Source organism: Actinomyces oris (assembly GCF_001929375.1).
Classification (GTDB): Bacteria; Actinomycetota; Actinomycetes; order Actinomycetales; family Actinomycetaceae; genus Actinomyces; species Actinomyces oris_B.
Genome location: NZ_MSGO01000008.1, coordinates 63,548 through 104,964, shown reverse-complemented (window position 1 = coordinate 104,964; position 41,417 = coordinate 63,548). Strand labels below are relative to the sequence as shown.

General features: G+C 69.8%; 39 protein-coding genes, 3 tRNA genes and 1 pseudogene (1 of these 43 cut by a window edge). 10 read left to right on the top strand and 33 right to left on the bottom strand.

Annotated elements, in window-relative coordinates; translation table 11 throughout:
- Positions 1 to 55 precede the first annotated feature (55 nt).
- A pseudogene (locus BKH32_RS14220) lies at positions 56 to 165 on the bottom strand (zinc transporter); the annotation flags it as partial.
- A gap of 74 nt (positions 166 to 239) precedes the next feature.
- Between BKH32_RS14220 and BKH32_RS02570 the strand changes: the two are divergent.
- The 4 genes from BKH32_RS02570 to BKH32_RS02560 all read left to right on the top strand — a co-directional run bounded on the left by BKH32_RS02570 (position 240) and on the right by BKH32_RS02560 (position 2,066).
- The gene (locus BKH32_RS02570; RefSeq protein ID WP_075248493.1) at positions 240 to 524 is read left to right on the top strand and encodes a transposase; all 285 of its coding nucleotides are present in this window, start codon (positions 240 to 242) and stop codon (positions 522 to 524) included.
- A gap of 55 nt (positions 525 to 579) precedes the next feature.
- Positions 580 to 987 (top strand): IS3 family transposase, encoded by a 408-nt coding sequence (locus tag BKH32_RS14680; protein ID WP_081376663.1) that lies wholly within the window; start codon positions 580 to 582, stop codon positions 985 to 987.
- A complete protein-coding gene (locus BKH32_RS13160) occupies positions 920 to 1,432 on the top strand; it encodes an IS3 family transposase (protein ID WP_081376662.1) in 513 nt (170 codons plus the stop codon). The genes BKH32_RS14680 and BKH32_RS13160 overlap by 68 nt, the downstream gene beginning before the upstream one ends.
- An 82-nt stretch (positions 1,433 to 1,514) precedes the next feature.
- Entirely contained in the window at positions 1,515 to 2,066 is a 552-nt protein-coding gene (locus tag BKH32_RS02560) for a CPBP family intramembrane glutamic endopeptidase (protein ID WP_075248482.1), read from the top strand.
- Positions 2,067 to 2,101: 35 nt separating this feature from the next.
- On the opposite strand, the gene purE is transcribed toward BKH32_RS02560, so the two are convergent.
- Positions 2,102 to 2,656 (bottom strand): 5-(carboxyamino)imidazole ribonucleotide mutase, encoded by a 555-nt coding sequence (gene purE / locus BKH32_RS02555; protein ID WP_075248481.1) that lies wholly within the window; start codon positions 2,654 to 2,656, stop codon positions 2,102 to 2,104.
- A gap of 67 nt (positions 2,657 to 2,723) precedes the next feature.
- Positions 2,724 to 4,019: a 5-(carboxyamino)imidazole ribonucleotide synthase gene (locus BKH32_RS02550; RefSeq protein ID WP_075248480.1), complete on the bottom strand. Its 1,296-nt coding sequence runs from the start codon at positions 4,017 to 4,019 to the stop codon at positions 2,724 to 2,726.
- A 67-nt stretch (positions 4,020 to 4,086) separates the two neighbouring features.
- Here BKH32_RS02550 and BKH32_RS02545 point away from each other — a divergent pair, with 67 nt between their 5' ends.
- The 3 genes from BKH32_RS02545 to BKH32_RS02535 all read left to right on the top strand — a co-directional run bounded on the left by BKH32_RS02545 (position 4,087) and on the right by BKH32_RS02535 (position 6,790).
- Positions 4,087 to 5,349 carry a hypothetical protein gene (locus BKH32_RS02545; protein WP_075248479.1) on the top strand — a complete coding sequence of 421 codons (1,263 nt, stop codon included), beginning with the start codon at positions 4,087 to 4,089 and terminating at the stop codon, positions 5,347 to 5,349.
- 40 nt (positions 5,350 to 5,389) lie between these two features.
- Positions 5,390 to 5,947, top strand: a complete 558-nt coding sequence (locus tag BKH32_RS02540) for a GtrA family protein (RefSeq protein ID WP_075248478.1) — start codon at positions 5,390 to 5,392, stop codon at positions 5,945 to 5,947.
- A 111-nt stretch (positions 5,948 to 6,058) separates the two neighbouring features.
- Positions 6,059 to 6,790: a VTT domain-containing protein gene (locus BKH32_RS02535; protein WP_075248477.1), complete on the top strand. Its 732-nt coding sequence runs from the start codon at positions 6,059 to 6,061 to the stop codon at positions 6,788 to 6,790.
- Positions 6,791 to 6,839: 49 nt separating this feature from the next.
- On the opposite strand, the gene BKH32_RS02530 is transcribed toward BKH32_RS02535, so the two are convergent.
- From BKH32_RS02530 to BKH32_RS02515, 4 genes are all read right to left on the bottom strand, one after another.
- Positions 6,840 to 7,916, bottom strand: a complete 1,077-nt coding sequence (locus tag BKH32_RS02530; RefSeq protein ID WP_075248476.1) for a sensor histidine kinase — start codon at positions 7,914 to 7,916, stop codon at positions 6,840 to 6,842.
- 95 nt (positions 7,917 to 8,011) lie between these two features.
- Positions 8,012 to 8,683, bottom strand: a complete 672-nt coding sequence (locus tag BKH32_RS02525) for a response regulator transcription factor (RefSeq protein ID WP_075248475.1) — start codon at positions 8,681 to 8,683, stop codon at positions 8,012 to 8,014.
- Between the two features lie 217 nt (positions 8,684 to 8,900).
- Positions 8,901 to 10,055, bottom strand: a complete 1,155-nt coding sequence (locus BKH32_RS02520; RefSeq protein WP_075248474.1) for an adenylate/guanylate cyclase domain-containing protein — start codon at positions 10,053 to 10,055, stop codon at positions 8,901 to 8,903.
- Positions 10,056 to 10,149: 94 nt separating this feature from the next.
- On the bottom strand, positions 10,150 to 11,067 hold the full coding sequence (locus BKH32_RS02515; RefSeq protein ID WP_075248473.1) for a biotin--[acetyl-CoA-carboxylase] ligase: 918 nt from the start codon (positions 11,065 to 11,067) through the stop codon (positions 10,150 to 10,152).
- A 34-nt stretch (positions 11,068 to 11,101) separates the two neighbouring features.
- Between BKH32_RS02515 and BKH32_RS02510 the strand changes: the two genes are divergently transcribed.
- Positions 11,102 to 11,767, top strand: coding sequence for a Maf family protein (locus BKH32_RS02510; RefSeq protein ID WP_075248472.1), 666 nt, complete (start codon positions 11,102 to 11,104; stop codon positions 11,765 to 11,767).
- A gap of 25 nt (positions 11,768 to 11,792) precedes the next feature.
- On the opposite strand, the gene BKH32_RS02505 is transcribed toward BKH32_RS02510, so the two are convergent.
- The 6 genes from BKH32_RS02505 to BKH32_RS02480 form a co-directional block, all read right to left on the bottom strand.
- Entirely contained in the window at positions 11,793 to 12,461 is a 669-nt protein-coding gene (locus BKH32_RS02505) for a MarR family winged helix-turn-helix transcriptional regulator (RefSeq protein WP_075248471.1), read from the bottom strand.
- Between the two features lie 506 nt (positions 12,462 to 12,967).
- Positions 12,968 to 13,774 carry a MaoC/PaaZ C-terminal domain-containing protein gene (locus BKH32_RS02500; protein WP_075248470.1) on the bottom strand — a complete coding sequence of 269 codons (807 nt, stop codon included), beginning with the start codon at positions 13,772 to 13,774 and terminating at the stop codon, positions 12,968 to 12,970.
- A 112-nt stretch (positions 13,775 to 13,886) separates the two neighbouring features.
- Positions 13,887 to 14,057 (bottom strand): 50S ribosomal protein L33, encoded by a 171-nt coding sequence (gene rpmG / locus BKH32_RS02495; protein WP_003779904.1) that lies wholly within the window; start codon positions 14,055 to 14,057, stop codon positions 13,887 to 13,889.
- Between the two features lie 60 nt (positions 14,058 to 14,117).
- Positions 14,118 to 14,191: transfer RNA gene (locus BKH32_RS02490), tRNA-Met, on the bottom strand.
- Positions 14,192 to 14,229: 38 nt separating this feature from the next.
- A tRNA-Thr gene (locus BKH32_RS02485) sits at positions 14,230 to 14,302 on the bottom strand.
- 111 nt (positions 14,303 to 14,413) lie between these two features.
- Positions 14,414 to 14,495, bottom strand: a tRNA-Tyr gene (locus tag BKH32_RS02480).
- Positions 14,496 to 14,654: 159 nt separating this feature from the next.
- On the opposite strand from BKH32_RS02480, the gene BKH32_RS02475 reads away from it, so the two are divergent.
- Positions 14,655 to 15,152 (top strand): YajQ family cyclic di-GMP-binding protein, encoded by a 498-nt coding sequence (locus tag BKH32_RS02475; RefSeq protein WP_075248469.1) that lies wholly within the window; start codon positions 14,655 to 14,657, stop codon positions 15,150 to 15,152.
- 16 nt (positions 15,153 to 15,168) lie between these two features.
- On the opposite strand, the gene BKH32_RS02470 is transcribed toward BKH32_RS02475, so the two are convergent.
- The 6 genes from BKH32_RS02470 to BKH32_RS02445 all read right to left on the bottom strand — a co-directional run bounded on the left by BKH32_RS02470 (position 15,169) and on the right by BKH32_RS02445 (position 20,906).
- Positions 15,169 to 16,167, bottom strand: a complete 999-nt coding sequence (locus BKH32_RS02470; RefSeq protein ID WP_256690516.1) for a phosphotransferase family protein — start codon at positions 16,165 to 16,167, stop codon at positions 15,169 to 15,171.
- Between the two features lie 14 nt (positions 16,168 to 16,181).
- Positions 16,182 to 16,718, bottom strand: coding sequence for an AAA family ATPase (locus BKH32_RS02465; RefSeq protein WP_075248467.1), 537 nt, complete (start codon positions 16,716 to 16,718; stop codon positions 16,182 to 16,184).
- Between the two features lie 3 nt (positions 16,719 to 16,721).
- Positions 16,722 to 17,591 (bottom strand): zinc metalloprotease HtpX, encoded by an 870-nt coding sequence (gene htpX / locus BKH32_RS02460; RefSeq protein WP_075248466.1) that lies wholly within the window; start codon positions 17,589 to 17,591, stop codon positions 16,722 to 16,724.
- A gap of 33 nt (positions 17,592 to 17,624) precedes the next feature.
- Positions 17,625 to 18,209 carry a GNAT family N-acetyltransferase gene (locus BKH32_RS02455; protein WP_075248465.1) on the bottom strand — a complete coding sequence of 195 codons (585 nt, stop codon included), beginning with the start codon at positions 18,207 to 18,209 and terminating at the stop codon, positions 17,625 to 17,627.
- Positions 18,210 to 18,212: 3 nt separating this feature from the next.
- Positions 18,213 to 19,328 (bottom strand): alanine dehydrogenase, encoded by a 1,116-nt coding sequence (gene ald / locus BKH32_RS02450; protein ID WP_075248464.1) that lies wholly within the window; start codon positions 19,326 to 19,328, stop codon positions 18,213 to 18,215.
- Between the two features lie 90 nt (positions 19,329 to 19,418).
- The gene (locus BKH32_RS02445) at positions 19,419 to 20,906 is read right to left on the bottom strand and encodes an FAD-dependent oxidoreductase (RefSeq protein ID WP_075248463.1); all 1,488 of its coding nucleotides are present in this window, start codon (positions 20,904 to 20,906) and stop codon (positions 19,419 to 19,421) included.
- A 419-nt stretch (positions 20,907 to 21,325) separates the two neighbouring features.
- Between BKH32_RS02445 and BKH32_RS02440 the strand changes: the two genes are divergently transcribed.
- The gene (locus tag BKH32_RS02440; RefSeq protein ID WP_075248462.1) at positions 21,326 to 23,647 is read left to right on the top strand and encodes an HNH endonuclease signature motif containing protein; all 2,322 of its coding nucleotides are present in this window, start codon (positions 21,326 to 21,328) and stop codon (positions 23,645 to 23,647) included.
- 494 nt (positions 23,648 to 24,141) lie between these two features.
- Here the strand turns inward: BKH32_RS02440 and BKH32_RS02430 are convergent, their stop codons facing one another.
- The 14 genes in view from BKH32_RS02430 to BKH32_RS02365 are tightly spaced (at most 17 nt apart) and all read right to left on the bottom strand, a layout consistent with a single transcriptional unit that may run on beyond the window.
- Positions 24,142 to 25,248 (bottom strand): polyprenyl synthetase family protein, encoded by a 1,107-nt coding sequence (locus BKH32_RS02430; RefSeq protein ID WP_075248461.1) that lies wholly within the window; start codon positions 25,246 to 25,248, stop codon positions 24,142 to 24,144.
- On the bottom strand, positions 25,245 to 26,858 hold the full coding sequence (nuoN, locus tag BKH32_RS02425) for an NADH-quinone oxidoreductase subunit NuoN (protein ID WP_075248460.1): 1,614 nt from the start codon (positions 26,856 to 26,858) through the stop codon (positions 25,245 to 25,247). Before nuoN ends, BKH32_RS02430 begins: the two co-directional genes overlap by 4 nt.
- The gene (locus BKH32_RS02420) at positions 26,855 to 28,459 is read right to left on the bottom strand and encodes an NADH-quinone oxidoreductase subunit M (RefSeq protein ID WP_075248459.1); all 1,605 of its coding nucleotides are present in this window, start codon (positions 28,457 to 28,459) and stop codon (positions 26,855 to 26,857) included. Before BKH32_RS02420 ends, nuoN begins: the two co-directional genes overlap by 4 nt.
- Before the next feature lie 13 nt (positions 28,460 to 28,472).
- The gene (gene nuoL, locus BKH32_RS02415; protein ID WP_075248458.1) at positions 28,473 to 30,467 is read right to left on the bottom strand and encodes an NADH-quinone oxidoreductase subunit L; all 1,995 of its coding nucleotides are present in this window, start codon (positions 30,465 to 30,467) and stop codon (positions 28,473 to 28,475) included.
- A 17-nt stretch (positions 30,468 to 30,484) separates the two neighbouring features.
- Complete coding sequence (gene nuoK, locus BKH32_RS02410) at positions 30,485 to 30,790, bottom strand: NADH-quinone oxidoreductase subunit NuoK (protein WP_003787144.1); 306 nt, start codon at positions 30,788 to 30,790, stop codon at positions 30,485 to 30,487.
- Positions 30,787 to 31,782: an NADH-quinone oxidoreductase subunit J gene (locus tag BKH32_RS02405; protein WP_075248457.1), complete on the bottom strand. Its 996-nt coding sequence runs from the start codon at positions 31,780 to 31,782 to the stop codon at positions 30,787 to 30,789. The genes nuoK and BKH32_RS02405 overlap by 4 nt, the downstream gene beginning before the upstream one ends.
- Positions 31,779 to 32,489 (bottom strand): NADH-quinone oxidoreductase subunit NuoI, encoded by a 711-nt coding sequence (gene nuoI, locus BKH32_RS02400; RefSeq protein WP_075248456.1) that lies wholly within the window; start codon positions 32,487 to 32,489, stop codon positions 31,779 to 31,781. Before nuoI ends, BKH32_RS02405 begins: the two co-directional genes overlap by 4 nt.
- On the bottom strand, positions 32,482 to 34,113 hold the full coding sequence (nuoH, locus tag BKH32_RS02395) for an NADH-quinone oxidoreductase subunit NuoH (RefSeq protein WP_075248455.1): 1,632 nt from the start codon (positions 34,111 to 34,113) through the stop codon (positions 32,482 to 32,484). The genes nuoI and nuoH overlap by 8 nt, the downstream gene beginning before the upstream one ends.
- The gene (locus BKH32_RS02390) at positions 34,110 to 36,857 is read right to left on the bottom strand and encodes an NADH-quinone oxidoreductase subunit G (RefSeq protein WP_075248454.1); all 2,748 of its coding nucleotides are present in this window, start codon (positions 36,855 to 36,857) and stop codon (positions 34,110 to 34,112) included. The genes nuoH and BKH32_RS02390 overlap by 4 nt, the downstream gene beginning before the upstream one ends.
- A gap of 3 nt (positions 36,858 to 36,860) precedes the next feature.
- Complete coding sequence (gene nuoF, locus BKH32_RS02385; RefSeq protein ID WP_075248453.1) at positions 36,861 to 38,192, bottom strand: NADH-quinone oxidoreductase subunit NuoF; 1,332 nt, start codon at positions 38,190 to 38,192, stop codon at positions 36,861 to 36,863.
- Positions 38,189 to 38,959: an NADH-quinone oxidoreductase subunit NuoE gene (gene nuoE / locus BKH32_RS02380; protein ID WP_075248452.1), complete on the bottom strand. Its 771-nt coding sequence runs from the start codon at positions 38,957 to 38,959 to the stop codon at positions 38,189 to 38,191. The genes nuoF and nuoE overlap by 4 nt, the downstream gene beginning before the upstream one ends.
- Complete coding sequence (locus BKH32_RS02375; protein WP_075248451.1) at positions 38,959 to 40,347, bottom strand: NADH-quinone oxidoreductase subunit D; 1,389 nt, start codon at positions 40,345 to 40,347, stop codon at positions 38,959 to 38,961. Before BKH32_RS02375 ends, nuoE begins: the two co-directional genes overlap by 1 nt.
- Positions 40,347 to 41,105 (bottom strand): NADH-quinone oxidoreductase subunit C, encoded by a 759-nt coding sequence (locus BKH32_RS02370; RefSeq protein WP_075248450.1) that lies wholly within the window; start codon positions 41,103 to 41,105, stop codon positions 40,347 to 40,349. The genes BKH32_RS02375 and BKH32_RS02370 overlap by 1 nt, the downstream gene beginning before the upstream one ends.
- Positions 41,102 to 41,417, bottom strand: partial view of an NADH-quinone oxidoreductase subunit B gene (locus BKH32_RS02365; protein ID WP_143222673.1) — the 3' portion only. The gene runs 299 nt beyond the window's last position; only the last 316 of its 615 coding nucleotides appear in the window; the start codon falls outside the window, past its right edge; it ends in the stop codon at positions 41,102 to 41,104. Before BKH32_RS02365 ends, BKH32_RS02370 begins: the two co-directional genes overlap by 4 nt.

Sequence of the window (41,417 nt, the reverse complement as noted above, 5' to 3'; positions counted from 1 at the left end):
CACTCGCCGAGCGAGCCTGGTGGCCTGAGGTGTGAGCGTGTGCTGGGTGTGGGGGTTAGTGGCCTTGGGCTTCTTCGGCGTCGTCGGTGAGGTAGGTGACGATGCGGACCAGGTCGTAGGGGTGGAGGTCTCGGTGGTGGTGATGGTGCCCTCGATGGGCCGCCAGGTGGGGTCTGGGGTGCGTGGTGTTTCTCGGACTGGGGGAGTTTTTCTTCCCCTGAGTCGATAGGATGGAGACCATGCCGGCAGCGAGATACTCCGAGGAGTTCAAGGAGCAGGTGGTGCGTGAGGTCATCGAGAAGGAACGCACGATCGCCTCGGTGGCCGCCTCATACGGTCTTGCAGCCCAGACGGTGGGTAACTGGGTCGCCAGGTACAGGAAAGAGCACGCCACCGACCAGGACCGCAAGAAAGCCTCCGAGTCAGCCGAGATAGCGAAACTGAGAGCAGAGGTTCGTGAGCTGCGTCAGGAGAATGAGTTCCCGAAAAAAGCAGCCGCATTCTTCGCCAAGGAACGACCGTGACCGACCGTTACGAGCTGATCAACCGTGAAGAAGGCTCCTACTCCATCTCCTCAATGTGCCGGTGGTCCAGGGTGTCAAAATCAAGTCACTATTCTTGGCGCGACCTCCCCCAGTCGCAGACGGCCATTCGGAGGGAGGAGCCGACCGTCATGATCAGGGACATTTTTGGGGGACTCGTGAGGGCACCTCCGGGTACCGGCGGATTCAGGTGGTCCTGGAGCGGCGTGGTGTGCGGGCCAGCGGTTCCACGATCCGCGCCATCATGCGTGACCTGGGACTACAGGCCGCCGGGCCACGGGCAAAGGTCCGAACCACGGTGCTGGCCCAGAACCTGGACGAGTGCCCGGACCTTGTTCAGGCGGTACTCCCGCCGCATATGAGCCCGGCAAGAAACTGTGCGGGGATATTCCCCCGCAAGCGGGAGGTGCCCCTCCTACGTCAGGACGTGGGCTGGGTTCATTGATCTCGCGACCGTTCTGGACTGCTGTACTAAGAAGGTTGTGGGTTACGCGATGGGCGACCGCATGCACACGTCCCTGGTGTGCCAGGCCATTGACATGGCGGTACGTAGGTGCCCGATTGAGAGGGGCGTGACGATCTTTCATTCAGACCGAGGTAGTCAGTACACGTCTCAGAGGTTCCTGGATCACCTCAGGTCATATGGCATTCGCCCCTCGGTGGGGCGTACAGGGGTGTGCTGGGACAATACGTGGGCGGAGTCATTCAATGCCACACTGAAGAATGAGAGAGTCCATCGGATGGTGTACCCCACGAAGGACAAGGCGATCAAGGATATTGCCTCATGGATCGAGCTGAGATATAATCATGTTCGCCTTCACTCAGCCCTGGGGTACCGCACCCCGAACGAGGTCGAACTCGAGTTCCTGGACTTAACTAAGGCAGCCTGAAACACAAAACAAGCACTGCCCGAAAAACACCCAGCAGTCCAATTCTCGCCCAATCAATACGGGCGGCAAGTAGACTGACTGTATGGCTGAGCTCGTCCTGTTCTGTTTGCCGACCATCGTCTACGTCGTCGTACAGTCAGGCGGACAGGATCGCAGGTCGCGTTTCAGGGCCGCACTGGCTCGCGCGGGAGTGTCCTGGGGTTCTCCCGCGAGCTACAGCTGGGCGCTGCTCGTTCTGCTCCTAATGATGCTGACGGCCTGCCTCCCCCTTGCCCTCATTCCCGCCGATGTGCAGGGGACGTCCGGGATGTCCCTCGCTCGACTCACCTCAGTGGGAACGGCCATCGGAATTGCGCTTCGGGCCATCGGAGAGGAGGTCTTCTTCCGTGGGCTGCTCGGTGGAGTGCTCATGAGGCGGCTCGGCTTCAGATGGGGCAACCTCCTCCAAGCCACCATCTTCCTCGTGCCGCACGTGCCCCTGCTGCTGCTCGATGTACGGTTGTGGCCGCTCCTGCCCGCGCAGTTCGCCGCAGGGTGGATGATGGGATGGCTGCGCCACAAGACCGACACCTTCGTACCCGGTGCCGTGGTGCATGTCGTGGTGAATATCGTGGGCGGGCTCATCCGCGCCTGAACCCGCCCAGCTCCTCGGCGGCAGGCCCCCGAATATCACCCCTGAGCGCGGCGTTCACGCAGGGCGGCGCCCTTGGCGTGGGCGGCCTCGCTGAGGTCCTTCTGAAAGGCCCGCATGGCGGCGCCCAGGCGGGCGGCCTCCTGCCCCTGACCGGAGGCGAGGATGCGCACCGCCAGCAGCCCGGCGTTGCGGGCCCCGCCGATGGAGACGGTGGCCACCGGGACCCCGGCGGGCATCTGCACAATGGACAGCAGGGAGTCCATCCCGTCGAGGTACTTCAGCGGCACCGGCACCCCGATGACCGGCACCTCGGTGACGGCCGCCAGCATCCCGGGCAGGTGGGCCGCTCCCCCGGCGCCGGCGATGATGACGCGCAGCCCCCTCTGCGCGGCAGCGCGCCCGTAGTCGATCATCTCGGTGGGCATGCGGTGGGCGGAGACGACATCGGCCTCATAGGGCACCTTGAACTCATCGAGGACCTCGGCGGCGGCCCCCATGACCGGCCAGTCCGAGTCCGAGCCCATGACGATGCCGACCACCGGCTGCTCCGCTCCTGCCGTGCCCGTCGTCGTTGCGCTGACCTCGCTCATGAATGTCCTCCTTGTGTTCCGTGTTGTTCTACCGTGTCCTGCGTGCCGTGGTCTGAATGCGTCCGGCTCAGGCGTCCCCGCGCAGGACGGCGACGGCCCCACGCGCCTGCTCGACGACGTCGGCGACCTCCTTGCCCCGGCCAACCGTCATGGTGACGTGCCCGAGCTTGCGGCCCGCTCGCCACTGCTTGCCGTAGAGGTGGATGCGGGCCTCGGGGTACGCGGCCATGGCCCGGGCCAGGGCATCGGCCCCCGGCTCGCGCTGGCCGCCGATGAGGTTGACCATGACGGTGGTGGGCGCCGTGGCGTCCGTGGCCCCCAGCGGCAGGTCGAGAACCGCCCGCAGGTGCTGGGCGAACTGGCTGGTGACAGCCCCGTCCTGGGTCCAGTGGCCGGAGTTGTGGGGCCGCATCGCCAGCTCGTTGACGTACAGGCGCGTGGGTTCCCCGAAGGTCTCCACGGCGAAGAGCTCGACGGCGAGCACCCCGGTCACCCCGGCGCACTCGGCGACCGTGCGGCCGATGAGCTCGGCCTCCTCGACGGCGGCCGAGTCGAGACCGGGTGCCGGTGCCAGGACCTCAGCGCACATGCCGTCCTCCTGGACCGTCTGGGCCACCGGCCACACCGCCACCTGCCCGCTGGGGGTGCGGGCCAGCAGGACGGCGAGCTCACGGGTGAAGGGGATCGCCTGCTCCACCAGGAGACTGGTCACCGCCGCCCCTCCGAGGCTGCCTCCCCCGCCGGTTCCACGGCCGTCGCCCTGACCGGCGCGAGCACGGGCCACCGAGGCGATCCACTCGGCCGCCTCGCCCTGGCGCAGGGACTCGGCGCTGCGCACCAGCAGGACCCCGTGGCCGTCGTAGCCTCCACGCGGCGTCTTGAGCACCACGGGCCATCCGTGCTCACTGGCGAAGGACTCCACGGCGTCGGTCATCTGCTCGGCGCTGTCCTGCTGCGGCCCGCCGACCTCCGCCCAGGCGGGCTGCGGGAGCCCGGCCCGGCTCATCATCCGCCGCATGGCGAGCTTGTCACGCGCCAGGGTCAGGGCCCGCGGGGTGGGCTGGACACTGACTCCCTCGGACTGGAGCCTCTCCAGGAGGGCCGAGTCCTGGTGCTCGTGCTCGAAGGTGAGGACCGCGGCCGGCCCCCCTGCGAGCCCGTGGGTTCCATCCCCGGCAACGACGGCGCGCACGGCCGCCTCGTCGTCGGCGGCTCCGACGGGGGCGTCCGGGGTCACTTGTCCAGTGGACCCGTCCGCGGCCTCCACCAGTGCCCTGAGGTGAATACCCAGAGCACTGGCCTCCTCCTGCATCATGCGGGCCAGCTGCCCGCCTCCGATCACGGCGACGATGGGTGCGCTCACACCCCCAAGGCTACCCGCCTGCCGCCCTCCCCCACCGCGCCCGGTTCCAGACCGTAGGGTGGGGACCGTGACCCCACCCGTCTCAGAGTCCCCCACCGCCCAGCAGGCCCCGCCCTCGCCTCCGACGCACAGCGCCCCCTCGGGGCCGCACCATTGGCTCCAGGTCCTGATTGTCTGGGCCACGGCGAGCGCCCTGACCTTCGTCATCCTGCGGCTGGGCGCCCAGGACACGCCCGCCACTCCGTGGGCCGGGGCCGCACCGTCCTGGGAGGAGCACCTGCGCTTCTGGGACGCCGGTTGGTACAACCGGATCGTTGAGGAGGGCTACCCGGATCGGCTGCCCGTGGGCGGCGACGGGCGGGTGGCCCAGAACACCTGGGCCTTCATGCCGCTGCTGAGCGCCCTGGCCTCCCTGCTGGGCTGGACCGGCTGGTCCTTCTACGTGCGCGCCACCATCGTCTCGATCCTGGCCTCGTCGGGGGCGGCGGTCGCCATGGACCGCTGGCTCGCACCGCTGACGGGCAGGCAGACCTCCCTGTGGGCGGTGGCACTGGTCTGGTCCTCGCCGTGCGCCGCGGTTCTCCAGGTTCCCTACGCCGAGTCCCTGGGACTGGTGCTGGTGGGACTGACGCTGTGGTTGGCGAGCCGTGGGCGGGCACTGGCTGCGATCCCCCTGGCACTGGCCGCCTGCTTCGCCCGTCCCGTTGGTGTTCCGCTGGGGGCGGCGCTGGGGTTGTGGTGGGTCTGGGAAGTGGCCTGCGCCCGGGGATGGGTCCCGCCGACCTGGTTCTCACGCCTTCTGCCCGGCCACTCCTCCCAGGCACCAGGGGCGCGCCGACGGCTACTGGCGCTGGCACTGGTCACCTGCTCGGCGGCCCTGAGCTGGCCGGTCATCGCCTGGCTGGTCACCGGCCGACAGGATGCCTACACCGCCACTGAGACCTCCTGGCGCGGCGCGGGCCTGGCACCCGTCGTGCAGTGGGCGATCCGCCTGGGCGACTGGGTGGGCCCGCACCTGGGCCTGGCCCTGCTGGCCGTCGTGCTGGCTGCGGTGGGTCTGCTGCTGAGCGCCCCGGGACTGCGGGCCCTGGGCCCTGCAGTCTGGTTCTGGTGCCTGGGCTACCTGCTCTACCTCCTGGTCTTCTTCGACCCGACGACGTCGGTGCTGCGTCTCCTGCTGCCCCTGGCCCCGGCAGGCTGGGCGCTGGCCGCAGCGGCCGGCACCACCCGCAGGCGACTGGCACTGCTGACGGCCTGCGTCTCCGGCCAGCTGCTGTGGGTCTCCTGGGTGTGGAACCTGGGCAGTGTCAGTGTTCACTGGGTTCCGTGAGCGGACTCGGCTTGCGTGACCTGGCTGAGATCGGCATAGGATGCCCGCCATGACGCACTCCTCCGGCAATTCCTTGATGCAGAGGCTCATCGCCCTCGTCAAGGAGTTCATGCAGTTCGGCATGGTGGGCGCTGCGGCCTACGTGATCGACGTCGGCCTGTTCAACCTGTTCCAGCACGGCCCCACCGGTTTCCTCTCCGGCCACCCGAACTCCGCTCAGCTGATGGCGTCCTCGATCGCGACCGTCTTCTCATGGATCGCGAACCGCTACTGGACCTACCGGGGGCGCACCCAGAAGAACGTCGCCCGCGAGGCCACCTTGTTCGTCCTGGCCAACCTGGGCGGCATCGCCATCACGCAGCTGTGCCTGCTCTTCACCCACCACGTCCTGGGGCTGACCTCGCCGCTGGCGGACAACATCGCGGCCTACGTCGTCGGCTTCGGCCTGGGGACGGCATTCCGATTCGTCTTCTACCACTACATCGTCTTCACCGGGCACAAGGACCGCTCCCCCGACAACGACACCGACAGCACCGACCCCCAGGGGCAGACCGGCAGTGGCGCCGAGCCTGCCGTTCCCGTCTCGGTTCGCCCCTGACGCCCGACAGGACCCGGTGCGGTCGGCTGCAGTCACCGGGGTGCCCGATTCCACAGCCCGGAGGGGATCGCTCTCACGGCATGGCCGTCGAGGCACGTTTAGCCTTGCACGGTGACTGCCCTGACCGCCTTGGCACCGGCGCTGAACCTGCCCACTGCCCTCCCCTCCGTCCACGCACCGATGCTCGGCCCCGAGTGGCTCGACGCCACCTTCATCATCAAAGCCTTCGTCGGATGGATCGGCCCCTGGGCCATCCTCGGCGTCATGCTCGTCGTCTTCGCCGAGACCGGTCTGCTCATCGGCTTCTTCCTGCCCGGCGACTCATTGCTGTTCACTCTGGGGATGTTCGTGGCCATCGGCGAGACCAACCCGGCCGAAGGAGTTCCCGTCCCCATCTGGGTGGCGGCCCCCCTCGTGTGGCTCGCCGCCGTTGCCGGCAATCAGACCGGCTACCTCATCGGCCGCAAGGCGGGACCCGCGGTCTTCAACAAGCCCGACTCCCGTCTGTTCAAGCAGGAGTACGTGGACCGCACCTCGGACTTCTTCGAGCGCCACGGCGGCAAGGCCGTCACCTTGGCCCAGTTCGTCCCGATCGTGCGCACCTTCACGCCCGTCATCGCCGGTGTCGGCAAGATGCGCTACCGGCACTTCATCACCTTCAACGTCGTGGGCGCCACCTTCTGGGCCTTCGGCATCACCTGGCTGGGCTACTTCCTGGGAACGATCATGTGGATTCAGGACAACATCGACGCCATGATCCTGGTGATCGTCTTCATCTCGGTGACGCCGATGCTCGTCTCCGGCATCTCGAAGCTCATCAGGTCCCGCCGCCAGGAGTCCTGACGCCGCTCTCCTCCCGTCCCTCGCCGTTGCGCGAGCGCTCAGCGGCGAGTCAGAAGCGACGACGCCGGCCCACCGAGACCAGCGCGCCCTGCGGCAGGACGTTGTTGGGATCCAGGGACTTGGGGACGGCATTGAGCAGAATGGAGAAGACGGCCGGGCTGCGCTGGGACAGCTCGATACGGCCGCCGTCGGCCTCGACGAGGTCCTTGGCCAGGGCCAGCCCGACGCCGGTGGAGCCGTAGCCGGAGACGTGCCGCTCGAAGACATACGGCGCGATGTCCTCGGCCACACCCTCGCCCTCATCGGCGATGTCGATGAAGACCGCGTGGCCGCCGTTGGCGCCGCGCACACTCACCGAGGTCGCCCCGGCCCCGTAACGCAGGGAGTTCTCGATGACAGTGGCCAGCACCTGGGCCAGGGACCCGGGCGTGGCCAGGACCGGATGACTGATTTGGTCGGAGAAGGTGATGGTGCGCCCTGCCTGCTCGAAGGCCGGCTCCCACTCCTCGCGCTGCTGAGCGAAGGTGTCCTTGAGGTGAAGCGCCTCCGTCGTCCCGCCCCCGGAGCGGCGCGAGACCTTGAGCAGGTCCTCGACGACGCCAGTGAGCCTCTCGACCTGCTCCAGGCAGGCGTGGGCCTCGGTACGCACCTCCTCCTCGCCGGCGAACAGCTCGATCTCCTCCAGGCGCAGCGACAAGCTGGTCAGCGGTGTGCGCAGCTGGTGGGAGGCGTCGGAGGCGAACTGCCGCTCGGCGGCGATGCGTCCGGCCACGCGCTCTGCCGAGCGCACGAGCTCGGCCTGAACCAGGTCGATCTCCTCGATCCCCGAGGAGCGCAGACGCGGGCGGACCTGACCGCTGCCGAGCTGCTCGGCCTCCGCGGCCAGGTAGATGAGCGGGGCCGAGATGCGCCTGGACACCCGGGCGGCCACGACGGAGGCCGCCGTCAGTGCGGTGCCGGTGAGCACCAGCACCGTGAGGACGACTGTGCCGATGATGGTGACCCGGTTACCGCTTCCGGCGGCGCGCAACGCGCTGACGACCCAGGCGCCCCCCAGCGGCAGTCCCAGCAGGAGGACGGCCACTGACACCGCCGACATCGTCATCGTCATGGCGTAACGCCGCATGGCACGTCCTCCTTCAGCCTCGATGATCTGATCGAGGCGGCTGCGGAACCCGACAGTCCTCCCGGGAGGCTCTCCCGGTCAGTCCGGTCAGTGGCTCAGCCGGTGGTCAGGAGGTAACCGTCCCCCTGGGCCAGCAGAAGCGTGGGCCGATCCTCGTCGTCACCGAGCTTGCGACGCAGCCAGGTCACGTGCATCTGGAGGGTCTGGGGACTACCGGTGGGGTCCTCACCCCAGACCTCCTTGAGGATGTCCTCACCGGAGGCGACCTCCCCGCCGGCACGCACCAGGACCCGGAGCAGCTCGAACTCCCGGGTCGTCAGCTGCAGCTCGCGCGAGCCGACGAAGGCCCGGTGAGCGGCGACGTCGACCCGGACCTCCCCGAGGCTCAGCTCGTCCTCGGTGGCCTCCCCCGAGGCACGACGGACCTGCGCCCGCACGCGCGCCAGCAGCTCGGCCAGGCGGAAGGGCTTGGTGACGTAGTCGTCGGCCCCGGCATCCAGTCCGACGACGAGGTCGGAGTCCTCACTTCGGGCGGTGAGCATGAGGATCGGGATGGTCAGGCCCTGGGCCCGAACCTGACGTGCCACGTCCAGGCCGTCGATGTCCGGCAGCCCCAGGTCCAGGACGATGATGTCAGCGGCCGAGACCTCCTCGAGGGCGCCTTTACCGGTGCCATGAGTCAGGACCTCATAGCCCTCGCGTCCAAAGGCGCGGGCGAGGGGTTCGGAGATGGCAGGGTCGTCTTCGACGAGCAGAACAGTTGTCACATCCGCGATGTTAGGTGACGACACGCCCTCACCGCCATCGTCCCAGCGGCGGAGAAGATACCAAGACGTGACCACGTTGGGACGGCGGCTCCCCCGCCCTCTCACACCCAGATCACGTTTCGGTGAGGATTCTGCGGAAAACCCCGAGCTCAAACGGCGTCTTCAAGTGCCGAGCGGACAGGAAATCACGAGATGGTAACGGAACCGTGAGCCCGGTTCAGGGGCGGGCCGGCGAGGTCCGCTCCAGCGACCAGGGCACAATCTGCCCCAGCCCCTTGGCCACGACCTCATGGCACTGCCCCACCCGGTACCGCCCCGCCTCGGACGAGCGGAGGATGGCCATGGCGGTTGACTCGTCCAGGCGGATGCTGCCGGGTTCGGCCGCGTCCACGAGCCGGGAGGCCAGGTTGACGGTGGGACCGAAGACGTCCCCGGAGCGGGAGATGACCCGCCCCTCGACGAGGCTGGCTCGCACCCGGATCGCATCCGGCCCCTTCTGGAGCTCTTCGACCAGGGCGGTGACGACGTCGGCGGCGATCAGCAGGTCCTCGGAGATGTACATGACGGCATCCCCGATCGTCTTGACCACCCGCGCCCCTCGGGAGGTGATGACGTCCCGGGCCGTGTTCTCGAAGCCCTCGAGCATGTGGGTCAGGGCGGCCTTGCTCATGCCCTGGGCGCGCTGGGTGAAGGAGACGATGTCGACGAAGCCCAGGGAGCGGATGAGCGGGTAGAGGTCGGGGCCGGTGTCCTCCCTGCCCCGGGTCGACACCTCGACGTCGGTGCGCCCCAGGATGGAGACCATGTGGCGGCGCCATACGTAGGTCAGCTGGCGCGACAGGAGCTCCACGAGGTCGTCGATGCGGTCGAGGGCGACCAGCCGTGCCGAGGTGTCATCCAGCCCGAGACGCTCACTGAGGTCCGTCACGAAGGTCTCCAGCTCCCACAGGACCAGACGGTCCATGGTGTAGGACTGGGCCCTGAGGAGCTCAAGAACGCTGGCCGAGGCCAGGGGGGAGTCACTGGTCTCGTCGAGCAGCGCCACGGTGTCTTGAAGCGCGGCGACATCCTGCTCAGTGAAGTGAACCCCATCGGGCTTGACGTCGGCGAAGCCCATGGCGCGCCAGAACTTCTGCGCCACCTCCACACTGGTTCCGGCCCGTTGAGCCACCTCAGTCAGGGTGAGGCTGGGGGACTCCCCCAGCAGCAGGCACTCGTGTCCTGCCAAGGTGGTCCGCTCCGCAGGGGCCGCCTCAGCGACGGCCTCACCCTCGACACGAGGAGCGCCCTCGTGAGCCCTCTGCAGAGCGCCACCTTCGACCCCGTGGGAGTCCGGTACGCGCTCCTCGCTCGCTCGGCTGTCTAATGTCACCCTGCTACAGTAGCGCAGATCACACGCCTATGCCTGTTGTGTGACAGACCGCGCGACATAGCACCGGGTTCGCAATTCTCACGGCCCCTGACCTTCAGCTCTCCACACGTACGAGGGTCACATCGCCGGCGCGGACCTCGGTGTCACCGTCCCGGGTGCGCAGCATGAGGGCGGGGGTGATATCGACGGCCAGCCCCCTGAGCTCACCGTCAGGAGCCTGGACACTGACCCGCCTCCCCAGGGTGGTCAGCGCCGCGCGCAGCCGGCGCCCGAGCGCGCCGCCTCCGGCGTCAACGTCCCCACCGGTCTCCTCCCACCACCCGATGAGCCGGGCCAGCTGGTGGCCGATCGCCGTGAGAACGATCTCCGCGGCGTCTGCCGGCGCCGGTCCGCGACCCGCACCAACCGCGCCCAACGTGCGCAGGGAGCCTGCCCATGCCACTGGCAGCTCCTCATCCGTCTGCCCGATGTTGACGCCGATTCCGAGGATGACCATGGGGGCCTCGTCGCGATCGGCGGGAACCGCGTCGGGCGCGAGCCCGCGGGCTGCGGCCCCTTCAGAGGGCTCCGGCGCGACGAGCTCACTGAGAACGCCGGCGATCTTGCGCGTGCCGGCCCAGCCGGGCACTGCGGGCACGGCCGCCGGGTCGTCTGGCAGGGCGACGACGTCGTTGGGCCACTTGGTCCCCACACGCCAGGGCAGGTCCTCAACGAGGGGGGACAGGGCGTCGCGGACGGCCAAGCCGCCCAGCAGAGGCAGCCAGCTCAGGCACTCGACAGGGACCAGGGGCCTGAGCAGCACGGAGACCAGGAGGGCGCCACCGTCTTCGGGGGTGACCCAGGCGCGCCCGGACCGCCCCCTCCCGGCGGTCTGTCTCAGCGCCCGCAGTGCCGACAGGTGCGGCCAGGACTCGCGCTCAGGCCCCATGAGGGCGGCACGCAGGTCGTCCTGGGTGGAGCCGGTGACGGGAACGGTGTCGAGATGCGAGAAGGGGCTGTCGCCTAGGCTCATATCTCGAGCCTACCGGCCCGTATAGGCTGGTGGCGTGATTCTCCTGGCCTCGAAGTCATCCGGCCGCCTGACCACCCTGCGAGCCGCCGGCGTTGAGCCGCTGGTGCGAGTCTCCGACGTTGATGAGGAGGCCGTGCTCGGAGAGCTGATCCAGCGTCGCCGCGACGCCGGACTGGCCGCACCGAGCGCCGCCGAGCAGGTGCAGGCCCTGGCTCGGGCCAAGGCCCTCGACGTTATGGCATCCACCGACCCGCAGGAGGCCGAGGTGGTGGTGGGCTGCGACTCCATGCTGGAGATCGCCGGCCAGGTCGTCGGCAAGCCGGCCGACGCCGCCCAGGCCCGTGAGCGCTGGCGGATGATGAGCGGAGGCACCGGTACCCTGCACACGGGTCACTTCCTGGTGCGTACTGCGGACGGCGCTACCGCCGAGGGGGTCAGCTCGGCCACCATCCGTTTCGGCTCCCCGTCCCCGGCCGAGGTCGAGGCCTACATCGCCAGCGGGGAGCCGCTGTGGTGCGCTGGGGCCTTCACCATTGACGGTCTGGGCGGCGCCTTCATCGAGGGGATCGCCGGCGACCCCCACGGGGTCGTCGGCATCTCCTTGCCGCTGCTGCGCCGGCTTCTGGCGGTCCTGGGGGTGGTCTGGACAGACTTGTGGGCGCCGCCACCGGTGGCGAAACCGGTTGACGACACCCACTGATCGCGCAGGCGGGTGCGCAGGAGCCTCAGGAGGCCATTGCCGCCGAGATGCCGAAGGAGTCCGGGGCCTGGGCGATGACCCTCATGAGCTCGGCCATGACGACCTGCTGCTCACGGCTGAGGCGGTCGACGACGTGACGGCGCACGCCGTCGAGGTGCACCGGAGCCGCCTCGCGCAGGAAGTCGAGACCCTGCTGGGTCAGCGTGCAGTTGACGCCGCGGCGGTCGGAGTCGCAGGAGCTGCGCTCGACGTACCCCGCGCCCTCCAGGCGCCGGACCGTGTGGGTCAGCCGTGAGCGGGAGTGCGAGACGTACTCGGCGAGAGTGGACATGCGCAGGGTCTGGTCGGGCACCTCGGACAGGCGCACCAGGATCTCGTACTCGTGCATGGAGATGCCGCATCCGACCTCGAGCTCACGGTTGAGGCGGGCGGTGACGGAGGTGGAGGCCGCCAGGAAGGAGCGCCAGGCATCCATCTCGATCTCATCGAGTCGGCGGAATCCCCCCTGCTCCAGGGAGTCGTTCTGTCCACAGCCCTCGACCGGCCCCCGACCGCGCTCGGGCGATCCCGCAGCCCCGACCGCCTCCTGGCTGTAGGTGGCCTCGACGGCTTCCTGATCGCTCTGAGTCCACGTCATCTCGACGTCCTCGACGTAGGCCGTCGGTTCCGCCATCGTCCGCTCTGCGGTAATCACCTTTATCGACTCCTCTCAGCACCGACCTGTGGCAGGTCGCGAACCCTCAAGCACGAACTTGTTGATCGCCTTTGGCTTTCATACAAGCGCAGCACTACATCTTTTTTATCACACTCGGTCGGAGTCTCACCCCTCCAGCACAGCGATCCACAACATCAGACAACCTTGAGAACACAGGAACCACCCCCACTTTTCCTTGCCGCTGAACAGATCCAACGGAGCCGCGGCCCCATGGGAAAACAATTCGGACACTGACTTCATGTCACCTGACATACATCAGTTTGACAATCTAAATACCCATCTTTGTCACGTCATCATCCCCATCAACCGACGATCCGGAGGTGACCGATAATTCATTTCCACGTTCTCACCTCACTTCCTTCAAGACGGTAATGAATCTCCGTCAGAATTCTCTCCAGTAAGCAATCATTATTTCTTCATGAGGCGATAGGAGAATGAACGGCTCCCGCACCGCCTCCTGGTGGCGGTCACGAAGGCGGATGGCGTCACCGGCGTCGCAGAACGGGTCTCCTCCCCTGAGCGATGTCTCCGCTGACGGGGTCGACGGCGAGCGTTGCCCACGACTCCCCCGCGCCGCCCCCAGCTTCAGGGACATCGGCGGAACCAATGAATACCAGGTCTGTCTGCCGTAAAGGCGAAGGCTGGACGAGTGCGAGACTGATCGCTCCGAGCAGCAGGCCGTGAGCAACGACCTCACCGGAGCCGGCCGACAGCCCCGCCTCGGCCGCTCTTCCGGGCTGGAGATGGATGGGGTTCCGGTCTCCGCCGGCCTGCGCCCAGGCGGCCACATCGGTGTCAGCGAGCCGGTAGAACACGGATCCTGACGGCGTATCAAATCCGGTCTCCGAGGCCGTGAGTTTCCCCTTCCCGACGTCGTCCCGCCAAGGCGGCAGGGTACGACGGGCGAGCTCGTGGATCACCCGCCAGTGCTGCCCCGTCACCGTGAGCTCGACCGTCGCCTGGATGAGCTCCCACCCCGCACGCTCGACCTGTCGGATCGAGGCCCCATCGGGCATGTCCGTCCCCAGGGCCGCCCCGCCTCCCACAGGCCTCACGCTCATCCGGCAACGGCGGTGCACCAAGCCCTCCCAGAAGGCCTCCCCCCGGCAGTCCCGCACCCAGCCCTGGACCTGATGCATGGCCTGCACAGCGGGGAGGATCGCCGTCGCTCCGCGCCGGGCCTGGCGGTGGACCTGACTGCCGGGGCGTCCGGAGGAGGCCGTTGCGAGCACCCCGTCCAGGACTGCTGTAAGCCGCTCAACGGCGTCGTCACAGGAGCTGGGACCGTTCACCCTGACGATGCTAGGTGCCCGCCTCGGAGAGACGACGAAGCCCCGCCGACGTCATGTCGACGGGGCTCGCTCCCGGGTCACAGCGGAGGCGACCGGGTTCGCTACGCGATTCTCAGCGGGTCTCGCGGTGCTCGGTGTGCTTGCCGCAGCGAGCACAGAACTTGGCGATGCTGAGACGGTCGGGGGTGTTGCGACGGTTCTTCTTGGTGATGTAGTTGCGCTCCTTGCACTCCGAGCAGGCCAGAGTGATCTTGGGGCGAACGTCGGCGGACTTGCTGGCCACGTTTGTCTCCTCGTGTCGATCCTCGAGCATGCGACGGAACGCTGTACTCGAAAGCTTGCGTAGCGGGGGAGGGACTCGAACCCTCGACCTCACGATTATGAGTCGTGCGCTCTAACCAGCTGAGCTACCTCGCCGTATGAACACAATGGGGGCCAGTGGCCCCCGCTGTGAGAGCCCCGAAAGGGAATCGAACCCTTGACCTTCTCCTTACCATGGAGACGCTCTGCCGACTGAGCTATCGGGGCAACGAGCCGAATCCTAGGCAGACTCGAATCGCTCTGGCAATTCGTTCCACCGTGGCTTCGCTCACTGCGGTCCTCGCCGGGCGGCGAGGTGCGATCAACGAGTGATCGCCGTGGCGGGTGAGGGATTCGAACCCCCGTAGCATTACGCGGCTGATTTACAGTCAGCTCCCATTGGCCGCTCGGGCAACCCGCCTTGGCTCCGCGCTCCGACCCCTCGGTCATCGCTTGGCGCCGTGGAAGAATAGCAAGGCAGCGGCGCGAAACGCCAATCGCCCCCGTAGGACCCTCCTCACAGAACAACCCACCTAGACTCGGGTCGACTGAGGTCCCCACCCCGGAAAGGACTGCCGCCATGGCCAACGTCTCCTCCTTCGACGTCGTCTCCCGCCTCGACCGCCAGGAGGTGGACAACGCCGTCAACCAGTGCGCCAAGGAGATCTCCCAGCGCTACGACTTCCGTGGCGTTGACGCCTCCGTGAGCCTGTCGGGCGACACCATCACCCTGGAGGCCAACACGGCCGAGCGGGTCCTGGCGATCCTGGACGTCCTGGAGTCCAAGCTCTTCCGCCGCGGCGTCTCCCTCAAGGCCCTGGACCTGGGAGACAAGGAGCCGCGCCTCTCGGGCAAGATCTACCGCCTGGCCTGTCCGCTGCGCGAGGGACTCACCCAGGAGGTGGCCAAGAGGATCACCAAGGCGATCCGAGACGAGGGCCCCAAGAGTGTCAAGGCCACGATCCAGGGCGACGAGGTGCGCGTGACCTCCAAGTCCCGTGACGACCTCCAGACGGTCATCGCCCTGCTGAAGAACCTCGACGTCGACGCCGCCCTCCAGTTCGTCAACTACCGGTGAGAAGGAGGAAGGCGGCTCAGTCCACGAGTCGGGTGGTCAGGCTGCGGGCGAGCTCGTCGGCCCACCTGCCGTAGCGGGCCTCGCCGGGGCGGCTGAGGCAGTACAGGAGGTTGCCCAGGCGGTCGAGGAGCTCGTAGGCGTCGCGGCGCTCCAGCAGCCGTTGCGGGTCGGTGGCACTGAAGTCCTGCGCGAGCCGCGAGCGCCGCGAGTACCGCGAATATTCAGTGACGAAGGCGGTGACGTCGTCGGGCGACATGGGCAGGTACCAGGGCCCGCCGGTCACCCGCCCTCCGACGAGGGCCAGGTCCTTGGCGGTGTCGCCGGGCCCGGACCACTCGAAGTCGATGAGTCGCGGCAGGCCGTCGGGGTCGAGGATGACATTGGTGGCGACGACGTCGCCGTGGATGAGCCGGTGGGTGGGGACCGCTTCGAAGGCCGGGGCGAGGCGGGTGAGCTCGCGGCGCCAGGCGGGCAGGAGCGCGCGGACGCGGGAGTCGGTGAGGGTCTCCGGGTAGTGCTCTCCCCACCAGGTCAGCAGCTCCTCCCCCTGCTCGCCGGCGCTCGGCACGAGGGCGGCCGACGGCGCGGGACCGGCGGCGAGGGCCTTGTGCAGGCGGGAGAGCTGGTGGGCGAGGGCGGTGGCGAGCCGCGGGTTCCAGTCGGTGGCGCGCAGCGCCCGACCGGGGACGTGGGTGGTCACCATGTAGGGGGTGCCGAGCGGGTTGTCGCCACTGGTCTCCAGGGCGACGGCGCTGGTTCCCAGCTCGGGTGGGACATGCCTGAGGGCCTCGAACTCGGCCTGCATGGAGCGGGGCATGTCATGGGGCAGGTGCCGTGGAAGGCGCAGGACCCGGGTCTGCTCGCCGGAGCCGACTCTCCAGGCCGTGTAGCTCTCACCGGCCCCCAGCCGCTCGACCGGTCCGGTCGTCACGCCGCGCAGCTCACCGGCGTCGACGGCGGCCCTGATGCGCTGGGCGATGTCGTCGCCGGTTCCGGTCGGAGGTGGAGTGTCCACTGCCCTATCCGCCTTCACCCGGCTCCGCCCGCGAGGCCGAGGTCGATGATGGCCCGGGCGGCCTCGGTGGCGGTGAGACGGGCGGTGTCGAGGCGGAGGTCAGCCTCGGGCCAGGGGGCGTAATCGCGACGGGCGATCTCCTGCCACCCCGGCAGCTCGAGGCCCTCGATATCGCTGCCCCGCTGCTGGGCGCGGCGCCGGTGCTCGGCAGCATCGGAGCAGATGAGCTCGACGGAGAGAAACCGGGCGCCCACGGCTGAGGCCGTCTCCTCCCACAGGCGGCGGGTGATGGGCAGCGGGTTGACGCACTCGACCAGAACGTCCCCGCCCGAGGCCAGAACGTCCCGGGCCACAGCGGCGGCCACGTAGTATCCGGCGCCCGCGGGCATGCCGGGGAGCATCTCGCCAGTGTCCCGCAGGGCCTGCTCGATGGAGTCGATGCGCAGCCAGGTCGGCGGTCCGGCCTGCGACCCAGCGCGCAGGCGCAGGATCTCCCGGCACACAGCGGTCTTGCCGACCGCCGGCAGCCCGCCGACGACGGTCAGGGACATTCGTCAGTACCCGGCCATCTGCTCGAGGCGGGCGATGCGCTTGTCCATGGGCGGGTGGGTGGCGAAGAGGTTACGCAGGCTCCCGAAGGGGTTGGCGATCATCATGGAGGAGACCGGTTCGAGGCGCGGGTCCTGCCCCATGGGCACGCGTGAGATGCCCGCCTCGAGCTTGCTGAGCGCGCTGGCCAGGGCGAGCGGGTCGCGGGTGAGCTCGGCGCCGTCGTGGTCGGCGTCGTACTCGCGGGTCCGGGAGATGGCGAACTGGGTGATGGCGGCGGCCAGCGGCGCCAGGAGGGAGAGCAGCAGGACGGCGATGATGTTGCCGCCGTCCCGGTCGCGTCGGTTGCCGCCGCCGAACCACAGGGCCATGGTGGCCAGCGAGGAGATGACGCCGGCGATGCCCGCGGCCACCGAGGAGGTGAGGATGTCGCGGTTGTAGACGTGGGAGAGCTCGTGGCCCAGGACGCCGCGCAGCTCGCGCTCATTGAGGAGCTGGAGGATGCCCTGCGTGCAGCACACGGCGGCGTGCGAGGGGCTGCGGCCGGTGGCGAAGGCGTTGGGGCTCATCGTGGGGGCCACGTAGAGGCGCGGCATGGGCTGGCCGGCAGCGGCGGAGAGCTCACGCACGATGGCGTACATCTGGGGCTGCTGGGCCTCGGTGACCTCGATGGCGCCCATGGAGCGCACGGCGATCTTGTCGGAGTTCCAGAAGCCGTAGGCGGTCTGCGCCAGGCCGATGACCGGCGCGATGAGCAGCCAGATGGCGGAGCCGGTCCCCCGGGCCAGCGCATAGCCGAGCAGGAGAAGCAGGCTCCACATGCCGCCCAGGAGGACGGCGGTCTTGAGACCGTTGTAGTGGTGGGTCCTTGTCATGGGTGGAGACTATGGGATGAACCTGTGTCCGACCTATGTCTGCTGGCGCGGGACCACTCGCGCGGTGATGAGGCCGCAGTCCAGGCAGCGCAGGGCATCGCGGAAGTCGTCGGGGTCGAAGGCGGTTCCCGGCACCTCACGCGCGAGGGTCCAGTACTCCCCCGTTGAGTCTTGGACCGCGTACCCGGTGTCGCGGAAGCCGGAGCGCTCGTAGAAGGAGAGCCGACGGCGTCGCTGCTCGGCGTTGTCGGCCTCGGCGATGACGGGCTCGATGTCCAGGACGATGGTGCAGCCGGGGTGACGGCGCTCGAGCTCGGCCAGAAGGCGGGTGCCCACGCCGCGGCCACGGGCGGCTTCGTCGACGGCGAGGTAGAAGAGGTAGAGCAGGCGGGAGCCGGGGAGGCGCACGGTCCAGGTCAGGGCGACAGGATCCGGGCGGTCCGCACGGGTCGGCCCAGCGGGCCGGTCCCACCAGGCGACGAGGTCGACGCCGCGCCGCAGGCTGAGCACGTGGATGAGCGCCCAGGGAAGGCGCTCATCCTCGGGGAAGGCGCGCAGGTAGAGGTCGTGCGCCCAGCGGTCGGTTCTGCTGGCGAAGCGGACGCGGCGGGTTCTCACCGCTCAGCTCAGCAGGTCGGCGACGTCGGCCGCGGAGAGGTCCAGGGCCTGACCGACCCCGGCGGTGTAGAGCGTCCCAGCGTGGGTGCTCAGTCCGCGGGCGAGGTCGGGGCGCGCCGCGATGGCGTCGCGCCAGCCCTCGTCGGCCAGTGCCAGGGCGTAGGGCAGGGTCGCGTTGGTCAGCGCGTAGGTGGAGGTGTGCGGGACGGCTCCGGGCATGTTGGCCACGCAGTAGAAGATCTTGCCGTCCACCTCGAAGGTGGGCTCGGAGTGGGTGGTGGGGTGGGAGTCCTCGAAGCAGCCTCCCTGGTCGATGGCGATGTCGACCAGCACGCTGCCGGGCCGCATAGTCTCCACCATGGCCCGCGTCACGAGGTTCGGGGTGCGGGCCCCGGGCACGAGGACGGCGCCGATGACCAGGTCCGCCCCGGCGCAGGCCTGGGCCACGTCGAGCTCGGTGGAGAAGCGGGTGCGGATGGTCCCGCCGTCGAGCTCCTCGATCCGGCGCATGCGCAGCGGGTCGACGTCGAAGACGGTGACGTCCGCGCCCATGCCGGCGGCGACCCGTGCGGCGCTCAGGCCGGCGGTGCCTCCACCCAGGACGACGACGCTTCCCCGCCGTACCCCGGCGGCGCCGCCCAGCAGGACGCCGGCCCCGCCGTGGGGGCGCAGCAGGGCCTCCGCGCCGACCTGGGCGGCCAGACGGCCGGCGATCTCCGACATGGGCGCCAGGAGGGGCAGGGCGCCGGTGTCGGTCTCGACGGTCTCGTAGGCGATGGAGGTGACCCGCTTGGCGAGCAGCTCCTCGGTCAGGGCCCGGTCGGCGGCCAGGTGGAGGTAGGTGAACAGCAGCAGGTCCGGGCGCAGGAAGGGGTACTCCTGGGGGATCGGCTCCTTGACCTTGAGGATGAGCTCGGAGTCGGCCCACAGGCCGGGGACGTCGTCGGTCATGACGGCGCCGGCGGCGGTGTAGTCGGCATCGGGGATGGAGGCCCCCTCGCCGGCGCCCGCCTGGATGGTCACGGTGTGCCCGCGCCGGGTGAGCGCGTGAACACCGGCCGGCGTGATGGCGACGCGGAACTCGTTGTCCTTGATCTCGGTGGGAACGCCGATTCGCATGGTTCTGCCTTCGGGGTGGTTGAGAAGGGGCGGGGTGGTGCGTGTGGGCCGGGGCCGACGGCGGGACCAGGCGGCCCCGGCCCAGTCAGTTCAGTCGGCCAGGCGGTGGGCGACGCGCTCGGGGACGCGGCCCGCCTCGGGCTGGCCGATGAGGTCCTCGGGAACCTCGGTGGAGCGGGAGATCGCGGTCATGGCGTCACGGGAGACGACCTTGACGCGCTCGCGCGACTTGGACTCCCCTCCGGTGACGACGACCTCGCCGTAGCCCTCACCGAGCTCGCGCTCGTAGGCGTCCAGCAGCTCCCAGCCCTCCCAGTTGGTGAAGGGGATGCCACGGGACTCCAGCAGGGCGACGATGGCGTCGTGGCCGACCTGGGCCTCGTCGCTGGTCTCGGCGTGCAGCAGGCCGGCGTTGGCGTCGGCCACGAGGTTGGTGATGGTCTCCTGCGCGTCGGACTTTGTGGAGCCGATGAGGCCCACGGGGCCGCGGCGGATCCAGCCGGTGGCGTACAGGCCGGTCAGGGGCTTGCCGTCCTCACCGAGGACGCGGCCGCCCTCGTTGGGGACGACGTGCCGCTCGGTGTCGAAGGGGAGGCCCTCGATGGCGCTGGAGGCGTACCCGACGGCGCGGTAGACGGCCTGGACGGGCCAGTCGCGGTACTCGCCGGTGCCGGTGACGTTGCCGTCGCCGGTCAGGCGGGTGCGCTCGGTGCGCAGGCCGACGACGTGGCCGTCGTCGTCGGTGAGGACCTCGTGGGGGGCGGAGAAGAGGTGGATGTGGATGCGGTGGGAGGCGGTGAGGTCCTCCGGCTCCTGCATCGCGTATCCCTCGAGGGCCTTGACGACCTGGCGCTGCTGGTTGGAGGAGGCCAGGGCAGCCTGCGAGCCCTCGTCGTACTCGAAGTCCTCCTCGTCGACGAGGACGTCGACGTCGGCCTGCTTGCCGAGCTCGCGCAGCTCCAGCGGGGTGAACTTCACCTGGGCGGGGCCGCGGCGGCCGAAGACGTGCACGTCGGTGACCGGGGACTGCTGGAGGGTGGCGGCCACGTTCGCGGGGATCTCGGTGGTCATGAGGTCGTCGGCGTGCTTGGCCAGGACGCGGGCGATGTCCAGGGCGACGTTGCCGACGCCGATGACGGCGACCTCCTTGGCGCTCAGGTCCCAGGTGCGCGGGTGGTCGGGGTGGCCGTCGTACCAGGAGACGAAGTCGGCGCCGCCGTAGCACTCGGGGGCGTCGACGCCGGGGATGTCGAGGGGGGCGTCGGTGTCGGCTCCGGTGGAGAAGATGATGGCGTCGTAGTGCTCGTGGAGCTCGGCCACCGAGATGTCACGGCCGACCTCGACGTTGCCGATGAGCCGGATGTCCCCGCGCTGGAGGATCTTGTAGAGGGCCACGATGATCTGCTTGATGCGCGGGTGGTCGGGGGCGACGCCGTAGCGCACCAGGCCGTAGGGCGCGGGGAGACGCTCGAACAGGTCGATACAGACGTCCAGGCCCGACTTCGAGAGGATGTCCGAGGCGTAGATGCCCGCGGGGCCTGCTCCGATGACGGCGACATTGAGAGGACGTGCGTTCACTGTTCTTCGTTCCTGATTCAGGGGACGTGGGCTCGGCGCCCGCGCTTCCGCCGCCGGGTGGGCCGGATCCGGTCCGGGGCGACGGCGATGACGGCAGGGCACCGCGGCACAGTCTATGGAGGAAGGTGGGGGCTCCCCCAGGGCGAGGGCAATATCGCGGCTTTGAGCCGCGTCACGTCGGAAAGGAGACGGGGTCGGGAGGGCGGGTCCGGGAGGGTCGGCTCAGGGATGTGAGTTCGGGGCGTCCGGTTCGGGTGGGCCGGTTCGGGGTGTGGGTGTGAGGCCCGCTGGTGAGGGTCATCCCACCTCCGTGCACCCCGGACAAGAAGGCCGATGCCCCGGGTTTTCGTTGCTGTTCCAGTGATTCTGGATGACTGCTTCAGCGTGCGGGCGGCAGGGAATCGGGCTATACTGTACATATGTTCGAAGGTGGTGTGCTTCCTCGCGTCCCGACCGGTGGTGCGGCCGGGGCGCTGGGCGCGCCTGGCGGGGATGTGGCGCCGGGGCCTGTGACCTTCCCTGAGGACGTGGCGGGCCTGCTGGCGTCCCTGGGTGCGGGCGGAGCGCTGGCTGGTGTGGTGGAGGGGCTGCTGGTCCGCTTGCTGGTGATCGCCCAGGACCGCAACGACGATAGTGACGGTGGCGGCGACGGAAGTGGTGACGGTGAGGACTCCGCCGCTGATGGTGATGCGGCCTCGGCCCTGTTCCCCGGTGAGCCAGGGACCGACGCGACGCTGGTGGCCACCGCCCAGGAGCTTCGGGCCGTGTCCTTGGAGGAGGCCGGTGATAGTGGGCTGCTTGGCCTGGGGGCGCGGGGTCTGGGGGAGCTGGCTGCGGCCTGCCACCGCCTGGCGGCCTGGGCCACGTGGGGTGAGTCCCTGGCCGCGGCCTGCCTGACCGGGTGCGCCGAGCTGTCGACCCACCCGGGCCAGTGGGGCCCGGATGGCCGGGTCTCGGAGGTGGTGGGTTACCAGGAGCGCCGGTTCAACGCCACCTGCCTGCTCTCGGCCCGTCTGGGGGTCTGCCGGAGCCGGGCCGGGCAGATCGTGGATCACGGCAGCGCGCTGATGAGCATGGGCTTTAACCCCACTGAGGCCATGGAGCGCTGCGGGGTCCTGGACTCGGCGAAGGCGTCTTTGGTGACTCGCCGCCTGGAGGGCGTGCCGGCTCCGGTGGCGCTAGCAGTTCAGGACAAGGTCCTGCCCCAGGCACCCAGGCGCAGCGTGTCCCAGGTGGGGCGCGACATTGAGCGGGCCCTGATGGAGACAGACCCCACCGGACACAGTGAGCGGGTGCGGGTCAATGTCTCCAGGCGGTGCGTGACGCGCCCCAAGCCCGCCGGCGAAGGCGTGAGTCAGATTCGCCTGCTACTGCCGACCATGGATGCCCTGCTGCTGGACGCCACCCTGGACGCGATCGCCGCATCAGCCCGAGCCACCGGTGAGAAGCGCACCCTGGGCCAGCTACGAGCCGACGCCATCACCGCGATGACCCTGTCCACACTGCGCGCCAGCCAGCAGGCCGCCTACACTCAGCCATCCCCGAGGGAAGCCGAGCATTGCGGCGAGGCCCAGGCCGAGGTCAACCGCTCCGAGTCGGCTGCCCCTGCACGGTTGCTGCCTGACGGGGTGCCCCTGGAAGGACTCCTGGGCGCTTTGAGCTCCCTGGTGGGCTCAGCCAGCCCATGGTGGACACCCTCAGGAACCGGACACCTCCCCCTCCCCGAGAACATCCACATCGACGTCCAGGTCACCGTCCCCCTGACCAGTTTGGCACCACCGGGAGACCCCACCGGCAGCGGTGATCCCGGGGGCGGCGACCGCACTGATGGTTTTGACAGCCGTGATTCCAGCCGGACCAGCCCAAACGACGCCCGCTCCGCAACCGTGCTTGAGTTCTTCGGCCGAGAGCCGTCCGAGACCAGCGGCAGAAGTCTGCCCAGTTCCGGTGGTACAAGTCTGCCTGCTCCCAGGCAGGAGTCTCCTGGCGTCCAGCCCGCCGCGGCTGAGATCGCGGAGGTGCGGGTCGGGGCGCGCAGCGTGGCTGTGCCGGCCCTAACCGCCTGGGCCCTGGCCGCCGGTGGGACCTGGAGGCGCCTGGTCACCGACCCGGTCAGCGGTACCGTCGTGGACGTCGGCCGCACCAGGTACCGTCCCCCAGCCGGCCTGGCCGACCTGGTGCGCGCCCGCGACCGGGCCTGCGTCTTCCCCACCTGCCAGACCCCCGCCTCCCGGTGCGACATCGACCACCTCAGCGCCTGGAGCCAGGGCGGGACCACCAGCCTGGACAACCTCGTGGTGCTCTGTCAGGCCCACCACCGCCTCAAGCACACCCCCGGATGGGCACTCACCAGAGACCAGGCCAGCGGAGCCCTGTCCTGGCACACCCCCGACAAGACCGTCTACCAACGCCACCCCAACGGCACCATCACCCGCCACCCCCGCAAGACCGGCCCCCACCAGCACCTTGTTCCCGGCACCGTCATACCGGAGGACCTGAGCAAGCAGATCACCCCCGACATCCTCAACCGCCTCAACCGGGCTGTTGACAGAGCACTCGACGATCAGGTCCATGACCACACCGGTCTTGGCACCAACGCCAACGGCATCGGCAGGGCTCGGTTAGAGACCCGCGGTCCCCGCCCCGGCCAGAGAGCTGGAGCCTTTGAGACCACCCCCTACCCCCAGGCCGCCCACACCCTGGGACTCGCACCCCTCATCGACGAGGCCCCACCCTTCTAAGTGACCGGGCCGCTACGCGTTGACGACCGGGATGTCGGTAAGGCGGGCGACAATCCTTTGCGGCGCAATCGGATTGTTCCAGCAGGCAAGTCAATGACGATTCTATGAGGCTTACTCACAGAGCCGACCGACGCCAGCATCTTCGCAGGTCACAGCACCTTCAACGGATGCTGTGAATGAGCCTCGTTGACTGCGGCGGGCCCCACCTCGATCGAGAGCGGGGCTCCGTCCCACTCCGCCTCCAGCATCACCCCACCGTGGGGACCAGTCGCGGTGGCAACAGCACGTGGAGACGCTGCCCCCGAGCTCTTCCCCGACGAGGCGGAACCACCTTTCTTCAGCACCCCACAACCTGTTAGGACGGCCCCGCACCGGCCAGGGCGGGCAGGGCCAGGACACGCACATTGGGAACACGTACGTGACCCCCTTATGCGCCGCAGTCCACCGCCCACGATGGGGAGAGACGGGACCTCTTCAGCCCACAGATCTGTCGGTCAAGCGGCCCGGTCCACGAGGATGCGGGCGAAGTCCTCCATGGCGGCACGCACCTGCCCCACCCGCTCACCGGCGTCGGCCATTGGCGCCGCGGCGGCCTCACCCTCGATGCCGTCCCGGGCCAGGCGCTGCCGGGTTCCCTCGAGAACGGCCGCCTCCAGGCCCTCCAGCCCCTCAACCGCCTGAGCCGCCCAGGCCATGGCCATCTCGCGGGTACGGGCCAAGACGGGATGCTCGCGCAGGCGAGCGACGACGTCGGCCAGGAAGGCGTCGTCGGACAGGTCACCGGTGGACAGGCGAGAGAGGATGGCCTGGCCGGCGGCGTCGAGCTCACCGGCCGCCAGGGCCTTGCGCAGGAGCAGCACCGGCATGGTGTCCACGCCCTCGCGCAGGTCGGTGCCGGGGGTCTTCCCGGTGGTGGCCGAGTCGCTCATGAGGTCGATGACGTCGTCGGCCAGTTGGAAGGCCACGCCGATCCTCTCGCCGAAGTCCTCCACGATCTGCTCGGTGCGCGCACCGGCATCGGTGAGCATCGCCCCGTAACGGGCCGACACCGCGATGAGGGAGCCGGTCTTGTCCGCCAGGACCTGAATGTAGTGGTCCACCGGATCGGTACCCGCCGGGCGCGGCAGGGTCTCGTGGAGCTGCCCCATGCACAGGCGCTCGAAGGTCTTGGCATGAGCCATGACGGCCTGCGGGCCGAGCGCCGCCACCAGCTGGGAGGCGCGAGCCACCAGGACGTCACCGGTGAGGATGGCCGCGGAGTTGCCCCAGACGATCTGAGCGCTCGGGGCACCGCGGCGCAGCGGGGCCTCGTCCATGACGTCGTCGTGGTAGAGGGTGGCGATGTGGGTCAGCTCCACAGCCACCCCGGCGTCACGGATCTTCTCGCCGATGGCCAGGGCCGGGTCGCCGAGCTGGGCGGTCAGCAGGGCCAGGACCGGGCGCAGGCGCTTTCCCCCAGCCTCAGCCAGGTGCGAGGTCGGCGGGTTGATGGTCTCGTCGGCGCTGGTGACCACCTCCATGAGGCGGTCCTCAATGGTCTGGAGAGCGGGGGTGATACGCGACTCCAGCTCGGGGGCGCTCAGCGGCAGTGATCCGATCACGGAAGGAGCATAGCCGTCTGGTCGAACAGGTCGAAGGCGGTCTGCGGCAAAACGCCCAGCCCGATTGTGGCTATCACCGCAACACCGACCGCCAGGAGGATCGGGCCGCGGCTGGCCACGACCACGGAGCGCTCGCCGGCCGGCTCATGGAAGAACATGAGCACGATGAGCCTCATGTAGAAGAAGGCGGTCACGGCTGAGCAGACGACGGCGAGGATGACGAAGGGCATCCCGCTGCCGCTCAGACCGGCGGCGAAGAGCCGGAACTTGGCCATGAAGCCGGCCGTCAAGGGCACTCCGGCGAAGGACAGCAGGAAGACCGTCATGGCTCCGGCCGCCCAGGGGCTGCGGCGTCCCAGACCCTTGAAGGCCTCCAGGTCGCCGTCCTCACCGCCCACCGAGCCGTCACGGTTGGAGCGCACCAGGGTGATGATGCCGAAGGCCCCCACAGTCGCGATCCCATAGGTCAGGGCGTAGAAGCTGAGCGCGGAGATCGCCGCCTTGGAGTAGGCCAGGATCCCGATGAGCATGAAGCCGGCGTGGGCGATGGCCGAGTAGGCGAGCATGCGCTTGACGTCGCGCTGAACCACCCCGACGACGGTGCCCAGGAGCATGGTCAGTGCCGCCACGGCCCACAGGGCGGGGGCCAGGTCCCAGCCCATGGCGCCGGCGATCATGTAGTAGAAGCGCACCAGGGCCAGGAAGGCGGCGGCCTTGACCCCGGCGGCCATGAACCCGGTGACCGGGGTGGGGGCGCCCTGGTAGACGTCCGGGCTCCAGGCGTGGAAGGGCACGGCCGCCACCTTGAACAGCAGGCCGATGATCACCATCATGAGGCCGGCCAGGATGAGCCAGTCCTGCCCCGCCGCGGTGCGCACGGACTCGCCCAGAGTCTTGTAGTCGACGGCGCCGGCCACCCCGTAGAGCAGGGCCGCGCCCATGAGGAGGAAGGCGGAGGCGAAGGCCCCCAGCACGAAGTACTTCAGCGCCGCCTCCTGGCTGAGCAGCCGGCGGTGGCGGGCGGTGGCCGCCAGGATGTACAGCGGCAAGGAGATCATCTCCAGGATGACGAACAGCGTGATGAGGTCGCTGCTGGCCCCGAAGAGCATCATGCCGCCCAGTGAGAACAGGGTCAGGGGGAAGACCTCGGTCGTGGTCCACCCGGCCAGGATGGACTCGCTCTCCTCCGCGCTGCCGGGCCGGTCGGCGGCCTGGGCCGCGAAGGCCCCGTCGCCGACGGTGGTGCGGTCGGCCATCACCATGACGGCCAGCAGCCCGATGACCAGGAGGATGCCCTGGGCGGCGATGGAGAAGGGATCCTCGGTCAGGCCGGCGGACATGCGGGCGCCCGGCAGGAAGCCCTTGGGGAGCTGGAACTGGGGTACGGCCGCGGCGGCGGCCCCGGCGGCCTTGACCTCGCCCCAGCGCAGGAACAGGGAGACCCCGGAGGCCAGGATGGCCAGGAAGCTCAGCGTGGACTGGATGGCCAGACGGGCGGGTCGGGTGATGAAGGCCTCCACGAGGACCCCCAGGACACCGGCGCCCAGGATGATGAGGACCGGCGTCAGGGCGTCCCAGTTGACGATCGGGGCAGTGGCTGAGGGGCTCACTTGGTGTTCCCTTCCGTAGCGGTGGAGGCGGCGGGAGCGTCAGTCGTGCCGCCGACATCGAGGCTGTCACCGGCGCCGCGGGCTGAGGCCTCAGCCTGCGAGGAGCGGGTCACCGTGAGCGTGACCTGCCGGGCGACGTCGTCGAACGCGGACGTGAAGACGCCCGGGGCCAGTCCGAGCGCGACCATCGCGGCGATGATGGGGACGACGACGAGGCGCTCGCGCCCGTCGAGGTCGGGGCTGCCCACACGCTCGGGGGCGGGCGCCCCGGTGAAGACCCGCTGGTAGGGCAGCAGCATGTAGACGGCGGCGATGACGACGCCGACGACGGCCGCACCACCCAGGGCCAGCGATACCGAGAAGGTGCCGGTGAGCACCATCCACTCGGGAACGAACCCGCTCAGGCCCGGCAGGGCGATGGAGGCCAGCCCGCTGACCAGGAAGGTGCCGGCCACCAGCGGCATGACCCGGGCGATGCCGCCGAGCTCGCTGATGGTGACCGTCCCGGTGCGCCGGGCCATGAAGCCGGTGACCAGGTAGAGGCCGGCGATGGACAGGCCGTGGGCCACCATGTAGACCATGGCGCCGTTGGCGGCCACCTGGTTGCCGATGAAGATCCCCAGGACCATGAAGCCGAAGTGGCTCACGGAGGTGTAGGAGATGAGGCGGTAGAGGTTGTCCTGGGCGATGGCGGCCAGGCCCCCGTAGATGATGGAGACGACCGCCAGGACCAGGATCACCGGGGCGGCCCAGCGGGAGGCCTCCGGGAAGATCGGCAGGACCAGGGTGATCATGCCGAAGGTGCCGATCTTGTCCAGGATGCCGATGAGCAGGACCGAGGTGCCCGGGGTGGCCTGCTCGGCGGTGTCGGGCAGCCAGGTGTGGACCGGGACCAGCGGCGCCTTGATGGCGAAGGCGATGAAGAAGGTCAGGAAGATCCAGTGACCGGCGGAGGTGGACACGTGCAGGTTGGCGGCCACCGAGTCGATGAGGAAGCTGGGGGCGCCGTTCTTGGCGGAGTGCAGGTAGACGGCGATGACGCCGATGAGCATGATGAGCCCGCCGGCCAGGGAGTACAGGAGGAACTTCAGGGCGGCGCGCTGGCGCCTGTCACCGCCGAAGCAGCCGATGAGGAAGTACACCGGGATGAGCATCGCCTCGAAGCACAGGTAGAACAGGAGCAGGTCCCGGGCCGAGAAGATGACGACGACGAAGAACTCCAGCGTCAGGACCAGCCCGGTGAACAGGCCCTGCCGGTCGGCGGGGACCTCACCCCAGGAGGCGAGCAGCACCAGGGGCGTGACGAAGGCGCCCAGCAGCACCATGGACAGGCCCAGGCCGTTGACGCCCAGCGCCCAGGAGGCGCCGATGGCGGGGATCCAGGAATGGGTGTCGGTCAGCTGGACGGTGCCTGCGTGACCCAGCTCGAAGGCGCTCAGCGCCCACAGGCCCAGGGCGAGGACCACCAGGGAGAACACGAGGCCCACGGCGCGGGCGTGGAGCCGGCGCAGCGGCGGGACCAGCCACAGCAGGAGCGCCCCGGCCAGCGGCGTGACCGCCATGACGGTCAGGACGGGCAGCGATGCGGGAAGAGTCGGCATGTGTCGTGTCCTCTCAGAACCTGGCGGCCAGGACGGCGATGAGTACGAGGACCGTTCCGGCCAGCATGTAGCCGGCGTAGGAGCGCACGTATCCGGACTCGGTGCGGCGGGTCAGGCGCCCCAGGGCGCCGGTGCCCGCGGCGGCACTCTCGATGGCGCCGTCGACGACGTAGCGCTCGACGGCGTCGGTGGCCAGGACCAGTCCCTGGCCGGTGCGCATGGCCAGGGCCTCGTTGATGGCGTCCTGGTACATGTCCTTGCGGGCGGCCTCCACCAGGGGGGTGGCCGGCTGCAGGACGACGGGCACCGGGCGGCGCACGTACATCCACCAGGCCACGACGACCCCGACGACGGCCAGGGCGAGGGTGGCGCCCATGATGACGGTGGCCGGTAGGACCGGCTCGCCGTGCTCGGCGTGACCGGTGACCGGCTCCAGCCAGGTGACGAACATGTCGTTGTAGGTCAGCAGCCCGCCCAGGCCCACGGAGAACACGGATAGGACGATCAGGGGCAGCGTCATGAGCCAGCCGGACTCGTGGGGGTGGACCTCGCCCTCCAGGTCCTCCTTGGTGGTCCAGCGCTGCTTGCCGTGGAAGATCATGAAGAACAGGCGCGACATGTAGAAGGCGGTCAGGCCCGCGCCCAGCAGGGCGATGGTCCCCAGGATCCAGGGCTTGGCGCCCTCGCCGACGAAGGCGGCCTCGATGAGGCGGTCCTTGGACCAGAAGCCGGAGAATGGCGGCACCCCCAGGATGGCGAGCCAGCCGATGCCCATGGTGGCCCAGGTGATCGTCATGGCGCCGCGCAGGCCGCCGAAGCGGCGCATGTTGACCTGGTCGCCCATGGCGTGCATGACCGAGCCGGCCCCCAGGAAGAGCTGGGCCTTGAAGAAGCCGTGGGTGAGCAGGTGGAAGATGGCGAAGGCGTAACCGACCGGGCCCAGGCCCGCGCCCAGCATCATGTAGCCGATCTGGCTCATGGTGGAGGCGGCCAGGACCTTCTTCATGTCGTCCTTGGCGCTTCCGATGACGGCCCCCAGCAGCAGGGTGATGGCGCCGATGACGGCCACGGCCGTCTGGGCGCTGGGGGCGCCCTCGAAGACGGCGGCGGAGCGGACCATGAGGTAGACGCCGGCGGTGACCATGGTGGCGGCGTGGATGAGGGCCGAGACCGGCGTGGGGCCGGCCATGGCGTCGCCCAGCCAGGCCTGGAGGGGGAACTGGGCGGACTTACCGCAGGCCGCCAGAAGCAGGAAGAAGCCGATGGCGGTGAGCCAGCCGGTGGTCACCGAGCCGTCGAGGGCGGCGGCGGAGACGGCGTCGAAGGAGACCGAGCCGACCTGGCCGACGATCGTCATCATGGCCAGCAGGAGGCCGACGTCGCCCACACGGTTCATGACGAAGGCCTTCTTGGCGGCGGCGGCGTTCTCGCGGCTGGTGGCCTGCTCGCCCTGGGGGGCGTCGGCGTCGGCGGTGTTCCAGAAGCCGATGAGCAGGTAGGAGGCCAGGCCCACGCCCTCCCAGCCGACGAAGAGCACGATGTAGGAGTCGCCCAGGACCAGGGTGAGCATCGCGGCGATGAAGAGGTTGAGGTAGGCGAAGAAGCGGCGCCGGTCGCGGTCGTGGGCCATGTAGGCCACCGAGTACAGGTGGATGAGGAAGCCGACGCAGGTGACCAGGGCGACGAAGGTCAGCGACAGCGGGTCCAGGCGCAGACCGACATCGACGCTCAGGTTCCCGGCGGAGAACCAGTGGTAGAGGGGCAGGCCGATGACGCGTTCCTCGGCGGGCAGGCCCAGGACCTGCACGAGGATGCCCACGCCGAGGCAGGCGACGGCGAAGGAGGCGGCCAGGCCCAGCCAGTGGCCCCAGGCGTTCGAGCGGCGACCGGCCAGCAGCAGGAAGGCGGCGGAGACCGCGGGGACGGCGATGAGCAGCCAGGCCCAGGAGGCCAGGCCGGTGGCCTCGGTCAGGGGCGTCACAACGGCGGTGACAGGAGCGGGAAGCATGTCGGTGGTCTCTCCCCTCAGTTCTTGAGCAGGTTCTCGTCGTCGACCGACGTGGACCTGCGGGTGCGGAAGATGGATACGACGATGCTCAGCCCCACCACGACCTCGGCGGCGGCCACCACCATGACGAAGAAGGCGAAGACCTGACCGGTGAGGTTGCCGTGGATCCGGGAGAAGGTCACCAGGACGAGGTTGACGGAGTTGAGCATGAGCTCAACGCCCATGAGCTCGATGATGGCGTTGCGGCGCAGCAGCACCGTGAGCGCCCCCAGGGTGAACAGCACCCCGGCCAGGATGAGGTAGACGGTGATGGGGAGACTCACTTCTCCTCCTTCTGCTCCGGGGCGGCCGAGTCGGCTGCCCCGTCATCGCTGAGGACGGGCTGCTTGACGGCGGGGGCGGCGGCACCGGGCATGGAGGGCATCCCGGAGCGGCGGGGGGCCCGGGGGCCGTCGGCCGCGTCGACCTGGTCGGCACCGGCCAGGCGGGAGACGATCGTGCCCGAGCGCTGGGCCAGGCCCATCTCCGGGGAGACGTCGGACAGCTCCAGGCCCTGACCGCGGGCCCGCAGGACCCGGGGCACGGACTCCTCGACGGCCTCGCCCTGGGCGTCCAGGGCAGGGGCAGCGGCGGAGTTGGTGGAGGCGTAGACGCCGGGCATCGGCTTCTGGCCCGGGTGGGCGCCCTTGGTGGCGTAGTCCTGCATCTTGCTCGCGGCCATCTTGCGCTGGCCGAGTCGGGCCCGGATGCGTTGGCGGTGGGTGAGGGTCAGGGCGCCGACGGCGGCGACGATGAGCAGGATGGCGGTCAGCTCCATGGTGACGACGTGGTCGTGGTAGAGCGTGACGGCCAGCAGATCGGGGGCGGCCTTGGCGCCGTCCTTGAGCCCAACCGGCGTGGGCAGGGCGGAGCGCCACACGACGGCGGTCAGGGCGCCGGCCAGCCCCAGTCCCAGGAGGATGAGGACCGGGCGCCTCATGACGGTGCCGACGGCTCCCACCGGCTCGTCGCCGCCGACGCCCACGAGCATGATGACGAACAGGACGAGGGTCATGACGGCGCCGGTGTAGACCACGACCTGGGTGATGCCCATGAAGGGCGACTCGTTGACGATGTAGAGGACGGCCAGCGAGATCATGATGCCGATCATGTTGATGGCGGCGTTCACGGCGCGCTTGGCGGTCAGGACGCCGATGCCGCAGGCCACGGTGACCAGGGCGACGACGCCGAAGATGATGGCCTCGCCCAGCCCCAGGTGACCGTCCTGAGTCAGGGCGGCCGGGGCGGCGGCTCCGGTCATCAGCAGGGTGCTCATCGCAGGGCTCCCTTCACGGTCTGACGGCTGCCCCGGCCGGAGGCGGTGGGGGCTGCCTTGGCGCGGGCGTCGTCCAGGCTGGGGTCGTCGGGCCGGTGGGTCCGCACCCAGTCGATCTGGGCCTGGGTGGAGCCGACGACCCGCCCGCGGTAGTAGTCGCCGTCCTCGGTGCCCTCGACCATGGGGTGGGGTGCGCCCACGGCGCCCTCGGGCACGGGAGCCAGCAGGTCCTCCTTCTCGTAGATGAGGCCCTCGCGGCCGGGGCCGACGAGCTCATCGAAGTCGGTGGACATGGTCAGGGCCCGGGTGGGGCAGGCCTCGATGCACATGCCGCAGAAGATGCAGCGCAGGTAGTTGATCTGGTAGACGCGCCCGTAGCGCTCGCCGGGCGAGTACTGGGCGCCGGGCTCGTTGGAGGCGGCCTCGACGTAGATCGCGTCGGCGGGGCAGGCCCAGGCGCACAGCTCGCAGCCGATGCACTTCTCCAGGCCGTCGTCGTAGCGGTTGAGGCGGTGGCGCCCGTGGTAGCGGGGCATCGCCTGCGGCGGCTCGAAGGGGTACTGCTCGGTGACCACCGGGCGGAACATCGAGGAGATGGTGACCCCGTAGCCGGCCACGGGCGCGAAGGCCCGGGCCAGGGCGGAGGGAGCGTCGCGCAGCCACTTGTCGTGCTGCGAGCCCCGGGAACGGTGGGGGCGATCAGTCATCTTTTCCCTCCTGGGGTGCCTCAGCGGCCGTGTCTGTGTCCTTGCCGCCGGCCGAGTCGGCCTTGAGGTCAAGGGTGAAGGTGGGCAGGGCGGTGGCTGCGTCCGTGCCGGCCGGGACTGCCGTGCCGGCCGAGTCGGGGGACTCGGCGGAGGCGGCAGAGTCCGCGGAGTCGGCGGAACCGGCCGCGTCGTCGTCCTCGACGTCATCGTCCTCGACGTCGGTGTCCTCCAGGAGGCCGACGGCGGTGACCGCCCCGGTCTCGGAGTCATCGGCCGCGAGGGCGGCGCGGCGGGCGCGCGGTGAGGGCGGCAGGGACGTGCCCGGAGGCGGCGGGACGGGGAAGCCCTCGAGGAAGGCGACGTGGTCGTCCTCGGCGTCCAGGATCTCGACGTCGTCATCGTCGGCGTCCTCGTCGTCGTAGTCCTCGTAGAGCTCCTCCTCTTCCTCCTTGTCGGGGATGAGGAAGAGGACGAACATGATGACGCAGAAGACGACGGCCATCGGCAGCAGCAGTGCCTGCACGGAGGCGCCCGAGAAGGTGCGGAAGGCGCGCACCACCGCCACCAGCACGAACCAGACCAGGGAGATCGGGATGAGGACCTTCCAGCCCAGCTTCATGAAGTGGTCGTAGCGGATGCGCACGAGGGTTCCGCGGGTCCAGATCATGAAGAACATGACGGCCCAGACCTTGGCGATGAACCACAGCATCGGCCACCAGCCGGAGTTGGCGCCCGCCCAGAACAGGCTGAGGATCGCCGAGCGCCAGCCGCCCAGGAACAGGGTGACGCACACGGCCGAGACGTTGAACATGTTGATGTACTCGGCCAGGAAGTACCAGGCGAACTTCATCGAGGAGTACTCGACCATGTGGCCGGCGACGAGCTCGCCCTCGGCCTCGGGCAGGTCGAAGGGGAGGCGGTTGACCTCACCGACCATGGAGATGACGTAGATGATGAAGCTGGGCACCATCGCCACGGCCCACCAGATGCGCTCCTGGGCGGTCACGATCCCGGAGGTGGACATGGTCCCCGAGGCCAGGAAGACCGTGAGGATGGACAGGCTCATGCTCAGCTCGTAGGAGATGACCTGAGCGGCGCTGCGCACGGCGCCGAAGAGCGGGTAGGTGGAGTGCGTGGACCAGCCGCCCAGGATGATCCCGTAGACGCCGAAGGCGGCGATGGCCAGGATGTAGAGGACCGCCACCGGGAAGTCGGTCAGCTGCAGGGGCGTGGAGTGGCCGAAGATGCTCACCTGTGGCCCGAAGGGGATGACCGCGTAGACCATGAAGGCGCTGAAGGCGGCGATGAGCGGCGCCAGGAGGTAGATGGTCTTCTCGGCCCCCTTGAGCCAGAAGTCCTCCTTCATGATGAGCTTGCCTGCGTCGGCGACCGCCTGGAGCAGACCCAGGGGGCCGTTGACGTTGGGGCCCAGGCGGGTCTGCATGCGGGCCAGGCCGCGCCGCTCCACCCACAGCGCCATCATGACGCTGACGATGAGGAAGACGACGATGAAGCCGGCCTTGATGAGGGTCAGCCACCAGGTCTCGGCGGAGAAGTCGGCGGTCACGCCCCCGTTGGGGAGGGCGTCGTCGGCAGCGGCCTGAGCCGCGTGGATCGGGTTCACCTCAGTACCTCCGCTGCATGGGTCACGGTGACCTGGGAGCCGTGCCCGGCGCCCAGGGTCTGGTGGACGGTGGAGCCGGCCGAGCACTCGGGCAGCCACACGGTGCCGTCGCTGACGCCGCCGACGACGGCCGGCAGGGTGATCGATCCGGTGGCGGTCGCCACGGTCACCTCCTGACCGGCTGCCAGCGACAGGCGCTGGGCGAGGTCGGTGCCCACCTTGGCGACGGGGCGCAGGGCGGTGGCGGCCAGGAAGGGCTCACCGTCCTGGAGGCGCCCGGCGTCGAGCATGGGCTTGTGAGTGGCCAGGCGGGCCTCCACGCCGTCGTCGGGGAGGGGGGCGCCGGTGCAGACCGCCGGGGCGGGCCCGAAGGCGACCGACGGGCGCTTCCCGCGCCACAGTCCCAGGTCGGCGAGCTGCTCGTGCAGGACGACCAGGTCGTCGGCCTGGAGGTCGACCCCCATCTCGCCTGCGAGCATGCCCAGGACCTGGCGGTCGGTGCGGGAGCGCGAGACATGGGCCTGGCCGAAGGGCCGCACGCGCCCCTCCCAGTTGACGAAGGTGCCGTTCTTCTCCACGGCCGGGGCCACGGGCAGGACGACGTCGGCGTGCTCGCTGACCTCGCTGCGGCGCACCTCGAGCTGGACGGTGAAGCCGCTGGCGGCCAGGGCCGCGCGGGCCAGGCCCGGGTCGGGGAAGTCGCGCAGGTCGATGCCGCCGACGACGGCGCCGCCCAGGCTCCCCTCCAGGAGGGCCGAGAGGATGGCGGTGGCGTCGCGGCCCGGCGTCGCGGGCAGGAGGTGCTCGGGGCCCAGGTTCCAGGCCCGCTCGACCTGGGCGCGGGCCTCGGGGTCGGCCACGGGGCGCCCGCCGGGCAGGAGGCCGGGCAGCAGGCCCGCCTCGATGCCTCCGCGCTCGCCGCTGCGGCGCGGCACCCAGGCCAGGTGGGCGCCGGTGGCGGTGGCCAGGGCGTCGGCGACGCTCAGCAGGCCGGGGACGCGGGTGGCGCGCTCACCGATGAGGATGGTGGCGCCGTCGACCCGCAGGGCCTCGACGAGGTCGGGGTGGGTCTGGCTGAGGTGGGCGACGACGCGGGCCTCCTCACCGGGCGGGGTGAGGATGGCCTGGGCGGAGAGCTTGCGGCTGCCGGCGCTCAAGCAGGTGGTCACGGTGGCCACCTTGACGCCGCCGGCGCGCACGCCCTTGCGCAGGCGCAGGAACAGGGAACCGCACTCATCCTCGGGCTCCAGGCCCAGGAGCAGGACCTGTCCGGCCCGCTCCAGGTGGCGGTAGGTGACGGCTCCCAGTCCGGTGCCGGCCACGCGGGCGGCCAGGAAGGAGTCCTCCTCCTGGCTGTGGGCGCGCACGCGCTGGTCGATGTCGTTGGTGCCCAGGACGGTGCGGGCGAAGCGGGACCAGGCCCAGGCGTCCTCCAGGGTGAGGCGGCCGCCGGGCAGGAGCCCCACTCCCCCGTCTGAGGCGGCGCGGGCCAGCCCCTGGGCGGCGACGTCCAGGGCGTCGGACCAGGAGGTGGTGACGAGCTCGCCGGTCTCCTCGTCGCGCACGAGCGGCACGGTGAGGCGGTCGGGCTGGGAGGACCAGGTGAAGGCGAAGCGGTCCTTGTCGGTGATCCACTCCTCGTTGACCTCGGGGTCGTTGCCGGCCAGGTGGCGCAGGACGACGCCGCGGCGCATGTCGACGCGGATGGCGGAGCCGGAGGCGTCGTGCTCGGTGACGGAGTCGGTGGAGACCAGGTCCATGGGGCGGGCCCGGAAGCGGTACTTCGCGGAGGTCAGGGCGCCCACGGGGCAGATCTGGATGATGTTGCCCGAGAAGTAGGAGGCGAAGGGGCGCCCGGAGGCGTCCAGGTCCTCGCGGCCGGCGCCCAGGTCGGGGCCGTAGTCGGTGCCGTCGGAGGCGCCGGGCTCGCCGCCGGGGCCGGTCAGGTCGCCCAGGGCGCTCAGGGAGGGCACGCCGCGGATCGTCTGGAGGTCGGCGTCGAGCCCCTCCTGGGTCGCCTCGGTGTGGAAGTCCAGGACGCGGGCGTCGAAGCGCCCGATCTGCTCGGAGTACAGGCCCCCGGTGTGCTCGGGCTCGCCGTCCATGTCGCAGGAGGGGTGCCCGCCGCCGCGGCCCTGGAGGGCGATGAAGGGGTCGCCGGGGATCTGGTCGGCGAAGCGCACGCAGCGCTGGCACAGGATGCAGCGGTCGCGGTCCAGCAGGATGTTGCTGGTCAGGCGCAGTGGTTTGGGGAAGGTGCGCTTGACGTCGGTGAAGCGAGTGGCGGACTGGGCGCCGGAGGCCATGAGCTCCAGGGCCTGGTTCTGCAGGGGGCACTCGCCGCCCTTGTCGCACACCGGGCAGTCCAGCGGGTGGTTGATGAGGAGGAACTCCATGGTGCCGGCCTGGGCCTGGGCGGCGACCTCGCTGGTGGCCTGGGTGGAGATCTCCATGCCCTCCATGGCGGTCATGGCGCAGGAGGGCTGGGGCTTGGGCATGGGTCGCACGACGCCGTCGCGTCCCGGCATGGCCACCTCCACCAGGCACTGGCGGCAGTTGGCCGACGGCGCGAGCAGCGGGTGGTCGCAGAAGCGCGGGATGCGCACGCCGACCTGCTCGGCGGCGCGGATGAGGAGGGTCCCCTTCTCGACCTCGACGGGCAGCCCGTCGATGGTCATGTGGACCATCTCGGGGGCCGGCGGCGCCGCGGGTGCGGAGCTCTTGGTGGTCGTCTCAGCAGTCATGGCTCACCGTGCGCTTTCGAAGACGGAGGAGGCGGCGTAGGGGAAGAGCTCGCCGGCGGCGGCGGTGTAGCCGGCCTCGAACTCCTCACGGAACCGCTTGATGCCGGTCAGGACCGGGGTGGCGGAGGCGTCGCCCAGGGCGCAGAAGGAGCGTCCGGCGATGTTGGAGGCGATGGACTCGAGCTTCTCGACGTCGCCGGGCAGGCCGCGCCCGGCCTCCAGGCGCAGCATGATCTGGCGCATCCAGTAGGTGCCCTCGCGGCAGGGAGTGCACTTGCCGCAGGACTCGTGCTGGTAGAACTCGGTCCAGCGGGTGACCACGCGCACCACGGAGACGGTCTCGTCGAAGACCTGCAGGGCGCGGGTTCCCAGCATGGAGCCGGCCTCGGCCACGGACTCGTAGTCCAGGGGGACGTCGAGCTCGTCGGGGCCGAAGATCGGTGTCGAGGAGCCTCCCGGCACCCAGAACTTCAGCTCGTGGCCGGGGCGGATGCCGCCGGAGAGCTCGATGAGCTCGCGCATGGTGATGCCGAAGGGGGCCTCGTACTGGCCGGGGTGGGCCACGTGGCCGGAGACGGAGAAGATGCCGTGGCCCTTGGACTTCTCGGTGCCCATGGTGGAGTACCACTGGGCGCCGCGGGTCAGGATCGCCGGGACCGAGGCGATGGTCTCGACGTTGTTGACCACCGTGGGCCGGGCGTAGAGGCCGGCGACGGCGGGGAAGGGCGGCTTGAGGCGGGGGTGGCCGCGGCGGCCCTCCAGGGAGTCCAGCAGGGCGGTCTCCTCACCGCAGATGTAGGCGCCGGCCCCGGCGTGGGCGGTGATGCGCAGCCGCTGCTGGCCGTCGAGCCCGAAGCCGGTGTCCAGCAGGCCGGACTCGGTGGCCTCACGCACGGCGCTGAGCAGGCGGCGGTAGACGTGGGGGACCTCGCCGCGCAGGTAGACGAAGGCGTGGTCGCCGCCGATGGCCCGGGAGGTGATGGCGATGCCCTCGATGAGCGCCTGCGGGTTGGACATGATCGTGGGGATGTCCTTGCAGGTGCCCGGCTCGGACTCGTCGGCGTTGACCACGAGGTAGCGCGGGCCGCCGTCGACCGGGGGCAGGAAGGACCACTTCAGGCCGGTGGGGAAGCCTGCGCCGCCGCGTCCACGCAGTCCGGAGTCCTTGATGAGGCCGATGAGGTCCTCGCAGCTGAGGGTCTTGGCCTTCTTGAGGCCCTCGTAGCCGCCGTGGTCGAGGTAGGTCCGCAGGGTCCAGGAGCGCTCCTGGTCCCACAGGTCGCTCAGGACCGGGGTGAGGGTCCCCGGCGCGGTGTAGGTGGCGGTGTCACTCACTTGGTCTCCTCCTTCGGCGCGGTCCAGCCCTGCTCGCGGGCGATGCGCAGGCCGCGCAGGGTCGGCTCGCCGGGGCCGCGCCCCTCGTCGGTGCGGCCGTCCTCGAAGCCGGCCAGCAGGCGCTCGTTCTCACGGAAGGTGGGGACGGTCTCGGGGCCGCGGGTGGGGGCGACGTCCTCGCCGCGCTCGAGGGCCTTGATCATGGCGACGGCGGAGTCGGGGGTCTGGTTGTCGAAGAACTCCCAGTTGACCATGACGACGGGGGCGTAGTCGCAGGCGGCGTTGCACTCGACGCGCTCGAGGCTGATGGTGCCGTCCTCGCTGGTCTCCTCGGCGCCCAGGCCGGTGTGCTCGGTGACCGCCTTCCAGATCTCGTCCCCGCCCATGACGGCGCACAGGGCGTTGGTGCACACGCCCACGTGGTAGGTGCCCACCGGGTGGCGGCGGAACTGGCTGTAGAAGGTGGCCACGGCACTGACCTCGGCGCGCTCCAGGCCGAGCCGGGCGGCGCACAGGGCGATGCCGGCCGGCGAGACGTAGCCGTCCACGGACTGGATGAGGTGGAGCATCGGGATGAGGGCGCTGCGCTCCTTGCCCGCCGGGTAGCGGGCGATGATCCGCTCGATGTCGACCTGGAGGCCCTGGGCGACCTCGGTGCTGTAGCCGGCGGCCACAGCGGCTTGCGCAACGGTGCCCACCGGGCCGACCGCGCTGACGGTGGCGATGGTCTCGACGGCTGGGTTGACTGCGTTCTCGGTGGTGCTCATCAGCGGTCCACGCCTCCCAGGACGGGGTCGATGGAGGCCAGGGTGGGCACGAGGTCGGCGATCATGCCGCCCTCCCCCATCATGGCCAGCGACTGCAGGTTGGAGAAGGAGGGGTCGCGGAAGTGGACCCGGTAGGGGCGGGTGCCGCCGTCGGAGACGGCGTGGATTCCCAGGACCCCCTTGGCGTGCTCGACGGTCTGGTAGACCTGCCCGGCCGGGACCCGGAAGCCCTGGGTCACCAGCTTGAAGTGGTGGATGAGGGACTCCATGGAGCTGCCCATGATCTCGCGCACGTGCTCCAGGGACTGGCCCTGGCCGTCGGTGGCGATCGACATGCGGGCGGGCCAGGCGATGGTCGGGTCGGCCACCATCGCGGTGTTGGAGGGGTCGTCGCCGCGGGCGGCGATCTCGTCGAGGCGGTCCAGGCACTGGGAGACGATCTTGAGGGACTCGTAGCACTCGTCCAGACGGATGCGCAGACGGTTGTAGCAGTCGGAGACCCGGTAGGTGGGGACCCGGAAGTCGTAGGTCTCGTAGCCGCAGTAGGGGTTGGTGCGCCGGATGTCCAGCGGGTAGCCGGCCGCGCGCAGACAGGGCCCGGTCAGGCCCAGGGCGAGCCCACCGGCCAGGCTGATCTCCCCCACGCCGATGAAACGGGACTTGAGGATCGGGTTCTCCAGGAGGAGGAGCTCGAGCTCGTGGATGTCGTGCTTGATGTCGGGCATGACCGAGCGCACGAACTCGGTGAAGCCCTCGGGGAGGTCCTGGGCCAGTCCCCCGGGGCGGATGTAGGCGTGGTTCATGCGCAACCCGGAGACCATCTCGAAGGCCTTGAGGATGTTCTCGCGGCAGCGGAAGGCGATGGTCATGAGCGTGGTGCCGCCCATCTCGTTACCGCCACTGCCCACGGCAACAGCGTGGGAGGCGATGCGGTTGAGCTCCATGAGCAGCACCCGGGTGACGGTGGCCTTCTCGGGGATGTCGTCGGTGATGCCCAGGAGCTTCTCGACGGCGAGCGCGTAGCCGACCTCCTGGAAGAAGGGGGCCACGTAGTCCATGCGGGTCACGAAGGTCTCGCCCTGCACCCAGGTGCGGTACTCCATGTTCTTCTCGATACCGGTGTGCAGGTAGCCGGTTCCGACACGGACCTCGGTGACGACCTCGCCGTCGGCCTCCAGGACCAGGCGCAGCACGCCGTGGGTGGAGGGGTGGACCGGGCCCATGTTGAGGACGATCCGGTCGTTGCGCAGGCGGTCGGCCTCGTCGCGCTCGGCGATCTGGGCGACGACGTCGTCCCAGTCCCCGCCGCTGACGGTGAACTGCTCGGCGCCGGCGGACAGCTCGTCCGTGGCGGGGCCGGAGGCGCGGAAGGTGCGTGCGGTACTCATCAGCGGTAGGACCTCCGGGTGTCGGCGGGCGGGGTCTGGGCGCCCTTGTACTCGACGGGGATGCCGCCCAACGGGTAGTCCTTGCGCTGGGGGTGGCCCACCCAGTCGTCGGGCATGGCGGTGCGGGTCAGGTGGGGGTGTCCGTCGAAGACGATGCCCATGAGGTCCCAGGTCTCGCGCTCGTGCCAGTCGTTGCCGGGGTAGAGCGAGACGAGGGAGGGCACGTGCGGGTCGGTCTCGGGGCAGGCGACCTGCAGGCGCAGCTGACGCCCGCCGTGGGTCAGGCTCATGAACTGGATACAGGCGTGCAGCTCGCGCCCGGTCAGCTCGGGGTAGTGGACGCCGCTGACGCCCAGGCACAGCTCGAAGCGCAGGTCCTGGTCGTCGCGCAGGGGGCGGGCGACGTCGAGCAGGTGCTCGCGGGCGATGAACAGGGTGAGCTCGTCGTGCTCGACGACGACCTTCTCGATGGCGGCGGCCGGGTCGATGCCGGCCTCCTGGAGGTCCTCGATGAGGGCGTCGACGACGTCGTCGAACCAGCCGCCGTAGGGGCGCGCGGCGGCGGGGGCGAGGGTGATGACGCTGCGGTGCTCGCCGTAGCCGGTGGTGTCCCCGGCGTCGGAGGCGCCGAACTGGCCGGTGGGGGCGGCGATGACCTCCAGGCGCAGCTCGGGGCGCACGGGGGTGCCGGCGACCTCGGGGACCTCGGTCAGGGCGTCGGGGCCCGAGTCGTGTCCCGGGGCGTTCTTCTCACTCATGCCAGCAGGCCCTTCATCTCATGGGTGGGGGTGGCCGACAGCGCGGCGGCCTCGACGGCGCGGGCGATCTCCTCGCGGTGCTTGAACAGCGGCTTCTTCTCGATCTGGCGGGTGAGCTCGAGCATGGCGTTGAGGAGCATCTCGGGGCGCGGCGGGCAGCCCGGCAGGTAGATGTCCACCGGGACGACGTGGTCGCAGCCCTGGACGACGGCGTAGTTGTTGAAGATGCCTCCCGACGAGGCGCAGGCCCCCATGGAGATGACCCACTTGGGCTCGGGCATGGAGTCGTAGACGTTGCGCACGATGGGGGCC

Coding starts and splice junctions, on each gene's coding strand:
- BKH32_RS02420 (WP_075248459.1), bottom strand. CDS start 28,459: ATGCCGACTCTTCCCGCATCGCTGCCCGTCCTGACCGTCATGGCGGTC.
- BKH32_RS02390 (WP_075248454.1), bottom strand. CDS start 36,857: ATGACTGCTGAGACGACCACCAAGAGCTCCGCACCCGCGGCGCCGCCG.
- BKH32_RS02370 (WP_075248450.1), bottom strand. CDS start 41,105: ATGAGTGAGAAGAACGCCCCGGGACACGACTCGGGCCCCGACGCCCTG.
- BKH32_RS02570 (WP_075248493.1), top strand. CDS start 240: ATGCCGGCAGCGAGATACTCCGAGGAGTTCAAGGAGCAGGTGGTGCGT.
- nuoE (WP_075248452.1), bottom strand. CDS start 38,959: ATGAGCACCACCGAGAACGCAGTCAACCCAGCCGTCGAGACCATCGCC.
- BKH32_RS02405 (WP_075248457.1), bottom strand. CDS start 31,782: ATGAGCACCCTGCTGATGACCGGAGCCGCCGCCCCGGCCGCCCTGACT.
- BKH32_RS02465 (WP_075248467.1), bottom strand. CDS start 16,718: ATGTCCCTGACCGTCGTCGGCGGGCTGCCGGCGGTCGGCAAGACCGCT.
- BKH32_RS02515 (WP_075248473.1), bottom strand. CDS start 11,067: ATGAGCCTAGGCGACAGCCCCTTCTCGCATCTCGACACCGTTCCCGTC.
- htpX (WP_075248466.1), bottom strand. CDS start 17,591: ATGACAAGGACCCACCACTACAACGGTCTCAAGACCGCCGTCCTCCTG.
- BKH32_RS02375 (WP_075248451.1), bottom strand. CDS start 40,347: ATGAGTACCGCACGCACCTTCCGCGCCTCCGGCCCCGCCACGGACGAG.
- BKH32_RS02560 (WP_075248482.1), top strand. CDS start 1,515: ATGGCTGAGCTCGTCCTGTTCTGTTTGCCGACCATCGTCTACGTCGTC.
- BKH32_RS02440 (WP_075248462.1), top strand. CDS start 21,326: ATGTTCGAAGGTGGTGTGCTTCCTCGCGTCCCGACCGGTGGTGCGGCC.
- ald (WP_075248464.1), bottom strand. CDS start 19,328: ATGCGAATCGGCGTTCCCACCGAGATCAAGGACAACGAGTTCCGCGTC.
- nuoI (WP_075248456.1), bottom strand. CDS start 32,489: ATGACTGATCGCCCCCACCGTTCCCGGGGCTCGCAGCACGACAAGTGG.
- BKH32_RS02475 (WP_075248469.1), top strand. CDS start 14,655: ATGGCCAACGTCTCCTCCTTCGACGTCGTCTCCCGCCTCGACCGCCAG.
- BKH32_RS02540 (WP_075248478.1), top strand. CDS start 5,390: ATGCCCGCCATGACGCACTCCTCCGGCAATTCCTTGATGCAGAGGCTC.
- BKH32_RS02530 (WP_075248476.1), bottom strand. CDS start 7,916: ATGCGGCGTTACGCCATGACGATGACGATGTCGGCGGTGTCAGTGGCC.
- purE (WP_075248481.1), bottom strand. CDS start 2,656: ATGAGCGAGGTCAGCGCAACGACGACGGGCACGGCAGGAGCGGAGCAG.
- nuoL (WP_075248458.1), bottom strand. CDS start 30,467: ATGCTTCCCGCTCCTGTCACCGCCGTTGTGACGCCCCTGACCGAGGCC.